The organism is Methylobacterium sp. V23 (genome assembly GCF_002917135.1).
Lineage (GTDB): Bacteria > Pseudomonadota > Alphaproteobacteria > Rhizobiales > Beijerinckiaceae > Methylobacterium.
This window is the reverse complement of the sequence record NZ_PDHT01000034.1, coordinates 1-43,458: the sequence shown is the minus strand read 5'-3', so window position 1 is coordinate 43,458 and position 43,458 is coordinate 1. Positions and strand designations below refer to the sequence as shown.

At 68.3% G+C, this 43,458-nt stretch carries 36 protein-coding genes, 3 tRNA genes and 1 pseudogene; 34 read left to right on the top strand and 6 right to left on the bottom strand.

Features of this window, described 5'->3' with window-relative positions; genetic code table 11:
- Positions 1 to 108: 108 nt before the first annotated feature.
- From CRT23_RS23055 to CRT23_RS23045, 3 genes are all read right to left on the bottom strand, one after another.
- Complete coding sequence (locus CRT23_RS23055; RefSeq protein ID WP_103711941.1) at positions 109 to 3,909, bottom strand: EAL domain-containing protein; 3,801 nt, start codon at positions 3,907 to 3,909, stop codon at positions 109 to 111.
- A gap of 308 nt (positions 3,910 to 4,217) precedes the next feature.
- A complete protein-coding gene (locus CRT23_RS23050) occupies positions 4,218 to 5,756 on the bottom strand; it encodes a HAMP domain-containing sensor histidine kinase (protein ID WP_348628886.1) in 1,539 nt (512 codons plus the stop codon).
- Positions 5,753 to 6,421, bottom strand: coding sequence for a response regulator transcription factor (locus tag CRT23_RS23045; RefSeq protein ID WP_055959184.1), 669 nt, complete (start codon positions 6,419 to 6,421; stop codon positions 5,753 to 5,755). The genes CRT23_RS23050 and CRT23_RS23045 overlap by 4 nt, the downstream gene beginning before the upstream one ends.
- Before the next feature lie 164 nt (positions 6,422 to 6,585).
- Between CRT23_RS23045 and CRT23_RS23040 the strand changes: the two genes are divergently transcribed.
- From CRT23_RS23040 to CRT23_RS22980, 13 genes are all read left to right on the top strand, one after another.
- Positions 6,586 to 7,275, top strand: a complete 690-nt coding sequence (locus tag CRT23_RS23040; RefSeq protein WP_103711940.1) for a DNA-binding protein — start codon at positions 6,586 to 6,588, stop codon at positions 7,273 to 7,275.
- A 44-nt stretch (positions 7,276 to 7,319) separates the two neighbouring features.
- Positions 7,320 to 7,676 carry a hypothetical protein gene (locus CRT23_RS23035; protein ID WP_245436500.1) on the top strand — a complete coding sequence of 119 codons (357 nt, stop codon included), beginning with the start codon at positions 7,320 to 7,322 and terminating at the stop codon, positions 7,674 to 7,676.
- Between the two features lie 135 nt (positions 7,677 to 7,811).
- The gene (locus tag CRT23_RS23030) at positions 7,812 to 8,276 is read left to right on the top strand and encodes a hypothetical protein (RefSeq protein WP_103711939.1); all 465 of its coding nucleotides are present in this window, start codon (positions 7,812 to 7,814) and stop codon (positions 8,274 to 8,276) included.
- A 135-nt stretch (positions 8,277 to 8,411) separates the two neighbouring features.
- A complete protein-coding gene (locus CRT23_RS23025; protein ID WP_055959175.1) occupies positions 8,412 to 8,825 on the top strand; it encodes an EF-hand domain-containing protein in 414 nt (137 codons plus the stop codon).
- Between the two features lie 217 nt (positions 8,826 to 9,042).
- On the top strand, positions 9,043 to 9,960 hold the full coding sequence (locus CRT23_RS23020) for a branched-chain amino acid ABC transporter permease (RefSeq protein ID WP_055959172.1): 918 nt from the start codon (positions 9,043 to 9,045) through the stop codon (positions 9,958 to 9,960).
- Positions 9,961 to 9,962: 2 nt separating this feature from the next.
- Positions 9,963 to 11,333, top strand: coding sequence for a high-affinity branched-chain amino acid ABC transporter permease LivM (gene livM / locus CRT23_RS23015; protein WP_103711938.1), 1,371 nt, complete (start codon positions 9,963 to 9,965; stop codon positions 11,331 to 11,333).
- A 104-nt stretch (positions 11,334 to 11,437) separates the two neighbouring features.
- Positions 11,438 to 12,262: an ATP-binding cassette domain-containing protein gene (locus CRT23_RS23010; RefSeq protein WP_245436502.1), complete on the top strand. Its 825-nt coding sequence runs from the start codon at positions 11,438 to 11,440 to the stop codon at positions 12,260 to 12,262.
- The gene (locus CRT23_RS23005) at positions 12,259 to 13,056 is read left to right on the top strand and encodes an ABC transporter ATP-binding protein (RefSeq protein WP_103711936.1); all 798 of its coding nucleotides are present in this window, start codon (positions 12,259 to 12,261) and stop codon (positions 13,054 to 13,056) included. Before CRT23_RS23010 ends, CRT23_RS23005 begins: the two co-directional genes overlap by 4 nt.
- Positions 13,057 to 13,058: 2 nt before the next feature.
- Complete coding sequence (locus CRT23_RS23000) at positions 13,059 to 13,424, top strand: DUF6867 family protein (RefSeq protein ID WP_103711935.1); 366 nt, start codon at positions 13,059 to 13,061, stop codon at positions 13,422 to 13,424.
- Positions 13,425 to 13,528: 104 nt separating this feature from the next.
- Positions 13,529 to 14,650, top strand: coding sequence for a branched-chain amino acid ABC transporter substrate-binding protein (locus CRT23_RS22995; RefSeq protein ID WP_103711934.1), 1,122 nt, complete (start codon positions 13,529 to 13,531; stop codon positions 14,648 to 14,650).
- Between the two features lie 205 nt (positions 14,651 to 14,855).
- Complete coding sequence (locus tag CRT23_RS22990; protein WP_055959157.1) at positions 14,856 to 15,056, top strand: hypothetical protein; 201 nt, start codon at positions 14,856 to 14,858, stop codon at positions 15,054 to 15,056.
- 198 nt (positions 15,057 to 15,254) lie between these two features.
- Entirely contained in the window at positions 15,255 to 15,440 is a 186-nt protein-coding gene (locus tag CRT23_RS22985; RefSeq protein WP_103711933.1) for a hypothetical protein, read from the top strand.
- A 169-nt stretch (positions 15,441 to 15,609) separates the two neighbouring features.
- Positions 15,610 to 16,251: a DedA family protein gene (locus tag CRT23_RS22980; RefSeq protein ID WP_103711932.1), complete on the top strand. Its 642-nt coding sequence runs from the start codon at positions 15,610 to 15,612 to the stop codon at positions 16,249 to 16,251.
- 304 nt (positions 16,252 to 16,555) lie between these two features.
- Here the strand turns inward: CRT23_RS22980 and CRT23_RS22975 are convergent.
- A tRNA-Asn gene (locus CRT23_RS22975) sits at positions 16,556 to 16,631 on the bottom strand.
- A 275-nt stretch (positions 16,632 to 16,906) separates the two neighbouring features.
- Here CRT23_RS22975 and CRT23_RS22970 point away from each other — a divergent pair.
- The 6 genes from CRT23_RS22970 (at position 16,907) to rsgA (ending at position 24,279) form a co-directional block, all read left to right on the top strand.
- Positions 16,907 to 16,980 (top strand) — tRNA-Cys (locus CRT23_RS22970).
- A gap of 293 nt (positions 16,981 to 17,273) precedes the next feature.
- The gene (locus CRT23_RS22965; RefSeq protein ID WP_103711931.1) at positions 17,274 to 17,924 is read left to right on the top strand and encodes a protein-L-isoaspartate O-methyltransferase; all 651 of its coding nucleotides are present in this window, start codon (positions 17,274 to 17,276) and stop codon (positions 17,922 to 17,924) included.
- Positions 17,925 to 18,196: 272 nt separating this feature from the next.
- Positions 18,197 to 19,591: a TolC family outer membrane protein gene (locus CRT23_RS22960; protein WP_103711930.1), complete on the top strand. Its 1,395-nt coding sequence runs from the start codon at positions 18,197 to 18,199 to the stop codon at positions 19,589 to 19,591.
- Between the two features lie 189 nt (positions 19,592 to 19,780).
- A complete protein-coding gene (locus CRT23_RS22955) occupies positions 19,781 to 20,392 on the top strand; it encodes a DUF2497 domain-containing protein (RefSeq protein ID WP_103711929.1) in 612 nt (203 codons plus the stop codon).
- Positions 20,393 to 20,507: 115 nt separating this feature from the next.
- Positions 20,508 to 23,240 carry a valine--tRNA ligase gene (locus CRT23_RS22950; protein ID WP_103711928.1) on the top strand — a complete coding sequence of 911 codons (2,733 nt, stop codon included), beginning with the start codon at positions 20,508 to 20,510 and terminating at the stop codon, positions 23,238 to 23,240.
- A gap of 40 nt (positions 23,241 to 23,280) precedes the next feature.
- Positions 23,281 to 24,279, top strand: coding sequence for a ribosome small subunit-dependent GTPase A (gene rsgA, locus CRT23_RS22945; protein WP_245436498.1), 999 nt, complete (start codon positions 23,281 to 23,283; stop codon positions 24,277 to 24,279).
- Positions 24,280 to 24,289: 10 nt separating this feature from the next.
- Here rsgA and purD read toward each other — a convergent pair whose 3' ends face one another.
- Positions 24,290 to 25,573 carry a phosphoribosylamine--glycine ligase gene (gene purD / locus CRT23_RS22940; RefSeq protein ID WP_103711926.1) on the bottom strand — a complete coding sequence of 428 codons (1,284 nt, stop codon included), beginning with the start codon at positions 25,571 to 25,573 and terminating at the stop codon, positions 24,290 to 24,292.
- Between the two features lie 457 nt (positions 25,574 to 26,030).
- Here purD and xseA point away from each other — a divergent pair, with 457 nt between their 5' ends.
- The 13 genes from xseA to CRT23_RS22870 all read left to right on the top strand — a co-directional run bounded on the left by xseA (position 26,031) and on the right by CRT23_RS22870 (position 39,103).
- Complete coding sequence (gene xseA / locus CRT23_RS22930; RefSeq protein ID WP_103711924.1) at positions 26,031 to 27,728, top strand: exodeoxyribonuclease VII large subunit; 1,698 nt, start codon at positions 26,031 to 26,033, stop codon at positions 27,726 to 27,728.
- A 171-nt stretch (positions 27,729 to 27,899) separates the two neighbouring features.
- On the top strand, positions 27,900 to 28,127 hold the full coding sequence (locus CRT23_RS22925) for a DUF4170 domain-containing protein (RefSeq protein WP_055959121.1): 228 nt from the start codon (positions 27,900 to 27,902) through the stop codon (positions 28,125 to 28,127).
- A 136-nt stretch (positions 28,128 to 28,263) separates the two neighbouring features.
- Positions 28,264 to 29,208 carry a ribose-phosphate pyrophosphokinase gene (locus CRT23_RS22920; RefSeq protein ID WP_055959118.1) on the top strand — a complete coding sequence of 315 codons (945 nt, stop codon included), beginning with the start codon at positions 28,264 to 28,266 and terminating at the stop codon, positions 29,206 to 29,208.
- 187 nt (positions 29,209 to 29,395) lie between these two features.
- Complete coding sequence (locus CRT23_RS22915; RefSeq protein ID WP_055959114.1) at positions 29,396 to 30,106, top strand: DUF1013 domain-containing protein; 711 nt, start codon at positions 29,396 to 29,398, stop codon at positions 30,104 to 30,106.
- A 337-nt stretch (positions 30,107 to 30,443) separates the two neighbouring features.
- Positions 30,444 to 32,174 (top strand): 30S ribosomal protein S1, encoded by a 1,731-nt coding sequence (gene rpsA / locus CRT23_RS22910; protein ID WP_055959112.1) that lies wholly within the window; start codon positions 30,444 to 30,446, stop codon positions 32,172 to 32,174.
- 488 nt (positions 32,175 to 32,662) lie between these two features.
- A complete protein-coding gene (sppA, locus tag CRT23_RS22905) occupies positions 32,663 to 33,649 on the top strand; it encodes a signal peptide peptidase SppA (RefSeq protein ID WP_103711923.1) in 987 nt (328 codons plus the stop codon).
- A 46-nt stretch (positions 33,650 to 33,695) separates the two neighbouring features.
- A complete protein-coding gene (ihfB, locus tag CRT23_RS22900) occupies positions 33,696 to 34,007 on the top strand; it encodes an integration host factor subunit beta (RefSeq protein ID WP_055959108.1) in 312 nt (103 codons plus the stop codon).
- 37 nt (positions 34,008 to 34,044) lie between these two features.
- A complete protein-coding gene (locus CRT23_RS22895; protein ID WP_055959105.1) occupies positions 34,045 to 34,419 on the top strand; it encodes a LapA family protein in 375 nt (124 codons plus the stop codon).
- Positions 34,420 to 34,511: 92 nt separating this feature from the next.
- On the top strand, positions 34,512 to 35,153 hold the full coding sequence (locus CRT23_RS22890) for a phosphoribosylanthranilate isomerase (RefSeq protein WP_103711922.1): 642 nt from the start codon (positions 34,512 to 34,514) through the stop codon (positions 35,151 to 35,153).
- Positions 35,154 to 35,300: 147 nt separating this feature from the next.
- Entirely contained in the window at positions 35,301 to 36,542 is a 1,242-nt protein-coding gene (gene trpB, locus CRT23_RS22885) for a tryptophan synthase subunit beta (RefSeq protein ID WP_103711942.1), read from the top strand.
- Positions 36,543 to 36,653: 111 nt separating this feature from the next.
- Positions 36,654 to 36,730: transfer RNA gene (locus CRT23_RS22880), tRNA-Met, on the top strand.
- A 204-nt stretch (positions 36,731 to 36,934) separates the two neighbouring features.
- Positions 36,935 to 38,257 carry a site-specific integrase gene (locus CRT23_RS22875; RefSeq protein ID WP_103711921.1) on the top strand — a complete coding sequence of 441 codons (1,323 nt, stop codon included), beginning with the start codon at positions 36,935 to 36,937 and terminating at the stop codon, positions 38,255 to 38,257.
- A 369-nt stretch (positions 38,258 to 38,626) separates the two neighbouring features.
- Positions 38,627 to 39,103 (top strand): Hsp20 family protein, encoded by a 477-nt coding sequence (locus CRT23_RS22870; protein WP_103711920.1) that lies wholly within the window; start codon positions 38,627 to 38,629, stop codon positions 39,101 to 39,103.
- Positions 39,104 to 39,881: 778 nt separating this feature from the next.
- Here CRT23_RS22870 and CRT23_RS22860 read toward each other — a convergent pair.
- Positions 39,882 to 40,868 (bottom strand): aldo/keto reductase, encoded by a 987-nt coding sequence (locus CRT23_RS22860; RefSeq protein ID WP_103711918.1) that lies wholly within the window; start codon positions 40,866 to 40,868, stop codon positions 39,882 to 39,884.
- Positions 40,869 to 41,409: 541 nt separating this feature from the next.
- On the opposite strand from CRT23_RS22860, the gene CRT23_RS22850 reads away from it, so the two are divergent.
- Both CRT23_RS22850 and CRT23_RS28900 read left to right on the top strand, forming a co-directional pair.
- The gene (locus CRT23_RS22850; protein WP_103711917.1) at positions 41,410 to 42,675 is read left to right on the top strand and encodes an NAD(P)/FAD-dependent oxidoreductase; all 1,266 of its coding nucleotides are present in this window, start codon (positions 41,410 to 41,412) and stop codon (positions 42,673 to 42,675) included.
- A gap of 486 nt (positions 42,676 to 43,161) precedes the next feature.
- Positions 43,162 to 43,458, top strand: a pseudogene (locus CRT23_RS28900) (IS481 family transposase); the annotation flags it as partial.

Below are 43,458 nucleotides of genomic sequence, written 5' to 3'. Positions count from 1 at the left end.
GATGCAAAAGCAAGCCGCCAACCCCGTTGGCCGCCCGCCGATGAACCGGGGTATAGGGGTCTCCGAATCTCCTGTCAACAGTCTTTCGACAAAAACACGACTCCGCGTTTAGGCCGCGTCGCGCAGGCCTTCGAGGAACCGACGCGCCTCCTCGGCCGGGAGGGGGCGGCCGAGGAGGAAGCCCTGGGCCTCGGTGCAGCCCTCCTGGCGTACCCGCGCCATCTGTTCCTCCGTCTCGATGCCCTCGGCCGTGATGCTGGCGCCCAGTTGGGTGCCGAGGTCCACCACCGCCCGCACGATCGCGGCGGTGCCGGGATCGGTGATCTCGCGGATGAAGGAGCGGTCGATCTTGATCCGGTCGAAGGGGAAGCGACGCAGGTAGCTCAGGGAGGAGTAGCCGGTGCCGAAATCGTCGAGGGCGATCCGGACGCCCAGGGCGCGCAGACGGTGCAGGCAAGCGATGACCGCCTCGGCATCCTGCATCAGGACGCTCTCGGTAATCTCCAGTTCCAGGCGCCGCGCCGGCAGCCCGGAAGCCGCCAGGGCAGCGACCACGCTCTGCTCCAGGTTCGATTGTCCGAACTGGACCGCGGAGACGTTGACGGCGATGCGCCGGTCCCCGGGCCAGGAAGCCGCCTCGGTGCAGGCTTCCCGGAGGGCCCAGCTTCCGAGCTGGCGGATCAGGCCGGTCTCCTCCGCGAGGGGGATGAAGGCGCCCGGCGCGATCATGCCGCGCACCGGGTGCTGCCAGCGAAGCAGGGCCTCGAAGCCCTTCACGGTGCCGCTGTCGAGGTGCAGGACCGGCTGGTAGTGCAGGCTGAAGCCCCCCGTGCGCACCGCCTCGCGCATCTCGAGCTCGAGAAGGTTGCGCTGGGTCGTCGCCGCATCCATCGCCGCCTCGTAGAAGCGGTAGGTGTTCCGTCCGGCCGCCTTGGCCCGGTAGAGGGCGATATCGGCGTTGCGGAACAGCGTATCGGCATCGGCGCCGTCCTGGGAGCCGAGGCCGATGCCGACGCTGACCCCGATCCCGACCCGGTGCCCGTCGAGGTCGACGGGCTGCTCCATCACCTCGATGATCCGCCGCGCCGCGAACCCGGCCTCCTGGGGATCGTCGAGTTCGGCCAGGATGATGGCGAATTCGTCGCCGCCCAGGCGCGCGACGGTGTCGCCCTCCCGGACCACGCTGCGCAGGCGGTCGGCCACCACGCGCAGGAGCGCGTCGCCGGCCGGGTGCCCGAGGGTGTCGTTGACGGCCTTGAAGCGGTCGAGGTCGCAGGCCAGGACCGCGAAGGGGCCGCCGCGCCGATCGGCACGGGCGAGGGCATTGCTCAGGCGCTCCTTGAAGAGGAGCCGGTTCGGCAGGCCGGTCAGCCCGTCGTGCAGGGCCATATGGGCGATCCGGCCCTCTGCCACCTTGCGCTCGGTGACATCCATCGTGAGCCCGACGATCTTCACCGGCTCGTTCGAATCCGGGTCGGTCACGACCCGGGCGAAGCTCTGAAGCCAACGCTGTGCATCACCCTCCACCATCGCCAGGCGGAACTCGCCGCTGTACGCCCCGCCCTCGGACAGGGAGCGGTAGACGTGTCCGTACAGGACGGCGAGGTCGTCCGCGTGGATCCGGCGGTCCCACGCGCCGACGCTGACCTCCACGGGTCGCTCCGGCGCGTGGCCCGCCGGCACCGGGATGCCGTACATCCGCGCGCTGTCGACGGAGTGCCGGACGGTGCCGCCCTTCAGGTCCCAGGACCAGAGGCCGGCTCCGGCCGATTCCTGCGCGAGGCGCAGGAGATTCGAGGTTTCCTCCAGGGCCTGGCGCGCCGTGACGATGTCGTCGATGTCGAGCGCCGTTCCGAGCAAGCCGACCATTACGCCGTCCTCCCGGACGGGCAGCATGACCAACTTGTGCCAGCGGTAGACGCCGTCGTGCCGGAGGAGACGGCCTTCCACCTCGTAGGCCCCCCCCCGCCGCCGGGCCTCGCTGAAGACCGCCTCCATCCGCGCGGCATCCTCCGGATGATTGCGGGCGAGACGAGCCTCCCGGGTGGTGCCGATGGGCCCGTAATAGTCCTCGAACCGCTGGTTGACGTAGGTGGCGGCGCCGTCGTGGAGGGAGACGACCCAGACGATCTGCGGCAGGGAATCGGCGAGGGCGCGGTACCGGGCCTCCCCCAGGCGCAGGGCCTGCTCGGCGGCGACGCGCTCACTGACGTCGCGCGCGGCGGTGATGGTCTCGAACGGCAGTCCGGCCTCGTCGCGCACGAGCCGCGTCTGCGCCTCGACCCAGATCCAGCGGCCATCGCGGTGGCGCAGGCGATGGGTGATGCGGCCCGTCTCGGTGCGCCCGGCCCGAAACGCCTCGAGGAACGCGCGGGTGGCGAGCGCATCCTCGGGATGGAGCGAGGCATCCAGCGACAGCTCCAGCATCTCCTGGGGACTGTAACCGAGGAGATCGTGCGAGGCCGGGGAGACGTAGGTGCGGACGTTCGCGACGCTGCGCCGGACGATCATGTCGGAGACGGAATCCGCGAGGACGCGGTACCGTCGCTCGCCCTCCCGGGTACGGGTCTCCGCCGCCCGATGCTCCGTGACGTCGGTGAAGGTGTGCAGGATGCCGCCATCGGGCAGGGACACGCCCCGGACCTCCAGGGTGGTGCCGTCCGGACGCGCCCAGTCGATGCGCAGGGGCGTCCAGGCACCGGCGGCGTCGCGCAGGCGCGGCCGGCCGTCCGGGGCGGTCGGCATCGCCGAAAAGTCGCCGCGCTTCGTCAGATGCGCGAGGATATCGGACAGGAGCGCCCCCTCGCGCAGAATCATCTCGGGCAGATCGAGCAGCTGGTGGGCCCGCGGATTGAGCAGGCGGACACAGCCCTGCGCGTCCATCATGATCAGGCCCTGGTCCATGGTCTCCAGGGTCGCGCGCAGACGCAGGTCCTTCTCCCGCAGCTGCGCCTCGGAAGCGGCGAGGTCGGTCACGTCGAGGACCAGACCGTAGAGCGCCGTCAGGCGGCCGCCCGCATCGCGCTCGACCGCGCCCTGGACGATCACGTGGCAGAGGCTGCCGTCAGGCCGGACGATGCGCGCGCGCCCCTGATAGGCCGTGCCCTCGGGCGAATTGCTCTCCAGGGCGCTGACGATGCGGGCCGCGACCGTGGCCCGATCGTCCGGATGGTAGTAGGCGAGGTGCGCGTCGAGGGGGATCTCGCCGCCGGGGGGCATCGGCCGCCCGAAGACGCCGCACACGCCCTCGGACCACGACACGGTCCGCGTCCGGGCATGGATGCGCCAGTACCCGATATGGGCGACGGACTCGGTCAGCCGCTGGGCCTGGACCACGAGCTTGAGATCGGCGGCTTTCGCGGCGAGGAGTACCTCGGTCCGCTGGCGCTCCGCCCGCTCGATCTGGCTCGCGCGCTGTGCGGCCGTCAGCTGGAGATGGGCCTCGACGACGGTGCCGAGGTCGCGCAGCTGCGCCACGCGGGCCGCGTCGAAATCGTCGCGCGGGACCGTGTCGATGAGGCAGAGCGTGCCGAGGGGCAGACCGTCCGAGAGGGCCAGGGGCACACCCGCGTAGAACCGGGCCCGGGGGCTCCCGGTGACCAGGGGGCTCGACGCGAACTCGGCATCAGCCAGGAGGTCGGGCAGGACCAGCACCGCGCCGGGTGCGCCCAGGATGGTGCGGTCGCAGAAGGCGCCGGCACGGGGGAGGGTCCCTCCAGTGGAGACGCCGCATCGCGCCTTGAGTGTATAGGTCTCGCTCCCGGCAAGGTTCACCAGAGCGATGGGCACGCCGAACAAAGCGCAGGCGGTCCGGCAGACGGCATTGAGATGCGCCTCCGGGGTACATTCCAAGAGTCTCAGGTCGTTGAGGATGGCCAGACGCTGCGCCTCGACACTGGAGCTCGGCACGACAACCCTTTCTTGCCGACGCAAGTCCGCAGAAACTCTGCGATCCGCGTCTCAGACCCCGGAAACCGACAGGACCCGATGTCGTTGACGGATCCGGGCCGGCACAGGATGGACATCAGCCGATCTTGCGGAACTCCGCGACCAAACCGCCCGACGCGAGACCATGCCTCGGCAGCCTTTCACTTTCCTTTATGCCCACGACGTCTCGGGACATGCGGTGCGTTCCTTGGTGGATTGCCTGTTCGCCGATCCGTGAAGGCCGCGTTGCACGCCCTCGAGGTCGGTTCTGCGCAAGACGTCGGCGAGGTTTATGCCGGCAACAGCAACTGGGCACTGAGACCGCCGAGATCCGAGCGCGCGAGGCGCAGTCCGCCGCCGTACAGCTCGGCGAGTTCGCGGGTGATCGACAACCCGAAGCCGTGGCCGGGCACGCTCTCGTCGAGGCGTCCGCCGGGCCGCACGGCGCGTTCCGCCGCCTCCGTATCGAGCCCGGGACCGTCATCCGCCACCGTCACGGCGATGCCCGCTTCCGTGGCGGCGGCGGAAACCCGGACGCGACCGTGGCTCCACTGGCAGGCATTGTCGATGAGGTTGCCGAGCATCTCGTCGATGTCCTGCGGATCGCAGGCCACCGCGAGACCGGCCGGCAGGTCGAGCTCGATGGCGAGGTGCTTCTCGGCGTAGAGACGCCCGAAGGTGGTCCGCAGGTCGGCGAGGGGGCCGGCGAGTTCGGTCCGGGTGCGGGTCGCGCCGCCCAACGCGGCGGCCCGCGCGCGCCGCAGGTGGTGGCGTACCTGCCGATCCATGGCGCCTACGAGCTCGGCGAGACGGCCATCCGGATCGCGGGTCCGGTCGGACAGGGCGAGGCTCAGGGTCGCCAGGGGCGTCTTCAGGCCGTGCGCGAGATTGGCCACGTGGGTGCGGGCCCGGTCGAGGTTGGCGGCGTTCTGGTCGAGGAGGGCGTTCACCTCGCTCACCAGCGGCCGGATCTCGGCGGGCTGCTGGCCCGGAATGCGAGGTCGCCGTCCGGCCCGAACCTCGGCGATGTCCCGGCGCAGCCGCTCCAGGGGCCGCAGGCCGAGACGGACCTGCAGGACGGTGCCGGCCACTAAGCAGAGACCGAGGATTCCCAGGATGGCCGCGAGCGTCAGGCCGGCCTCGCGCAGGGGGCCGTTCAGGGCCTGGCCCGGGGCCGAGGCCACGAGGACGACCGGCGGCGTTTGCCCCCTGGCGGGCAGGACCTGGATGCGGAGAATCAGGGCCTCGCCCCAAGGGCCGGTGCCGTCGCCCGCCTGCGGGCGGTCCGGGTCCCGGTTTCGGGGCAGGGGGCCCGGCTCGGCGCCATCCTGGGTCGGGCCGCCCATGGCGGGGGGATCCGGCAGGCGCAGGCTGCGCGCCTCCAAAAATTCCCCTTCGAGGGACTCGGACCGCAATGTGCTGCCGCCCTGGCGAACCTGCCAGTACCAGCCGGAGTGAGGGCGGTCGAAGGGGGGGCCGTCCAGGGCGCGGTCGAGGCGCAGGCGGTCGCCGGGACCGCGCTCCAGGCTGGACGCCAGGGCAACGAGTTGGCTGTCGAGGCGGCTGTCGAGCTGGGCCCGGACGAAGCGGTGCAGGACGAGCCCAATGGCGAGGCCGGCGACCAGTAGGGCCACGGTGACGAGGGCGAGGGCAGCCAGGAGCAGACGGCGCTGCAGGGAGCCGAGATGAAGGACTCCGGTGGGCTTCGGGGGCGGAACGGGCCGTTCGGGCTTGGCCGGCGGCTCGGGCTTGGCGGGCGGCTCGGGCTTGGCCGGCGGTCCGTGCCCGGCCGTTCCGGCGCGTCCCGCAGGCGGCTCTGTCCGGTTCACGTGGGTTCGCCCGGAAGCAGGCGATACCCGTGGCCGCGCACACCCTCGATCCGGGCAGGGGCGATCTTACGGCGCAGGCGGGTGATGATGACCTCGACGGAGTTCGAATCCACGTCGGCGTCGCCGTCGTAGACCCGCTCGATCAGCTGCCCGCGCGGCATCACCCCGTCCTTGTGCAGGATCAGGCAGGAGAGCACCCGCCATTCGAGGCCGGTGAGTTTCAGGGGCAGGCCGTCGCGCTCGAAGGTGCCGAGACCAGACTCATAGGTGAGGGGACCGCAGGTGACGCGGGATGCCCCATGCGCCGTCGCCCGGCGCACCAGGGCCCGCAGGCGGATCACCAGCTCCTCGACCCGGAACGGCTTGACGAGGAAATCGTCGGCCCCCGCCTTGAAGCCCGCGACCTTGTCGCTCCAGCCATCCCGCGCCGTCAGGACGAGGACCGGTACGGTTCGGCCCGCCGCCCGCCAGGCCTGGAGGACGGAGAGCCCATCGCGCTTGGGCAGGCCCAGGTCGAGCACCACGGCATCGTAGGTCTCGGTCTCGCCGAGATGCTGCGCGTCCTCGCCGTTCGCCGCGTGGTCGAGGGCAAAGTTCTCCCCGCGCAGAGCCTTGGCGATCTCGGCGGCCAGCGGCGCATCATCCTCCACCAGCAGGAGTTTCATGGAGTCGTGTCCGTGGGTGGGAGGGCGAGGGTGGGCCGGTGCGCGGCCTACGCCGCGTCCTTTAACGGGGGCTGAACCGCGCGGTTCAGTCCGGGTTCGCGGCCCCGTCCTAGAACGGCGTCAACCCGAGAGGGCAACCGCCGAACCCGAGAAGGACAGGCACCATGACCGAGACCACCCCGAGCCCCGAAACGGCCCGGACCAGCGGGACTTTCCAGGCCAGCGACAGCGCCGGTCCGGCCGTCGCCCCGACCCCGAGACGCTCGCGCCGCGCCCTCGTCGTCGGCGCCATCGCCGCGCCCCTCGCCTTCGGGGCGATCGGGCTGTCGCTCGCCCAGACCGGCACGTCGATGATGACGCCGGTGGAGCCCACCGCGATCTCCGCCCTGAAGGCCTCCGGCTCGATCGCCGCCAAGGGCGATGTCGCCGAGATCTACGGCAACAAGTTCGTGATGCAGGACGGCACCGGCAAGGCGCTGATCGAGACCGGCCCCCAGGGGGAGGGGGCCGCCCTGGTGAAGCCCGGCGAGGCCGTCACCGTGCAGGGCCGGTTCGAGAACGGCTTTCTCCACGCCATGCTGATCACCCGCGCCGACGGCAGCCGGGTCCTGGTCGGCCCCGCCGGCGGCCCGCCCCCCGGCACCCTCGACTGGGCCAAGGACCGGGTCGGCCTCGGCGCGTCGCCCGACGTACCGGCCCTGACGGCGCAGGTCGCCTCCGCCGGCTACTCCGACATCCGGGTCACCGGACGCGGCACCCGTCACCTCGAGGTGGCCGCTCGCGGCAGCGACGGCCGCGAGCGCCAGCTCCATGTCGGCTTCGACGGGCAGGTCCGCGAGAGGCGGGTGTTCTGAGACGCCGCACGTCCACCTTCAGTCAAACCCACGGGACATTGCTCATGACGAAGACCGCCGCCCTCCTCAGCGCCGCCGCACTCCTCATCGCCAGCGCAGCCGTTGCCCAGCCCGCCCCACCCCCGGGTGGACCGCGCCCGGGACCAGAGGCCGGTGCCCCGCCTCCGGGCGGCCCGCGCCGGGGCCCCGAGGCGCCGCCGCCCCCGCCGCCCGCCAAGGCCGCCCATTTCCGGCTGGAGCGGGGCGAAACCGCTCTTGATGTGAAATGCGCCGACGACGAGCCGATGAAGGCTTGCGCCGACCTGGCTCTGCAGATGCTCGACCGCCTCGCCGCGCTCCCAGACCAGCCGAAGCCCGACGCCCCCCGGCCGGACGCGCCGCCCCGGCCCGACGCGCGCTGAGTTCCAGCACCCGATCCGGACTCGGCGGCTCGCAGAGCACAAGACGCGTCGGCTCGCAGAGCCCAAGCGCATCAACAAGACGCGTCGGCTCGCAGAGCCGCCGCAGCCCCTCCATCGACCCTCAGAGAGACGCTCATGCCCGAGATGCACAGCACCCACGGAACGATCTGGGCCCTGTTCGGCCATCGCCTCGCCCTCGAGGGGCCGGACGGCCGAATCCTGATCGATCTCGGCCCGGACGGCGCCACGGCGCTGGCCGGGCAGTCGGTGATCCTGAAAGTCGGCGACGCGGTCGCGGTCACCGGCGAGACCAAGCCCACCGAGATCCGGGCCACCGCGATCACGGGGCCTGACGGGATCCGCCATGCCATCGTCCGACCCGATCCCGCGGGCAAGGACGCGGCGCCGGCCGATCCGGCCACGGCCCTCGCGGCCCTCCGTCAGGCGGGTTATCAGGTGGACGGGGAGCCAGCGCGCAAGCCGAAGCACTTCGAGATCCGCGCGCGCAAGGACGGCGTCTCTTATACGGCGCACGTCACCTTCGCGGGCGTCATCCGCAAGGCGGTGACCGTAGCGGACAGTGCCGCCCGGGTCGGCTGACCCGCGATAATGGCACGATGTCGCAACCTGACCAGGGGCACGCAACGCGAGACTGCCTTGCGCAATACATCTTCCGCGCCGGTCTGGGGACGTGCTAGGCGCTCCTTCGTGATTGCCTTTCGAGGAGACTTCCGCATGTCCAATCTGTCCCGTCTCGCCGTCGTCCTGGGGGCCGCCGCCCTCGCGCTTCCCCTGGCGATCCCGGCCTCGGCCAAGGGTCCGGGCGCGTCGAAGGTGATCTCGATGGTCGACACCGACAACGATGGCACCATCGACCTCAAGGAGGCTCAGGCCGTGGCCGGCGCCCTCTTCGACAAGCTGGAATCCGACAAGGACGGCACTGTCGACGCCAAGGAGCTCCAGGGCCGCGTGAGCAAGAAGGCGCTCAAGGCCGCCGACCCGGATTCGGACGGCACCCTCGACAAGACCGAGTTCCTCGCCCTCGTCGAGGCACGCTTCAAGGCCGCCGATCCGGACAACGACGGCACCCTCGACGCCAAGGAGCTGAAGACCCCTGCCGGCAAGGCGCTGGTCTCCCTTCTCAAGTAAGGCCGGCCGGTGCCTCGGGCACCGGCCCCCGACCCACGTCCCGAGACGGCCCGGCGCTCCCTGCGCCGGGCCTTTCTCGTTTCAGGGCCTGGGAAAGCTCACGCTCGAATTTGCGGCAAGGATTGACCGGAGGCGGGAGTTCAGAACATTCCAGGCTGGCATGCCATTCGCACCCTGCGTTTGCCGATGGCTGCGCCGTCGAAACGAAGGCCGGTTCATGGAATTTTTCGCCCAGCAGTTCATCAACGGCCTGACGCTCGGGTCGATCTATGGGTTGATTGCCCTGGGCTACACCATGGTCTTCGGCATCATCGGGATGGTGAACTTCGCCCATGGCGACGTGTTCATGCTCTCATCCTTCATTGCCCTGATCTTCTTCCTCATCCTCACGTCCTGGCTCGGGCTGACCTCGGTCGCCCTGGTGTTCCTGATCGTGCTGGTGCTCGCCATGATCCTCACGGCCCTGTGGGGTTGGGCGATCGAGCGGGTCGCCTACCGGCCGCTGCGCGGCTCGTTCCGCCTTGCGCCGCTGATCTCGGCCATCGGCGTGTCGATCTTCCTGTCGAACTTCGTCCAGGTGGTGCAGGGCGCCCGCAACAAGCCGGTGCCGCCCCTCGTCCGCGACGTCATCGTGCTCTACCAGAACGAGCAGTACACCGTGACCCTGTCCTACAAGCAGGCGATCATCATGACGACGACGGCGCTGCTGCTCGCCGGCTTCTGGTACCTGGTGCAGCGCACCTCGTTCGGGCGCGCCCAGAGGGCCTGCGAGCAGGACCGGCGCATGGCGGCTTTGCTCGGCATCAACGTCGACCGGACGATCTCGCTGACCTTCGTGCTCGGCGCGGCGCTCGCGGCGGTGGCCGGTACCCTCTACCTCCTCTACTACGGCGTGGTCTCGTTCTCGGACGGGTTCGTGCCCGGCGTGAAGGCCTTCACGGCAGCGGTCCTCGGCGGCATCGGCTCGCTGCCCGGCGCGGTCCTCGGCGGCCTGATCATCGGCCTGATCGAGACCTTCTGGTCGGCCTACTTCTCGATCGAGTACAAGGACGTGGCCGCGTTCCTGATCCTCATCGTGGTGCTCATCTTCAAACCATCCGGCATCCTCGGACGCCCCGAAGTCGAGAAGGTCTGACCATGGCGACAGGATCGACCATCGGCGCGGTGGCCCCCACCGTCGGCCGCCGCTCCGGCGCGGCATTCGCGGAGATGCTCAAGGACTCGGCGCTCTTTGCCCTGGTGACGCTGGGCCTGAGCATTCCGGTGGTGGCCTACCGGACCGATCTCGGGCAGGGCACCGGCCTCGAACTCACCGGCCGCTGGGGCGTCGTCGCGGGTCTCTGCCTCGCGGTGTTCGTGCTGCGCCTCGGCCAGCGGCTGATCCTCGGGGAGGTCTCGCGCCGGCGCGAGGCGCACCGGTTCGCCACGGCGGGAGCGCCCCCCGTGGTGGCCCGCGCGGGCCGCGTCCTGGGTCCGCTGACCCTGATCGTCGCCCTCACCCTGCCGCTGCTCGCCGCCCTCGGCTCGGGCGGCCTGTCCGAGGGGCGCTACTGGATCGATCTCGGCATCCTCATCCTCACCTACGTGATGCTCGGCTGGGGCCTGAACATCGTCGTCGGTCTCGCCGGGCTCCTCGACCTCGGCTACGTCGCCTTCTACGCGGTCGGGGCCTATTCCTACGCGCTGCTCTCCACCGGCTTCGGGCTGTCGTTCTGGATCTGCCTGCCGCTGGCGGGCCTGTTCGCCGCCGCCTTCGGCGTGCTCCTCGGCTTCCCCGTGCTGCGCCTGCGCGGCGACTATCTCGCCATCGTCACCCTGGCCTTCGGCGAGATCATCCGCCTCGTGCTGATCAACTGGGTCGATTTCTCCGGCGGCGCCGCCGGCCTGTCCTCGATCCCGCGGGCGAGTTTCTTCGGCATCCCGTTCACGGCCGGGGAGGGCGGGTTCGCCCAGACCTTCGGGCTGACCTTCAACCCGATCCACCGCATCATCTTCCTCTATTACCTGATCCTGGTGCTGGCGCTGGTCACCAACCTCGTGACCCTGCGCATGCGCCGCCTGCCGCTGGGGCGCGCCTGGGAGGCCCTGCGCGAAGACGAGATCGCCTGCCGCTCTCTCGGTATCGACACCACGATGACCAAGCTCACCGCCTTCGCGCTCGGCGCGATGTTCGCGGGCTTTGCCGGCTCGTTCTTCGCGGTGCGCCAGGGCTTCGTCTCGCCGGAGAGCTTCAACTTCCTCGAGAGCGCGATCATCCTCGCCATCGTGGTGCTCGGCGGCATGGGCAGCCAGGTCGGCGTCGCCATCGCGGCGATCGTCATGGTCGGCGCCCCGGAACTGCTGCGCAACCTCTCCTTCCTCAAGGCGGTGTTCGGCGAAGGCTTCGACCCGAACGAGTACCGCCTGCTGCTGTTCGGTCTCGCCATGGTCTGCATGATGGTCTGGCGCCCGCGCGGGCTGATCTCCGAGCGCTCGCCCTCGGTCCGCCTCGGGGGGCGCGGCGCATGACGCTCGCCACCGGAACCACCCGCCTGGCCACGCTGCAGGACGAGCCCCCGGCCGCCTCACCGGGCGGCCCTGCCGACCCGATCCTGGTGGTCGACCACCTGACCATGCGCTTCGGCGGCCTCACCGCCGTCGGCGACCTCTCTTTCAAGGTCGGGCGCGGCGACATCACGGCGCTCATCGGTCCCAACGGCGCCGGCAAGACCACGGTCTTCAACTGCATCACCGGCTTCTACAAGCCGACCGAGGGCATGATCCGCTTGTCGCAGGCCGGCAGCGAGACCTACCTGCTCGAGCGCCTGCCCGGCCACGACGTCAACCGCCTCGCCCGGGTCGCGCGCACCTTTCAGAACATCCGCCTGTTCCCGCAGATGACCGTGCTGGAGAACCTGCTGGTCGCCATGCACAAGCCCCTGATGCGGGCCTCGGGCTTCTCCCTGGCGGGCATCCTCGGCCTGCCGGTCTACCGCAGGGCACAGGAGGAGGCGATCGCCAAGGCCGCCGGCTGGATCGCGCGCATCGGCCTCACGCACCGGGCCGACGAGCCGGCGGGCGACCTGCCCTACGGCGACCAGCGCCGCCTGGAGATCGCCCGCGCCATGTGCACGGACCCGGTGCTGCTCTGCCTCGACGAGCCGGCCGCCGGCCTCAACCCGCGGGAATCGGCCGACCTCAATACCCTGCTGCGGATGATCCGGGACGAGTACGGCACCTCAGTGCTGCTCATCGAGCACGACATGTCGGTGGTGATGAAGATCTCCGACCGGATCGTGGTGCTCGACTACGGCATCAAGATCGCCGACGGCACGCCGGAAGAGATCCGCAACGACACCCGGGTGATCGCGGCCTATCTCGGCGTCGACGACGAGGAGGTGGCGGCCGTGGAAGCGGAAGTCGGTCTCGTCGGAACCTCTGCGGGAACCACAGCATGAGCGTCGCGGGCATCAATGTGCTGGTGGACGAGACCTGCGCCCGGATGGCGCAGGCGGACATGCAGACCGGCAAGGGACCGCTCCTCAGCGTGCGCGGGGTCTCGGCCTATTACGGAAGCATCCAGGCCCTGAAGGGCGTCGATGTGGACGTGCACGAGGGTGAGATCGTCGCCCTCATCGGCGCCAACGGGGCCGGCAAGTCGACCCTGATGATGACGATCTTCGGCCAGCCCCAGGCGCGCGAGGGAACAATCACCTTCGCGGGTCAGGACATTACCAAGCTGCCGACCCACGAGATCGCCCGGCTCAACCTGGCGCAGTCACCCGAGGGGCGGCGGATCTTCTCCCGCATGACGGTGCGCGAGAACCTGCAGATGGGCGCGGCCGTCAACGGGGGGAAGCATTTCGCCGAGGACCTCGAGCGGATGTGCACCCTGTTCCCGCGTCTGCGCGAGCGCATCGACCAGCGCGGCGGCACCATGTCGGGGGGCGAGCAGCAGATGCTGGCCATCGCCCGCGCGCTGATGAGCCGGCCGCGCCTGCTCATGCTCGACGAGCCCTCGCTCGGGCTGGCCCCCTTGGTGGTCAAGCAGATCTTCTCCGCCGTGCGCGAGCTCAACGCCCGCGAGGGCCTGACCGTGTTCATCGTCGAGCAGAACGCCTATCATGCCCTCAAGCTCGCGCATCGCGGCTACGTCATGGTCACGGGGGCGGTCACGATGAGCGGCACCGGCCAGGCGCTCCTCGACGACCCGCAGGTGAAGGCCGCCTACCTCGAGGGGGGATCGCACTGAGCATGGCCGACGGTTTCAGCCTCGATCTGCGCACCCTCGGGATCTTCCTCCTCATCACCGTGGCGATGGGTGGCGGTGCGGCCTGGATGACCGGCAGCGGGCTCGCCCGCGGCTGGCGCCCGTTCTGGCACTGCGCGCTGGCGCTCCTCCTCATCGCAGCGGTGACGCGCTTCCTCCACTACGCGCTGTTCGAGGAGGCGCTGCTGTCGCTGCCCGCCTACTGCATCGACGCCGCCGTCGCCCTCGCCATCGGGGCCGTGGCCTACCGCTACACCCGCACCGGACAGATGACCCGGCAATATGCCTGGCTCTACGAGCGCACCGGACCGCTGAGCTGGCGGGACCGGACGAGCGCGCCGACGCCGTGACGGCGCGGCGTTTGGACCACCCCCGCAGGGGGCCACTTCGCGTGTCATGCGCCACCATCGCCGGACGTTCCGCCCGGCGCGGCGCTTCGAGAGGGGAAACGGGCATGAAGTCATTGTTGTCGGCCGGCGTCGCGCTTGGCCTGATGCTGGCGGCGACGGCCGCCCAGGCCGAGATCAAGATCGGCGTGGTGGTCCCGGTCACCGGCCCGAACGCCGCCTTCGGCGCGCAGATCAAGACCGGCGCGCAGCAGGCCATCGCCGACATCAACAAGGCGGGCGGCGTCAACGGCGAGAAGCTCGTCATGACCGTGGGGGACGACGCCTCCGACCCGAAGCAGGGCGTGTCGGTGGCCAACAAGTTCGCCTCGGAGGGCGTGAAGGCCGTCATCGGCGCCTTCAACTCCGGCGTCTCGATCCCGGTCTCGGACGTGCTCCAGGAAGCCGGGATCGTCGAGGTCAGCCCGGCTTCCACGGCGATCAAGTACACCGAGCGCGGCAACTGGAACACCTTCCGCACCTGCGGCCGCGACGACCAGCAGGGCGCGGTGGCGGGCGCCTACCTCGCCGACAAGTTCAAGGGCAAGAAGATCGCCTTCGTCCATGACAAGACCCCCTACGGCAAGGGCTTGGCCGACGAGACGCTGAAGGCCCTGAAGGCCAAGGGCGCCACCAACGTGCTCTTCGAGGGCATCAACCCGGGCGAGAAGGACTTCTCGGCCCTGGTTTCGAAGCTGAAGCAGGCCAATGTCGACGTGGTCTATTTCGGCGGCCTCTACACCGAGGCTGGCCTGCTGATCCGCCAGATGCGCGATCAGAGCCTGCAGGCGCCGCTGATGGGCGGCGATGGCATCGCCGATCGCGAGTTCGCCCAAGTGGCGGGACCGGGCTCGGACGGCACCCTGATGACGTTCTCGCCGGATGCCCGCAAGAACCCGAAGTCGAAGGCAACCGTCGACGCCTTCAAGGCGATGAACTTCGACCCCGAGGGCTACACCCTCTACTCCTACGCCGCCATGCAGATCCTCGCCGACGCGATGAAGGCGACGAAGTCCACCGACGGCCAGAAGGTCGCCGCCTACATGCATGAGGGCAAGCCCTTCAACACGGTGATCGGCGACATCTCCTACGACAAGAAGGGTGACATCACCCGCCCCGACTACGTGATGTACATGTGGAAGAAGGGCGCCGACGGCTCGATCAACTACGCCGGCAACGAGCAGCCGTAAGCACCGCGCGCGTCGTCGCCGATCGGGGCCGGGGGAGCGATTCCCCGGCCATTTTTGTGCGCGACCGCGAAGGCTCCGGCTCCGGGCGCGACGAACCTGCACACCCGGTCAACCGGGAACAGCGCCCGGTCCGTTCCGTTGGTCGAGGCGTATCGCGGGGCGGTTCTCAGCGCCCGCGATAAAGTCCACATCGGCGGGAGCAGACATGTCCAACAAGCACCTGAAGACCGACGTCCCGAGCGACGCCGACCTCAAGGGTAACCCGGGGATCGGCCAATCGAAGGGCATGACCGGGCACGACCCGAACGATGTCGCGGCGGACTCCACCGTCGAGGGCGATGTCGACAACGAAACGACGCCGGAAGGCGGAGTCGATCCGGACCATCGTCCGCGCAAGAACGCCTGAGCAATCCGGGACGGAGGCTCTCCGGCCTCCGCAACCAGGCGATATCCCGACGCCGGCGCGATGACTGTGGAGTGACAGGTCTCCCAGTCACCGCATGCCAGACCTGTCCTCCTCGAAGCCTCGCGGGGTTACCGGGCCGATCCGGTTCCAGTACCCCAAGCTGTGCCGTAAGACGGGCACGCCCTGTGAGGAGCCTGGATGACCCAAGACGTGCAGCACGATCGCTCTGCCGCGCCGCTCGCAACCGTCTCCGACGAGATCCACCCCTCCCGATTGCAAGGTCCGGAGCACCCGGGCGACGACGCTTCGGAGCGCACACCCGATCCGCTGCCAGCCTCCACGTTTGAGAGCGACAGTTTCGCGGGCTTCGGCTCCTTCAGCTGATCCCTGAACAGAGAGCGCCCCGCTTCCGGAGAGGGCCCGGCAGCAGGGCGTTGCCTGCACCGCGGACCGGCGGCGCCCCCATCGCCCGGCACGGCTCAGCCACAGACGAGCCCCGTTCCCGCCATGTTCGCCCGCTCTCTGTCGCGGAAGTGCCGACACGGGAACGCTGATGTCCTTCCTCACGAACCTGCCCATCGCCGACCTGACCGCCAGCTACGGCTACATCGCGATCTTCGTCGTCATCGCTCTGGAAAGTGCGGGCGTCCCGCTACCGGGCGAGACGATCCTGATTTCGTCGGCCGTCTATTCCGGCAGCACCGGCCAGTTGAACATCGGCCTGATCATCGTGGCCGCCGCGGCCGCCGCGATCCTGGGCGACAATCTCGGTTACTGGGTCGGCCGCCGCTGGGGCATGCCGCTCCTGCTGCGCTACGGCCACCTGATCGCCCTGGATCACGGCCGCCTCAAGCTCGGGCAGTACCTCTTTCGCGAGCATGGCGGAAAGATCGTGTTCTTCGGCCGCTTCACCGCGATGCTGCGCGCCTATGCGGCCGTCCTCGCGGGCGTGAACAAGCTCGATGCGCGCCGCTTCCTGATCTTCAACGGCCTCGGCGGCATCGCCTGGGCGACGATCATGGGCCTGGGCTCGTATTACTGCGGTCGCTCGATCGAGCACATCGCCGGCCCCGTCGGCCTGGCGCTCCTCGCGGTGGTGGTCTTCGGGGGACTCGCCCTGTGGCTGTTCGTGCGCAAGCACGAGAGCCGGCTCCTCGCCGAGGCCGAGAGCGCCATTCCCGGACCGCTGGCCTGACCGCTCGCCTCGTTCGGGGATCCCTGCCGGAACCCGCCGCCCACGAGGTCGGCGGGTTTTTTCATTCTGGTCATGGGCCAGCCGACCCGGAGGAAATGCCTCCCGAAGCGAACTTCGGGCGATCGCGGGGCACACGATCTCGGAACAGGAGGAGAGATTACCCGGGGCTCAAAAATCAAAGCCGCCTGGGACTGGGCGCTGGACCGATGGCCGGCCCTACCGCTCATGCCGGCTCATTAGAGCCCAGCGAGATCTACACAAACGATGAATGTTTGCAGACCACAGAGAGATCTTGAAAGAAGAGTGGCTCCCCGAGCAGGACTCGAACCTGCGACAAAGCGATTAACAGTCGCTTGCTCTACCAACTGAGCTATCGGGGACCGCGATCGGGGGTCTACACAGCGCTTCGCCGAGACGCAAGAGTGTCCGAGCCGGTGATTTGACGATTCCATCACATTTTTTGGCCCGGCGCCCCTGCGGAGGCATCGTGCCCGTCGAGCGCGTACGAGTCGCGGAGCACGCGCATCCATCCTTTTTTCCGAGATCGCCCAAAGGCCGTTGCCCTTTCGCATGGGGCTCTGCTAGAGACCGCTCTCCCCGAGCCGGCCGCCCGGACGGGGGTCGCCGAACGAGCCCCTCGGGGCGGTGCGACAGAGGCCTCGTGGCGGAGTGGTTACGCAGAGGACTGCAAATCCTTGTACGGGGGTTCGATTCCCTCCGAGGCCTCCAACTTTCTGATTGCCGGCTTGGCCGGCGCCCCATTTCGTGAACGAGATCGTGCCGGTGCCGGCGCCCCACGTCGTTGGCGCGCTCGGGTCGTTGGCGCGCTGGGTAAGACCAGAGCCGTCGCCTGGACCGATGCCCGGGAGACCTGCGCTTGCCTGTCAGCGGGGTGCCTCCGCGAACCTTGCGTTTTCGCCATCGATCCACGACAACCCGCAAGCTTCGGCGTGGCCGCCCGGCCGCCCGGAAGGACAGAGCGGCGCCCGGCGCCGGCCCAGGGTCGAAGAAAGACGGCATCCATGCTCGATTACGCGCAGGCACGACGCCTCATGGTCGATTGTCAGTTGCGGACCTTCGACGTGAACGACGTCCCGGTCCTCGACGCTTTCGGTGAGGTCGCCCGCGAGCGCTTCGTGCCGACGGGCCGTGAGGACTTCGCGTATATCGACCAGTCCTTGCGGCTCGGCCGGCCGGGCCGCGCCATGCCGGCGCCGATGCTCTTGGCCCGCATGATCCAGGCCCTGGCGATCCAGCCGGGCGACTCCGCCCTCGATCTGGGCACGGGCTACGGCTACGCCGCTGCGATCCTGGCCCGACTGGGTGCCGAAGTTGTCGCCCTCGAATCCGACACCGATCTTGCGACGGGGGCCCGCGAGCGCCTGACCGGACTCGACCGCCTCACGGTTGTCGAGGGACCGCTCGAGGCCGGCGCCCCGCAGGGCGCACCGTACGATGCGATCCTGGTGAACGGCCGGGTGGAAACGCGCCCGAAGTCCCTCTTGGACCAGCTGACGGATGGCGGTCGCCTCGTCTGCGTGATGGGCAGGGACCGGGCCGCGAAGGCAACCCTGTTCGTCCGAGCCGGCGACGCCTTCGGCGCACGTCCCCTCTTCGATGCCGCTCTCCCGCCCCTGGGCGCCTTCGCGGACGCGGTCGACTTCGCGTTCTGACGGCTTCCGAGCCGGGAGATGGACCGCATTCGCATCGTCGATACCATGGAACGGAGCCTGGTTTAGGTCACCAAACGCTTCGGAATTAGCCCGAAAGGAGTGTCGCTTTTTTGCGGCACCCCTCCTTGATTCACGCAATGCACAGCAAGCGGCCGGTGCTCTGCGGGCCAAGGTCGGGTAGTCTTCGCATCGAGGCGGGCAACCCGGTATCGCGCTCAGGCGCGGCGGCCTTCTGCGAGGCCGTCCGGTTTATCGAGAAACCGCAAGGGCTGATGAGCGTGAGAGATTCGAAACCTGCGATGCGCACAAGGCTTCGGCCTGCCGGCCTCGCCGTATTGGCGGTTGCCCTGGCAAGCCCGGCCGTCGCCGAGACGCTGGAGAGCGCGCTCTCGCGGGCGTATGCCGCCAATCCCCTTTTGAACGCTGGGCGTGCAGGTGTCCGTGCGACCGATGAGAGTGTGGCGCAAGCCAAATCCGGCTATCGACCTACGGTCAGCATTGAAGCTGACATCGGGATCCAACAGACAGACGGACGCCTTTCGCGCCAGAGGTTTGATCAGGTCACAAGGCCCGGCGGTGCGGGCCTCACCGTCAACCAGACCCTGTTCAACGGTTTTCGTACCGATAACCAGACCCGCCAGGCAGAATCCGACGTGCTCCGTGTCCGGGAGGCGCTGCGCGCCACCGAGATGAACACACTGTACAGCGCCGCCCAAGCCTACATGTCGGTCCTGAGCGACACAGCAAACCTGGAGCTGCGGCGGAACAACGTCGAGGTGCTCGAAGAGCAGCTCCGCCAGACCCGCGACCGCTTCAATGTTGGTGAGGTGACCCGCACTGACGTCGCCCAAGCCGAGGCCCGCCTTGCCGGCGCCCGTTCAGATGTGAGCGGCGCCGAGGCGACCCTGCGCGCTAGCATCGGTACCTACCGCCGCTTCATCGGTGTGGAGCCGCGCCAGCTTGCGCCAGGCCGGCCCCTCGACCGCTATGTTCCGGGCAGCCTCGATGCAGCGGTCAATATCGGCCTTAAGGAGCACCCGCAGATCCTGTCGTCGCTGCATCTTGTCGATGTGGCCGAGGCACAGGTGAAGGTGCTGGAAGGTGCCCTATACCCGACCGCCGGCCTGCAGGGCTCGGTCCAACAGCGCTATGATAATCAGTTCGGCGGTGACAACGTACTTAGCGCGTCGATCGTCGGTCGCTTGTCAATCCCCCTCTACGAGGGCGGCCAGACCTACTCGCAGATCCGCCAAGCCAAAGAGACGGTCGGTCAGCGCCGGCTCGATGCCGAGGACACACGGGATCAGGTCCGCTCGGCCATCGTGACGGCCTGGGGCCAGCTCGAGGCCTCCAAGGCACAGGTCATCGCCTCCCAGGCGCAGGTGCAGGCCAACGAGGTGGCGCTGAACGGTGTGCGCGAGGAAGCCCGCGTGGGCCAGCGCACCACCCTCGACGTCCTGAACGCGCAGCAGGAGTTGCTGAACGCCCGCACCAACCTGATCGTCGCCCAGCGTAACCGGGTGATATTCTCCTACGGCGTCGTCCAGGCGATCGGCCGCCTGACGGTGCGCTTCACGGCGCTGCCGGTGGCGGTCTACAGCCCGAAGGAACACTTCGATCAGGTCAAGGACCTCTGGTACGGCGTCCGCACGCCCGACGGACGCTAAGGTTCGGCGGCCGCGCGGTCGCTGAAATGAGAGTTACGCTGTCCCGGACGAATCAGCCGCGCCCTGGAGTCTCACGGCTGTGCGAGCTTATCCCGCGCCGTGCAGCGGCCAGCGCTTGTGTCGGGGCGGGGGCGTGAAATACTCGCTGCACGTCGCAACCGTTCCCCCCAGATCCTGAGCATCGTCCGGATGAGTGCAGCGAGCCCCAAGGTGTCGGATAAGGCGCAGGAACCCTCCATGGAGGAGATCCTGGCGTCGATCCGGCGCATTATCGCCGACGATCAGATCGCCAAGGCCGAGGTGGTTCCGCCGCGGCCCCCCGCGCCGATGCCCGAGAACGACGATGTGCTGGACCTCGCCGAGGTCGCCCAGCCCGTCCGCAAGCCCATCCCCCTCGACGAGCCCGAGATCGCGTTCGGTAAAGAGCCGATCGAGGACGGACAGATCGACTTTGATGCGATCTCCTTCGACGATGATGAGCCGGACTTGGAGCCGCTGCCGCCGCTCCGTGCCGCGCCCCCCATCGAGCCGCCGCGTCCGGTCCCTCAGCCCGCATCGCGCGAGCCGGATCCCGAGCCGACGCCCACCGAGCGCCTGACCTCGGCCGTCACGGATGCGAGCGTTGCCCAGGCCTTCCACATGCTCTCGAACACGGTCATGAGCAGCCAGGCCCGCACCCTGGAAGACCTCGTGCAGGATATGCTCCGCCCCATGCTGAAGGGCTGGCTCGACGAGAACCTGCCCGGCATGGTCGAGCGCCTGGTTCGCGCCGAGATCGAGCGCGTTGCCCGGGGCCGTTGAGGCCTGAGCGCGATCGCATGGCCGAATCGCGGGGCTCGCGTGTTGACGCAGGGTGCCCGACGGGTTGAAAGCGAACCAATCTCCGCATTCCCCGATCAGTGACCCGACCCCGCCCATGATGGACAAGACCTTCGATCCCGCCGCCGTCGAGGCGCGCATCGCCGCCGCCTGGGAATCGGGCGAGGCCTTCAAGGCTGGGCGCCCCGAACGGGCCGGGGCGAAACCCTTCACCATGGTGATCCCGCCGCCGAACGTGACCGGCAGCCTCCACATGGGCCACGCCCTCAACAATACGCTGCAGGACATCCTCTGCCGCTTCGAGCGCATGCGCGGCCGCGACGTGCTCTGGCAGCCGGGGACCGACCATGCCGGCATCGCCACCCAGATGGTGGTGGAGCGTCGGCTCGCCGAGGCGAAGGAGCCGGGCCGGCGGGAGATCGGCCGCGCGGCGTTCGTCGAGAAAGTCTGGGCCTGGAAGGCGGAATCGGGCGGTGCGATCGTCAACCAGCTGAAGCGCCTGGGCGCTTCCTGTGATTGGTCGCGCGAGCGCTTCACCATGGGCGTCTCGGGCGCGCCGGACGACCAGATGGTCCGTGCCGTCACCCGCACCTTCGTCGACCTCCACGCCCAGGGCCTGATCTACCGCGACAAGCGCCTGGTGAACTGGGATCCGAAGTTCCAGACCGCGATCTCGGACCTCGAAGTCCTGCTGGTCGAGGTGAAGGGCCATCTCTGGCACTTCGACTACCCGGTCGTCGACGCGGCCGGCGCCGAGACCGGCGAGATCATCACGGTGGCCACGACCCGGCCCGAGACCATGCTGGGCGACACCGCGGTCGCGGTCCATCCCGAGGATGAGCGCTACACCCACCTCGTCGGCAAGCGCGTGCGCCTGCCCTTGGTCGGGCGCCTGATCCCAATCATCGCGGACAGCTATTCCGATCCGGAGAAGGGCACCGGCGCCGTCAAGATCACGCCCGCGCACGACTTCAACGACTTCGAGGTGGGCCGTCGCGCCGGCTGCACGCCAATCAACATCCTGGATTCGGAAGCCCGCATAAGTCTCGACGGCAACGCCGCTTTCCTGGCGGACGCGAACCCCGAGCCGGAGGCCCTGGCCCTGCACGGCCTCGACCGTTTCGAGGCGCGCCGACGCGTCGTCGCCCTGATGGAGGCGCGCGAGCGCCTACGGCTCACCGAGCCGAACACCCACGCGGTTCCGCACGGCGACCGCTCGAACGTCGTCATCGAACCCTATCTCACGGACCAGTGGTACGTGAACGTGAAGCCCTTGGCCGAGCGCGCCCTGCAGGCGGTGCGCGATGGCAAAACCCGTTTCGTGCCCGAGAATTACGAGCGGACCTTCTTCCAGTGGCTTGAGAACATCGAGCCCTGGTGCATCTCGCGCCAGCTCTGGTGGGGCCACCAGATCCCGGTCTGGTACGACGAGGTGGGCGGCATCTACGTGGCGATGAGCGAGGCGGAGGCGCAGGGCCAGGCCGATGCGAAGCGCGGGGCGCCCGTGGCCCTCAGCCGGGACGAGGACGTCCTCGACACCTGGTTCTCCTCCGCCCTGTGGCCGTTCTCGACGCTGGGCTGGCCGGAGGAAACCCCGGAGCTCGCGCGCTACTACCCGACCGACACGCTGGTGACCGGCAAGGACATCATCTTCTTCTGGGTCGCCCGGATGATGATGCTGGGGCTCCACGTCACCGACCGGGTCCCGTTCTCGACGGTCTACCTGCACACGCTGGTGCGCGACGCCTCCGGCGCCAAGATGTCGAAATCGAAGGGTAACGTCGTCGATCCTCTCGGACTCATCGACCAGTACGGGGCCGATGCCCTGCGCTTCACCCTCGCGGCCATGGCGGCCCAGGGACGGGACATCAAGCTCGCGGTGAACCGGGTCGAGGGCTACCGTAACTTCGCGACGAAGCTCTGGAACGCCTCGCGCTTCGCCGAGATGAACGGCTGCACCCTGCGGACCGACTACCGGCCGGAGGACGCCCGCGAGACCCTGAACCGCTGGGCCTTGGGCGAGGCCGCCCGGGCCGTTGCCGAGGTTACGGCGGCGCTCGATGCCTACCGCTTCAACGACGCGGCCGCAGCGGCTTACCGCTTCGTCTGGAACATCTTCTGCGACTGGTACCTGGAACTGGCGAAGCCCGTGCTCCAGGGGGAAGGTGTCGAGGCCGCCGCCAAGGCCGAGACGCAGGCCACCGTGGCCTTCCTGATCGACCAGATCGCCAAGCTCCTGCACCCGTTCATGCCGTTCCTCACGGAAGAACTCTGGGCGATCAAGGGCGAGGGCCTACCGGAACGGGGCCTGCTCGCCCTGGCACCCTGGCCGGACCTCGCCGCACTGAACGATTCAGACTCGGAGGCCGAGATCGGCTGGCTCGTCGACCTCGTCTCGGAGATCCGCTCGGCTCGCTCGGAGACCAGCGTGCCGGCGGCCGCGCAGATTCCCCTCGTGGTGGTCAGCGCCGATGCGGACCTGCGGGCCCGTGCGACCCGCTGGGGCGACACCCTGGTTCGGCTGGCGCGGCTCTCCGAGATCCGCTTCGAGGCGGCCGCGCCGAAGAACTCGGTGCAGCTCTTGGTGCGCGGCTCGGTGGCAGCCCTGCCGCTGGAGGGCATCGTCGACCTCGCCGCCGAGGTCGCCCGCCTGAAGAAGGAAGCGGCGAAGGCCGGTGCCGAGATCGCCAAGATCGAGGGCAAGCTGGACAATGCCGACTTCCTCGCCCGGGCCCCCGACGAGGTCGTGGACGAGCAGCGCGAGCGTCGCGATACAGAGGCCGCCCGCCTGGAGAAGATCACGGAGGCGCTGGCGCGGCTCGCCGCTTGAGCGGGTCACGAGCCTTCGGCACGCGGCCGGGTCGCGCGCTGTGACGGTCGCCCACACCCTGGCCGAACTCGGCTGGTCCGCCTTCTTCGCGGACCAGTGCCGGCCCGACGAGGCGGACCTCGTGCCCCAGCGCGTCGCGACCGTGCACCGCGCCCGCATGGGCGCACTCGCGGAGGCGGGACCGGTCAAGCTGATGCTGCCAGTCCACACCAACACCGGCGACTACGCGGTGGGCGACTGGGTCCTGGTCGAGGCCGGGACCCAGATGCTGCGCCGATGCCTGGATCGCCGCACCGTTCTGGAGCGGCGGCGGGAAGGCAGCGTCGCCCCGCAGCTCGCGGCGGCCAATGTCGACACCCTCTTCATCGTCACCTCCTGCAACGCGGACTTCAATCCGACACGGCTGGAGCGCTACCTTGCCTTAGCCAACCAGGGCGGCGCCGAGCCGGTCATCGTCCTGACCAAGGCGGACGCGGCGGTGGATGCGGAGCGCTACCGGCGCGAGGCCGGGGCGCTGCAGCGCGACCTCGCCGTCACCTTGGTGAATCCCAGGGAGTCCGGGGCAGCGACGCAGCTTGGTCCCTGGTGCGGCCCCGGCCGCACCGTGGCGGTGGTCGGCTCCTCGGGGGTCGGCAAGTCGACCCTCGTGAACACCTTGGCGGGTCCAAGCCACGCGGCGCCTCAGGCGACGGGAGGCATCCGGGAGCACGATGCGAAGGGCCGGCACACCACGACTAGCCGATCGCTCCACGCCATCGCGGGCGGCGGCTGGGTGATCGACACGCCCGGAATCCGCTCGCTTCAGCTCGGAGATGCGGCCGAGGGGATCGACACCCTGTTCGCAGAGATCACCGAACTCGCCCCCGAGTGCCGCTTCCGCGACTGCACACATGCCCACGAGCCCGGCTGCGCCGTGCAGGCCGCCGTCGCCGAGGGCCGACTCGACGCGGAGCGGGTGGCGCGCTGGCGCATCCTGCGGGCCGAGAACCGGGGGAACACGGTGGTGCCCACCGGTCCCCGCGGCAACAAGCGGCGCTGACAGTCTGGCGTCAGATCCCGCCGCCCGCGACCTCGCGGGCGACGGCGCGGCGGCCGATATCGCGGCGGCAGAAACCCTCCGGCCAGTCGATCCGGGCCACCGCCGCGTAGGCGCGCGCCTGGGCCTCCATCATACTCTCGCCCAGGGCCGTGACGGCGAGCACCCGGCCCCCGTCGGCGAGCAGGCGTTCGCCCTCGGCGCGGGTGCCGGCCTGGAACACCAGAACCTCGTCGCTCACGCCCGCGGCCTCGACGCCGCGGATCTCCGAACCGCGCAGCACCGCTCCAGGATAGCCGGCCGCCGCCATGACCACGGTGAGCGCGGCGCGCCGCTCGTCGAATTCCAGGCTGATCCCGGACACGTCGCCCTCGCAGGCCGCCAGCAGGGCCGGCACGAGGTCGGAGGCGAGGCGCGGCATCAGCACCTGAGCCTCCGGGTCGCCGAAGCGGGTGTTGTACTCGATGAGCTTCGGCCCGTCGGCGGTGAGCATCAGCCCGGCATAGAGGATGCCGGTGAAGGGGATGCCCCGCGCACGCATGCCGTCGAGGGTCGGGGCGATGATGGTCTCCATCACCGCGCGCTCCAAGGCCGGGGTCAGGATGGTCGCCGGAGAGTAAGCGCCCATGCCGCCCGTGTTGGGGCCGCGGTCGCCGTCGAAGACCCGCTTGTGGTCCTGGGCCGTGCCTACCGGGACCGCGCGGGTGCCGTCGCACAGGGCGAAGAAGCTCGCTTCCTCTCCGAACAGGCACTCCTCGATGACGATCTCGGCGCCGGGCTCCTCGAACAGAGCTCGCACGGCGTTCTCCGCCTGCTCGCGGGTCTCGGCCACGACCACGCCCTTGCCGGCAGCGAGCCCATCGGCCTTCACCACGATGGGGGCCCCCTGCGCGGCCAAGTAGGCCAGGGCGGGTTCGAGGGCCTGGAACCGCGCGAAGGCGGCGGTGGGAATACCGACCTCGGCGCACAGGTCCTTGGTGAAGCCCTTGGAGCCCTCAAGCTGGGCGGCGGCCTTCGTCGGGCCGAACACCCGGACGCCCGCGGCCTGCAAGGCGTCGACCAGGCCCGCCACCAAGGGCGCCTCGGGACCGACCACCACGAGACCGATGCGTTCGCCCGAACAGAAGGTCCGTACCGCGGCATGGTCGGACACGTCGAGCTCGGGGCGGTTCTCGCCGAAGGCGGCCGTTCCCGGATTGCCCGGTGCGGTGAACAGGCGGGTGCAGAGCGGACTCTTGGCGATGGCGTAGGCGAGGGCGTGCTCGCGCCCGCCCGAACCGATGAGGAGGATGTTCATGAGCGGTGATGTTCCCCAAAAGCCGCTCGTTGAAAAGTCCGATTCGAAGCCGATACGCGCACTGTGCACGGGAAGCGGTCCGCGAACCGGGTCCGGCTTTCTTGGGTTCTCGTACTTTCCGTGTGGAACGAACCATTTCGGACGACGTTGTGAGGATTATGCCAGGCTGTCGCAAATCCGTTCCGTTTTTGGTGGCGCCGACTCCCCTCCGGAGCGTCAGCCTCTCGCACTACGTTACGCACGGCCGCTTGCCTGTTCGCGCCTGCAACGACAACGGCAACCTCCACAATCTCCCGATCTGGCGCATGGCACTCGCGATCTGCGCCGTGCCCGTGGCGTCTGCACTGGTCATCCTCTCCATCCTGATGTGATGCCTGATGTGATGCGACGGGTGTGACCCGGGGCAGCACGGTCAATCCCTTTACCTGGTACGACGCCGGCCCTAGCGTCCGCCGCCATGGCCGTTCCTCCCCCACCCGCCAAAGCCGCCGCCGCACCCGGGCCCGTTTCCAACGTGCCGGAATGGTCCGTCGGAGACCTCGCCTCCGCGCTGAAACGGACGCTGGAGGATGCCTTCGGCCACGTTCGCCTGCGGGGCGAGATTTCAGGCTTTCGTGGCCAGCACAGCTCCGGTCACGCCTACTTCTCGCTCAAGGACGGCAGCGCACGGATCGATGCGGTGGTCTGGAAGGGCACCTTCAACCGCCTGCGCCAGCGTCCTCAGGAAGGGCTCGAGGTGGTCGCCACCGGGCGGATCACGACCTTCCCGGGCAAATCCTCGTACCAGATCGTCATCGAGACCCTGGAGCCCGCCGGCATCGGGGCCTGGATGGCCCTGCTGGAAGAGCGCAAGCGCGTGCTCGCCGCCGAGGGCCTGTTCGCGGCCGAGCGCAAGCGGCCGATCCCGTACCTGCCCCGTGTCGTCGGCGTGGTGACCTCGCCGACCGGCGCCGTCATCCGCGACATCCTGCATCGGCTCGAGGACCGCTTCGCCCGGCCCGTACTGGTCTGGCCGGTGCGGGTCCAGGGGGAGGGGGCGGCCGAGGAGATCGCTGCGGCGATCCGGGGCTTCAATGCGCTGGCGCCCGGCGGCGCGATTGCGCGGCCCGACGTGCTCATCGTGGCGCGCGGCGGCGGCTCCATCGAGGATCTCTGGGCCTTCAACGAGGAATGCGTGGTGCGCGCGGCCGCGGACTCGACGATCCCGCTGATCTCCGCGGTGGGCCATGAGACCGACACCACCCTGATCGACTTCGTCTCCGACCGGCGAGCCCCGACCCCGACGGGGGCCGCCGAGATGGCCGTTCCGGTGCGGGCCGACCTCGTCGCCGAGGTGTCCGATCTCGCACGGCGCCAGCGTGAGGCGGTCCAGCGCCGTCTCGACCGGGAGCGCAGCGACCTGCGCGCCCTGGTGCGGGCGATGCCGGACGTCGACGCCTTCCTGGCGGCCAAGCGCCAGCGCCTCGACCTCGCCGAGGCGAGGCTCGGCCCGGCTCTGGCCGGCAACGCCCGGGTGTTCCGGCTGCGCGTCTCGCGCCTCGTCGAGCGCTTCGCCCGACATCCGCCGACCCTGGCCCTGGCCCAGGCGCGCGGACGGGTCGCCCGCATCAGCGACCGTCCCGGCGCGGCCCTGCGCCACGACATGGCGCGCAAGGGGGAGGGGCTGTCCTATCTCGGCCGCCGCCTCGTGATCGCCCGGGAGGGAACGGTGAGCCGCGCACGGGCGGAGCAGGTGCGCAGCCGCGATCGCCTCGACGCCCTGCAGACGCGGCTGGTCCGGGCCGGCGTCCGCCTGACGGAGCGCCGCGCCGACCGGCTCGCCGGGCTCTCCGGCCTGCTCGGGTCCCTGAGCTACCGCGCCGTGCTGGCCCGCGGCTACGCCCTGGTCCGGGATTCGGACGGGCGGGCGATCCGCGCCGCGGCGCAGATCGCCCCGCACATGACCCTGGAATTCACGGACGGTTTCGTCGAGGTCGTGCCGCGCGACGCCCCGGCGGATGGGGCCAGCCCGACCGGCGAGGCGACGACCCCCCCGAAGACCGCGCGGAAGCGGACACCCCAAAAAAAGACAGCCCCGACGACGGCCGCCCGGACGGCGCAGCCGCCGGACGTGCCCGCGCCCGCGGCCCGGCAAGGAAGCCTGTTCGACCTCTGAGGAGCGGTTGCCCGGCGGCGATGCCTGTGCACCGTGCCGTGCGGGACAGGGCCTGCGTGTTCCGCGGCACGCGGATCGGGTTGACGAACCCGGCGGCGTTTGCGACCGCACCCGCGGCACGGCGCGTGCCTTCCGGGATGGCGCCGGATCCGGGCGGAGGGAGATGCGGGAATGACGACGACGATCGACAGCGCACAGAGGCTGCACCTGGTCTTCGGGGGCGAGTTGGAGAGCCTCGACGGCGTGAATTTCCGCGACGTCAAGAATCTCGACATCGTCGGCATCTTTCCGGACTACGCCTCGGCCCAGACCGCCTGGAAAGCCAAGGCGCAGTCGACGGTTGACAGCGCCCAGACGCGCTACTTCATCGTGCACCTGCACCGGCTGCTCGAGCCCTGATGTGCGAAACCTGACTCTGCAACACAGGTGAAGGCATTGTGACGCCTGGGGTGCGGCTGTTATGGAGCGCCGCAACCAAGGCCGAAAACCTCGGCACGGGCTCGGCCCTGCAGGATCGCGAGATGAAGACCCCGGCATGAAGTCCTCGATCAAGATCATCGCCGGCAACGCGAGCCGCCCCTTGGCCGAGGCCATCGCGGCCTACCTCGAATTGCCACTGGCCAAATGCATGGTCCGGCGCTTCGCCGACATGGAGATCTTCGTCGAACTCCAAGAGAACGTGCGCGGCGAGGACGTCTTCATCGTCCAGTCGACCTCGTTCCCGGCCAACGATCACCTGATGGAACTGCTCATCATGATCGACGCCGCGCGGCGCTCGTCGGCGCGGCGCATCACCGCCGTGATCCCGTATTTCGGGTATGCCCGCCAGGACCGGCGCACCTCGGGCCGCACCCCGATCTCCGCCAAGCTCGTGGCCAACCTCATCACCGAGGCCGGCGCCGACCGCGTCATGACCCTCGATCTCCATGCCGGGCAGATCCAGGGCTTCTTCGACATCCCGACCGACAACCTGTTCGCCGCCCCCGTGATGGTGCGCGACATCAAGGAGCGCCTCGACCCGCGGGACTGGATGGTGGTGTCGCCGGATGTCGGCGGCGTCGTCCGCGCCCGCGCCATCGCCAAGCGCATCGACGCGACCCTGGCCATCGTCGACAAGCGCCGCGAGCGTCCCGGCGAGTCCGAGGTGATGAACATCATCGGCGAGGTCGAGGGCCGCTCCTGCATCCTCGTCGACGACATCGTCGATTCCGGCGGCACCCTGGTGAACGCCGCCGAGGCCCTCTTGAATGCCGGGGCCAAGGACGTCTCCGCCTACATCACCCACGGGGTGCTCTCGGGCGGCGCGGTCTCGCGCATCGCCGCGTCGCGGATGAAGGAACTGGTCATCACCGACTCGATCCAGCCGACCCAGGCAGTCAAGCTCGCGCGCAACATCCGGGTCGCCACCATCGCGCCGCTCCTGGGCGAGGCCATCGGCCGGACGGCGACGGAATCCAGCGTCTCGAGCCTCTTCACCTGAGGCGCACGTCCCGGACATCCGGGACAAGCGGATCGCAATTGCGTTGACCCCATCGGAACCTGTATAGACGGCGCTTCCCTATTGCAGCGTTGAGACGGGATGCTGCCGGCCAGTCGAGGCCGGAGCGAGCGACGCCCTGTCGGCGGCGCCCCGGACCCGTCCCGCACGAACCTGTTGGAGTCACCCGATGTCGCAAGGCCCGCTGATGCCGAAGGCCACCGCCGTATGGCTGGTGGAGAACACCTCGCTGGCCTTCGAGCAGATCGCCGATTTCTGCAAGCTGCACCCCCTCGAGGTGAAGGGCATCGCCGACGGCGAGGTCGCCGCGGGCATCAAGGGCCTCGATCCGATCACCACCGGCCAGCTCACCCGCGACGAGATCGAGAAGGCGCAGAAGAGCCCGAACTACAAGCTCAAGGTCGCGGTCTCGAAGGTGAAGCTGCCCGAGGTCAAGCGGACCACCAAGGGCCCGCGCTACACGCCCCTCTCCCGCCGCCAGGACCGCCCGAACGCCATCCTCTGGCTGCTGCGCAACCACCCCGAGCTCAAGGACGCGCAGATCATCCGCCTCGTCGGCACCACCAAGTCGACGATCCAGCAGATCCGCGAGCGCACCCATTGGAATTCCGGCTCCCTGCAGCCGATGGACCCGGTGACCCTCGGTCTCTGCACCCAGATCGACCTGGATTTCGAGGTTCAGCGCTCGGCCAAGGACCGGCCGGCCAACATGCCGGTGGACGGCGGCGCGACGCTGCTGCCGACCGAGGTGTCGACGGCCACCGACTACACCGAAGCCGACGAGCATCACCGCAGCGCCCGCGACGAGAAGCTCAACGCCGATTCGGTGTTCGCGAAGCTCAAGGGCATGCGCAGCACCGAGGACGACGACGAGGACTGACCCGCCCCGTACGCGCCGCGCCGACCGATCCCCGCAGCCTGGCCGCGGGGATTTTTCGTTTGCGAGACCGAAGCGGGCCGGGCACCCGGCCCATTGCCGGACGTCCGGCAATCCGCTATGCAACCGCCGTTCTCCGAAGGGATTCCACGAGGCTCGGCTGTCCCGCCGGGCCACGCCCCGTTTGGAGGATCACTCTCGACCATCGTTTGAGAATGCGTCGGCCCTCCTCCGGGAGGTTGAGCCCGTCGGGTCCGTGACCCCGGGTGGCGACGTCGAGGGTGTCCCGTCACGCGAGCCGCCGATGCCGGCCTCCCGATGAGGCCTGTCAGGAGACAGAATGACCGCTGGTAACGCCCTGCAGCGTAGCCCGAGCCGCGACGACTTCGCCGCTCTTCTTGAGGAGTCCTTCCTCGAACACGAGATCACCGAAGGGTCCGTCGTCAAGGGTCGCGTCGTCGCGATCGAGAAGGACGTGGCCGTCATCGACATCGGCGCCAAGACGGAAGGCCGTGTCGCCCTCAAGGAATTCAACGGCCCCGGCCGCGAAGGCGAGCTCGCCGTCGGTGACGAGGTCGAGGTCTATGTCGACCGCATCGAGAATGCGCTCGGTGAGGCCGTCATCTCGCGCGACAAGGCGCGCCGCGAGGAGAGCTGGGTCAAGCTCGAGAAGGCCTTCGAGGCCAACGAGCGCGTCACCGGCGCGATCTTCAACCAGGTCAAGGGCGGCTATACCGTCGACCTCGACGGCGCCGTGGCGTTCCTGCCGCGCTCCCAGGTCGACATCCGCCCCGTGCGCGACGTCACCCCGCTGCTGGGCACCCCGCAGCCGTTCCAGATCCTCAAGATGGATCGTCGCCGCGGCAACATCGTCGTGTCGCGCCGGACCGTCCTCGAGGAGAGCCGCGCCGAGCAGCGCTCCGAGCTGGTGGCCAACCTCGAGGAAGGCCAGGTCATCGACGGCGTCGTCAAGAACATCACCGAGTACGGCGCCTTCGTCGATCTCGGCGGCATCGACGGCCTGCTCCACGTCACCGACATGGCGTGGCGCCGCGTGAACCACCCGTCCGAGGTCGTGACCATCGGCCAGACGGTCAAGGTCAAGATCATCAAGATCAACCACGAGACCCACCGCATCTCGCTCGGCATCAAGCAGCTGCTGGCCGATCCGTGGGAGGGCATCGCCCAGCGCTACCCGGTCGACGCCAAGCTCAAAGGCCGCGTGACCAACATCACCGACTACGGCGCCTTCGTGGAGCTGGAGCCGGGCATCGAAGGCCTGATCCACGTCTCCGAGATGTCCTGGACCAAGAAGAACGTCCACCCGGGCAAGATCGTCTCCACCTCGCAGGAAGTGGAAGTGCAGATCCTCGAGGTCGATCCGGTCAAGCGCCGCATCTCGCTCGGCCTCAAGCAGACCCTCCAGAACCCCTGGGAGGCGTTCGCCCAGCAGCATCCGGTGGGCTCCGAGGTCGAGGGCGAGGTCAAGAACAAGACCGAGTTCGGCCTGTTCATCGGCCTCGACGGCGATGTCGACGGCATGGTCCACCTGTCGGATCTCGACTGGAACCGTCCCGGCGAGCAGGTCATCGAGGAGTTCAAGAAGGGCGACATGCTGCGCGCCCAGGTTCTCGACGTCGACGTCGAGAAGGAGCGCATCTCGCTCGGCGTGAAGCAGCTCGGCGGCGACCCCTTCACGGAGGCCGGCGACCTCAAGAAGGGTCAGATCGTGACCTGCGAAGTGGTGGACGTGAAGGATTCGGGCGTTGATGTGAAGATCGTCGACACCGACCTGACGACCTTCATCCGCCGGGCCGAGCTCGCCCGCGACCGCGGCGACCAGCGCCCCGAGCGCTTCGCCGCCGGTGAGAAGTTCGATGCCCGCGTGATCCAGTTCGACCGCAAGGCGCGCCGGGTCCAGCTCTCGATCAAGGCCCTCGAGATGGCCGAAGAGAAGGAGGCGATGGCCCAGTTCGGCTCGACCGATTCGGGTGCCTCGCTCGGCGAGATCCTGGGCGCGGCCTTCAAGAAGGCCCGCACCAGCGACGACAAGGACGAGCCGCAGGACTAATCCGTCCCGCGTCGTCCCCGGTCCCTCGGGACCGGGGCGCCTCGCCTCGCCATCGACGCCCGCGCGGGATCGCCTCCCGCGCGGGCGTTTTTCGTGCGCGGGCCCCCACCCCGGCGGCGGCGTGGGCCGGCCGTGAGCCCCTTGTCGGTCCCTATCCGGCAAGGCTAGAACACGGGCCCGGTGACGGCTCGGGCGCGGCGTCACGCCGGCGGGCGTGCGATGCGTCCGAGGCCGGGATGCGCCGAAGGCCGAGAACCGCCAAAGGCCGAGAACCGCCGAAGACCGACAAGTCCCGACGTTCGATAAGTCCCAAAGGCCGATAAGTCCCAAAGGCTTGATGCAAATCGGCGGGGAGTGTGGGACAAGGTTCGGCGCGCGGGCGGAGGCCGGCGCGCACCGGCCGGGAGACCGGAACGCGACGCCCGGGACTCTGGCGTCCGAAAACCATCAGCCGGCCGAGCCGGCACGTGAGGGAGCGTAACCAGCGCATGGCCGCGGATGCCGAACTTCTGATCGATCGCCGGCGCCTGCGCCGCAAACTCTCCCTCTGGCGCGTCCTCGGCATCGGCGGCCTCGTGGTCGCGGTCGGGGCGGTCGGCCTGCGGGTTCGCAGTGGCGGCGAGGCCCTCGGTCTCGGCAGTGTCCGTCCGCAGATCGCCCGGATCTCGGTGGGCGGCTTCATCGCCGGCAGCGAATCCACCACCAAGCTGATCGAGCGCGTCCGCGACGCGAGCGCCGTGCAGGGCGTCGTGGTGTCGATCTCCTCGCCGGGCGGCACCACCACCGGCTCCGAGGAACTCTACCGCAACCTGCGGGCGCTCGCCGAGAAGAAGCCCATGGTGGCCTTCGTCGACGGCACCGCCGCCTCCGGCGCCTACATCGCAGCCATCGCCGCCGACCACATCGTCGCGCGCGAGACCGCCCTGGTGGGCTCCATCGGCGTCCTGTTCCAGTATCCGGACCTGTCGGGCCTCCTCGACAAGATCGGGGTCAAGGTCGAGTCCGTGAAGTCGGCGCCCCTGAAGGCCGAGCCGTCGGGTTTCACGCCGACCTCGCCCGAGGCCCGCGCCGCCCTCGCGGCCGTCGTCGGCGACACCTATGCGTGGTTCAAGGGCCTCGTGGCCGACCGGCGCAAGATGACCGAGAAGGAACTCGCCACCGTCTCCGACGGCCGGGTGTTCAGCGGCCGCCAGAGCGTCCCGCTCAAGCTGGTGGACGGCCTCGGCGGCGAGCGGCAGGCCATCGCCTGGCTCGAATCCGAGCGCGGCGTCGCCAAGGACCTGCCCGTGCTGGACTGGAAGCCGAAGGCCAAGAGCGATTTCCGCCTGTGGTCGGCCCTCGGCCTCGGGGCCGACCTCGTCGGGCTCGACGGCGTCGCGGCGCGCCTGCGTCAGGTCGGCGACGAGACGTCGGGCCTGGCCCAGGGCGGACTCCTGGTCCTCTGGCGGCCCGGTCCCGCTGACGCCGCCCGCTGAGGGTCCGCGCCACCCCATTCGTGGATGACTTCGTGAAGGCCCTCCCATGATCAAGTCGGAGCTCGTGCTGAAGATCGCCGAGCAGAACCCGCATCTCTACCAGCGGGACGTCGAGACCCTGGTGAACGCGATCCTGGACACCATCGCGGATGCCCTGGCCCGCGGCGACCGGGTCGAGTTGCGCGGCTTCGGCGCCTTCTCGGTGAAGCGCCGCGATGCGCGGCGCGGGCGCAACCCGCGGACGGGTGCGGCCGTTGCCGTCTCGGAGAAGGCCATCCCCGTGTTCAAGACGGGCAAGGAGATGCGCTTGCGCCTCAACGAGGCCGGCATCGGGGACGGCGAGGCCGCCGCGTCCTGATCCGCCCCGTTTCCTACGCTGCTCGGAGTTCGATTCGATGATCCGCTTCCTCAAGGGCTTGGTGCTGCTTCCCGTGGCGATCCTGGTGGTCGCTTTCGCGGTGGCCAACCGCGATGCGGTGCGGGTCTCCTTCGATCCCCTCTCGCCCGACATGCCGGTCTTCAGCGCGACGCTGCCGCTCTACCTGCTGCTGTTCATCGCGGTGGCCCTCGGGGTGCTGCTCGGCGGCTGCGGGGCCTGGCTCGGGCAGTCGCGCACCCGCCGCACCAGCGCCGAGCGCCGGCGCGAGATCCGCCGCCTGGAGGGCGAGACCGCCCGTCTCAAGACCTACGCGCCGGCCCCGACCCATGAGGGGCCGAACGGCATCTACCGCAACGCCTCGGACCGCGTCGCCCTGCCGGCGCCGCGCTGAGCGCGGCGGCCGACCCGCGGGCCTCGACACCGCAGATTTGGAAACCGCAGATTTCTAAACCGCAGACCTCGGAACCGCAGACCTCGAAACCCATGTCCGCCATCGCGATCAAGATCTGCGGGCTCAGCACGGCGGCGACTCTCGACGCCGCCGTGGAGGCCGGTGCCGATCTCGTCGGGTTCGTGCACTTCCCCAGGAGCCCCCGCCACGTGGACCTAGAGACCGGCCGCGCCCTCTCGGCGCGCGCGAAGGGCCGGACCGAGCGGGTGGTGCTCCTCGTCGACCCGGACGACGCTGCGGTGGCGGCCGCCGTCGAGGCCCTCGACCCGGACTGGATCCAGCTCCACGGCCGCGAGACCCCCGAGCGCGTGGCGGCCATCCGCGCCGCGACGGGTCGCCGGGTGATGAAGGCGATCGGGGTCGCCGGCGCGGCGGATCTCGCCGCGGTGACCGCCTTCGCGGGCCGGGCCGACCGCATCCTCCTCGACGCCAAGGCGCCCCCGGGTGCGGCGCTGCCCGGCGGCAACGGCCACGCCTTCGACTGGGAGCTTCTGGGGGGCGCCGTTCTCCCGGCGGATTACATGCTCTCGGGCGGCCTCACCCCCGACACCGTGGCGACGGCGCTCGCCCGCACCGGCGCGCGGGCCGTCGACGTCTCGTCGGGCGTCGAGACCCGTTCGGGCGAGAAATCGGCGGCGCGGATCGCCGCCTTCATCGCGGCGGCCCGGGGCTGAGGGGGCAGGGGACGCGCGCCCGGGAGTCCCTTGCTTTCCGCGCCGAAAGGCCCTGAATTCGCGATTCGACGCGTTGGCCGCATTGTCGGCGCCCCCCGTGCGGGTCTAGGCCTATCGACAAACGCAGCTCTGACAAGGACCATGCCCGTGACCATCGCTCCCCCTCCGAACTCGTTCCGCAACGGCCCGGACGAGCGCGGCCGCTTCGGCATCTTCGGCGGACGCTTCGTGGCCGAGACGCTGATGCCGCTGATCCTGGACCTGGAAGCGGCCTACTCGGCCGCGAAGGCGGACCCGGCCTTCCAGGCCGAGATGAACAGCCACCTGACCCACTATGTCGGCCGGCCGAGCCCGCTCTACTACGCCGAGCGGATGACGGAGCACCTGCGCGCGCAGGCCGCCCCGGGGCAGGGCGCGAAGATCTTCTTCAAGCGTGACGAGTTGAACCACACCGGCTCGCACAAGGTGAACAACGTGCTCGGCCAGATCATGCTGGCGCGCCGCATGGGCAAGCCGCGCATCATCGCCGAGACCGGTGCCGGCCAGCACGGCGTCGCCACCGCCACCCTCTGCGCCCGCTTCGGCCTGAAATGCGTGGTCTACATGGGCGCCGTCGATGTGGCGCGCCAGGCGCCCAACGTGTTCCGCATGAAGATGCTCGGCGCCGAGGTGGTGCCGGTTCAGTCCGGGACCAAGACCCTGAAGGACGCGATGAACGAGGCCCTGCGCGATTGGGTCACCAACGTCGCCGACACCTTCTACTGCATCGGCACGGTGGCGGGGCCGCACCCCTACCCGGCGATGGTGCGCGACTTCCAGTCGATCATCGGCCGCGAGACGAAGCAGCAGATGCTGGAGATGGAGGGCCGCCTGCCGGATTCCCTCGTCGCCTGCATCGGCGGCGGGTCCAACGCCATGGGCCTGTTCCACCCCTTCCTCGACGATCCCGACGTGGCGATGTACGGCGTCGAGGCGGCCGGTCACGGCATCTCCAGCGGCCTGCACGCGGCCTCGCTGTCGGGCGGCAAGCCCGGCGTGCTCCACGGCAACCGCACCTACCTGCTGCAGGATGGCGACGGCCAGATCGCGGACGCGCACTCGATCTCGGCCGGCCTGGACTACCCGGGCATCGGTCCCGAGCACGCCTGGCTGCATGAGGCCGGCCGCGTCACCTATCTCTCGGCCACGGACAACGAGGCGCTGGAAGCCTTCAAGCTCTGCTCGATGCTGGAGGGCATCATCCCGGCCCTGGAGCCGGCCCACGCCCTGGCCAAGGTCCAGGAACTGGCGCCGCAGAAGCCCCAGGATCACCTCCTGGTGGTTAACCTCTGCGGACGTGGCGACAAGGACATCCCCCAGGTCGCCGAGATCCTCGGCACCCGGCTCTGACGTTCCCACGGGGCCGGCCATTTTCTCCGGGCGGACCCCGTTGACACCTCACGGCGGGGTTCCCTATACCGCCGATCTCATCGCGGCCACGTTCTTTGGCGGCCGCGGTCTGGCGGGGTAGCTCAGCTGGTTAGAGCAGAGGAATCATAATCCTTGTGTCGGGGGTTCAAATCCCTCCCTCGCTACCAACGTTTTAGCCTGCTAAGTCAATGACTTAGCAGGCTTTTTCTTTGCTCTTTGAGCAGCGGCGAAAAGGCTATAAATCCTAGAACAGCCCTAGCGCAGCCGAAAAAATTGTCGTGCGCACGTAACGGTTTGCTGGGGGCTCAGAAAGCACCCTAGCGCACTTCTAGCGCAGTCCTCCGCACCGCAGTAACCAGACAGGGCGCATCGTGAGCACCCCAACCAGCCCCCAAGCTGAGCGCTACCAGCTGTTCCAGCGCGCAGGCAGCACGAAGTGGCAGATGCGCTTCAGCGTGCGAGGGCAGGGGCAGCTGAAACGATCCCTGGATACGGACGACCGTGGGGAGGCTGAGCGCCGGGCGGATGCCATCTGGTACGAGGCCACCTACCGGGCCAAGCAGGGCCTCACCGCCCGGGCGCACGGCTTTGAGGCCGTCGCTGAGGAGTACATCGCGCAGATCCATCGTGAGGTGGAGCGGGGTGAACGCCGAACCGACCAGGGCAAGAGCGAGCCCGCGATGATTCGGCGCTTCTTCATCGGCTACTTCGGCTCCAAACCCGTCGATGCCATCACAGACACGGATCTGGAGCGCTACGCGGAGTGGCGGCGCACCTACTGGACCGAAGGGCCGGGCAAGCTCATCGAGCACATCGAATACGAGCGTGACGGACACCGTCTGCGCCGGCCCGTACGGCGCTCCGCCCCGTCCATCAGCCGGCAGCGCGGCGAGACCGTGGTGCTGCGGGCGCTGCTGCGCTGGGCCTCACGGCAGGGCTACCTGAAGACACCGCCTGAAATCAGCATCAAGGCCCGGCGCGCACCCGACAACCGCCGTCCCAGCTTTGAGCCCCATGAGTTCGCCCGGCTTGAAGCCGCAAGCCTGAGCCGGCTTGTGGATCCCATCATGGATGGCAAGGGCGCTGAGGTGCGGGCTAGCGACCGGCGCAGCTGGCGCATCAAGCGGCTGGATGACCACACCCGCAGGGATCGCACGCTGCTGCACGCGTACGTGATGATCGGCGCGTTCTCAGGCCTACGCCCCACTGAGATGTACAATCTCACCTGGGGTGACGTGCTGGGCTATCGCGCGGGCAGGCACAAGCCTGTGGACCAGCGGGACATCCGGCTGCAAGTGCGCGGCAAGGGCAAGAGCGGCAAGGCGATCCCGCAGAAGGCAGCGATCCCCTGGTTCGACACCCTCTGGATGCTGTTCCAGCGCAGCATGGGGCGGGAACCCCAGGACACGGACCCGGTGTTCGCGAGCGAGCAGGGAAAACGCGTGAGCTCAGTGGCCAACGGCTTCACCGAGCTGCTGAAGGCGGCGGGCCTGGAGCGAGATCACCGTGGCATCAAGCGCACGCCGTATTCGCTGCGCCACTTCTACATCAGCGAGCAGCTCGCGAATGGCGCGGAGGTCATGGATGTGGCCCGCAACTGCCGCACCTCACTCGTCATGATCGACAAGCACTACGGGCAGGTACGGCTTGAACGTGTGGCGGATCGGCTTCGTCCGGAGTGGACCCGCGCCTGATTGAGTCAACAGCTACCCAATAGCGGCGCGGTACAGCTTGTGGAAGGATGACCGCTTGCGGTTCAGCCTGTCCGAAAACACAGCCTCTGCGATCTGGTCAGCCAAAGTCGGGATGCACTCGCCGCGCTACATCACGCAGTTGGCCGAATTACTGAAGGCTGAAGCTCACCAACCGGGTGCAGTCTCAGTCCCGGACGCGCCCAGCTCCACCCCATACCAGCAATGAGACGGGATTTTTTGGAAGCCGAGGAACCGGATTGCGGCTGCGGCGTTACGCGCGTGCGAGGCTCAGAATGGCTCGCAATGTGGGCGTCGGCCTATGCTGTCCGGCGTCCCTCGATGTCACGTTGCTCATTGGAGGATGTGGTTATGAGGACCTATGACGTTGCCCCCCTGTTCCGCTCCACGGTCGGCTTTGATCGCCTGTTCGACCTTCTCGATCAGCCCAGCCGTGTCGAGGCAACCTGGCCGCCCTACAACATCGAGAAACTTGCCGACGACCAATACCGCATCACCATGGCTGTGGCAGGCTTTGGGTCTGACGAGATCGAACTCACCCAGCATGGCACGTCCCTGCTGGTAACGGGTCAGAGAAAGGGTGCAGAGGGCGAGCGCCAGTATCTCCACCGTGGGATCGCAGGCCGTGGCTTCCGCCAGACCTTCAACCTGGCTGATCACGTGAAGGTCACGGGAGCCAACCTCGAGAATGGGCTGCTGACCGTCGAACTCAAGCGCGAAGTTCCAGAGGCGATGAAGCCGCGCCGCATCGAGATCGGCGGCACATCAGTGGCCGTTGGCCAAGACAACGCCTCAGCGGAGATCGAGGGCGAGTCCAAGGCCGCCTGAGCTCACACGCTACCGACCGCCGAACCGATACCCTCGTGGGCCTCAGGGTTCACGAGGAGCATACCCTTTCATGTTCTTCCTCGTCTCCCCAGGGAGGATGTTTGATGACGATGATGGAGACGCACCTCTCTCATTCCGGCCCCATGAGCCAGGCCGCAACACAGCCGGCTTCCTTCGAGGCTTGGCAGGCGCTTGTTGCTCCCGGCGACGTCTTCCGCCGTCCGCAAGAGGTTCTGGCTCACCCTCTGATGTCCCAAGCGGAAAAGCGCACGATCCTGGCAGCCTGGGCCTCGGATGCCTGCGCCCTTGAGAATGCACCAGGCTTGCGCTGCCTGGCCGGCTGCAGGGCCGAGCCGGTATCGCTCGATGCAGTGCTCAACGCCCTCGCTGCGCTGGACCAGGGTTCTCCTGGCGAAACAATCCGGTGCACGAACACCCTGGCTTCGCCTCGCCGACGTTTGCAGCGGTTCTTGAACTTACGCCGTCACATACGGCCCGGACGTCGGAACGATGATGACGATCCACCGCCCTGTCCGGCAGCAGTGATGCCGCGTCCTCCGAAGCCTCCGAGTGCCGCCGCACTCGCGCTCAGCGTCCCGGCCTGAGGCGAAGGGACCGCCACCAACTCGGCGGCGGTCCTGGTCTTCATCAACGAAGAGGGACAGGAGGTTTTTAATGCCATCGTCGACGGGTTGCGCTGAGGACCACCTGGGAATAACGCCGGTGGTCATCTCTCCTGCCTGCACTGAGCCCTTGGGAAACACCTTCGGCTTAAGCCTTAGCGGTTCAAAGCCTGCATCTGCGGGGCAGCATAGCGTGTTCCTGCCGCCGCGCCCGATGGAACAGCGGCATTGATCCGAGCCAGATCGTCGGCGGTGAGCGACACGTCGAGCGCGCCTAGGTTTTCCTCCAGGTACTTGCGCCGCTTGGTGCCCGGGATCGGCACAATGTCCTCGCCTTGCGCCAGCACCCAGGCCAAGGCCAGCTGCGCCGGCGTACAGCCCTTGTCGGCGGCAATCGCGCGGATTTCTGCGACCAGATCGAGGTTCTTCTGGAAGTTCTCGCCCTGAAAACGCGGTGAGGTGCGGCGGTAGTCGTCCTCGGCAAGATCCTCAGGTCGTTGGAACTGCCCAGTGAGGAAGCCACGGCCCAGGGGACTGTAGGGCACGAACCCGATCCCCAGCTCGCGCACGGTGGGCAGTATCTCGTCTTCAGGGTCGCGGCTCCAGAGCGAGTACTCGGTCTGAAGCGTCGCAATCGGATGAACGGCGTGCGCTCGCCGGATCGTCTCAGGAGCTGCCTCCGAGAGGCCCAAATGTTTGACCTTGCCCTCGCGCACGAGTTCGGCCATCGCGCCCACCGTGTCTTCGATCGGTGTGTTTGGGTCAACCCGGTGCTGGTAGTAGAGATCGATTACTTCGATGCCGAGTCGCTTCAGGCTGGCTTCACAGGCTTGGCGCACGTACTCCGGCCGGCCGTTCACACCCTTAAAACTGCCATCCGAGCCTCGCACGTTGCCGAACTTGGTGGCGACGATCACCCACTCAGAGCGCTCCCGCACAACACGGCCAACGAGCTCCTCGTTGCGGCCAACACCGTACATGTCCGCGGTATCAAGGAAGTTCACGCCGAGATCGAATGCGCGGTGCAGCGTCGCTACGGACTCTGCATCATCGCGGCCGGCGTAGAAGTCTGACATCCCCATGCACCCGAGGCCCAGGGCAGAGACCTCCAGGCCTGAGTTTCCGAGCTTGCGCGTTTTCATGAGAGCTCCTTTGGATGGAGGCCAGACAACTCGTCGCTTGGACATGAGTTCGCCCTACCGGACTGCTGCGCCGGTCGAGCTAAGTTCGAATTCAGCGATGAGAGCCCATCTAGGCCGCGGGTATGGAGCGGGACCACAAGGGCATCAAGTGCACGCCGTAATCGCTGCGCCACTTCTACATCAACGAGCAACTGGCGAGCAGGGCCGAGGTCATGGATGCGGCCCCCAATCGCCGCACGTCACTGGTGATAATCGACAAGCCTTATGGCCTGATACGGCTTGAGCGTGTGGTGGACCGCCTTCGTCCGGAGTGGACACGCGCCTGATGTTTGTCCTCAGCTGACTCGTAGCAGCTGTTGGGACCGTTTGCTGCTGGGCTTCACAGGCGACCTGGTTCGCGCTGGCTGCTGCTCAGTGCAGAACGCGTCGAAGCTGCCAGCTGAGGAGGGCATAGGGAGCCTTCCAACCGGAGCGGTCCAAAGCCCGTGACCCTTCATCGGGTAAGCGGCGTTATACCCGTAGGTCAACTTCGGAATGAGTCATGCCGCCTGCACCTTACCTTGACCGTACTCCACGTCCCGATGGTAACAAGCGCCGTATCGTCATCATTGGGGGCGGCTTCGGCGGCTTGGCTTGTGCACGAGCGCTTGCAAGTGCCGATGTGCACGTCACCCTCATCGACAGGCGCAATCACCACCTATTTCAGCCTCTCCTCTACCAAGTGTCGACTGCGGCCCTGTCGCCTGCTGACATCGCGGTCCCAATTCGGCGCGTGCTTGCCCATGCACAAAATGTCGATGTCGTGCTTGCCGATGTTCAGGGTGTCGACACCTTGCTGCGTCACGTCCAACTCTCGGACGGCGGTTACGTCCCCTTCGATCAGCTCGTGGTCGCGACCGGCTCGGCCTACAACTACTTTGCCCATTCCGAATGGGCTGCATCCGCGCCGGCGCCCAAGACCATTTCTGATGCTCGGACCATTCGTGCGCGGCTTCTGAAGGCCTTCGAGGAAGCCGAAAGTTGCGCCGAGACCGTCCGTCGCTCGGCTCTCCTGACCATGGTCGTGGTGGGCGGTGGGCCCACCGGCGTTGAGATGGCGGGCACGGTCGCTGAACTGGCACGGTACACCCTTCGGGGAGACTTCCGTCGCATCGATCCCACTAAGGCCCGTGTGATCCTTGTGGAGGCAGGTCCCAGGCTCCTTGGAGCTTTCCCGGAGGTGCTGAGTGCCTATGCCTATCGTGCGCCGGTGCGGCTTGGCGTCGAGGTACGGCTGAACACCACCGTGCAGCAGATCGACGCAAAGGGCGTGCAGCTGGCAGACAAGCGGATCGAAGCTGCAAACGTCATCTGGGGCGCGGGGGTTCGTGCTGCCGCGGGGGCTGCGTGGTTCGGCGGAACCGAGAATCGGACTGGACGTATCCCGGTAGACGGGAACATGGCCATCATCGGTCAGACGAACATCTACGCGCTAGGTGATGTGGCTCTCTTCCTCCAGAACGGAAAGCCGCTTCCGGCCTTAGCCCAGGTTGCTCAGCAGCAGGGTTACCACCTCGGACGGGCGCTGCGGCACCCGGGCGCGCCTGCGCCGTTTCAGTATCGCAGCAACGGCGACACAGCCGTTATCGGACGTCACGCGGCAGTGTACAGCTTTGGGCACTTAAACCTCACGGGGCGCGTCGCGTGGCTGCTCTGGGCGGTCGCGCATGTGTACCTGCTGATCGGTTTTCAGAAGCGCACGCTCGTCATGGTGCAGTGGGTCTGGCGCTACTTCACCTTCGAGCGTGGCGCGCGACTAATCGATTAAACGCTCTTCGCTCGTGTCCACAAACCGCCCTTCCCGGACTTTGCCGTATGCAGCCATGGGTCTCGACCAAACGACCGAGTTCATGCCCTGCTTGTGCCAGCCCTGTTTCGGAGTGGCTGAACAGTTATTCGAACCGGCGGTTTATCTGAAAAGCAGGAGGCCCAATGGATCCCAACAATCAGATACCGTCGCCGGTAAAAACAAATCGCTTCGGTCTGATCGCCGCCGCGATCTTGTTTGCGGCTTTAGTGGCGTACGCAATTCATTTCGTTTCCATACCATCACCTCTGCCACCACAGTAATGAGGAAATCTCGCTGAGAGTGACATCAGAGCGTGTGTCGATGAGAGGAAAGTGGCTTTGCTGACAAGCGATGCTATGTTTGCCGCTCCTTCTATAAACGTTTAGGCAATCCAGGCGTTAGGTGTGCAGTCCCGCAGTGTGGTGGCATCAGTTTAGCTGAGGTCGCTGCATACCGGGAGGCGTTATGGGACAGGTTCTTCACAGCTGCGCCACGACCACGCACGCGGTCAGAGCAGCGCTACAGCGATCGAAAGCTCCGCTCAAAGATCTTGCCGCCCAGCATGGATTGAACCTCAAGACGGTCGCGAAGTGGCGCAAGCGTGCCTTCGTGCATGACGCGGCGATGGGACCGAAGACGCCGCGCTCGACGGTGCTCACGACCGAGGAAGAGGCAGTGATCGTCGCTTATCCGCCGGCACACCCTCCTGCCGCTCGACGACTGCCTCTACGCGCTCCAGGCCACGATCCCGCACCTAACCCG

What these genes read in the sequence shown, in the direction of transcription:
- purD (WP_103711926.1), bottom strand. Translation starts at nt 25,573, where the DNA reads ATGAACATCCTCCTCATCGGTTCGGGCGGGCGCGAGCACGCCCTCGCC.
- CRT23_RS22990 (WP_055959157.1), top strand. Translation starts at nt 14,856, where the DNA reads ATGTCCAACAAGCACCTGAAGACCGACGTCCCGAGCGACGCCGACCTC.
- CRT23_RS23000 (WP_103711935.1), top strand. Translation starts at nt 13,059, where the DNA reads ATGGCCGACGGTTTCAGCCTCGATCTGCGCACCCTCGGGATCTTCCTC.
- CRT23_RS22960 (WP_103711930.1), top strand. Translation starts at nt 18,197, where the DNA reads ATGAGCGTGAGAGATTCGAAACCTGCGATGCGCACAAGGCTTCGGCCT.
- CRT23_RS22915 (WP_055959114.1), top strand. Translation starts at nt 29,396, where the DNA reads ATGTCGCAAGGCCCGCTGATGCCGAAGGCCACCGCCGTATGGCTGGTG.
- sppA (WP_103711923.1), top strand. Translation starts at nt 32,663, where the DNA reads ATGGCCGCGGATGCCGAACTTCTGATCGATCGCCGGCGCCTGCGCCGC.
- CRT23_RS22850 (WP_103711917.1), top strand. Translation starts at nt 41,410, where the DNA reads ATGCCGCCTGCACCTTACCTTGACCGTACTCCACGTCCCGATGGTAAC.
- livM (WP_103711938.1), top strand. Translation starts at nt 9,963, where the DNA reads ATGGCGACAGGATCGACCATCGGCGCGGTGGCCCCCACCGTCGGCCGC.
- CRT23_RS22955 (WP_103711929.1), top strand. Translation starts at nt 19,781, where the DNA reads ATGAGTGCAGCGAGCCCCAAGGTGTCGGATAAGGCGCAGGAACCCTCC.
- CRT23_RS23010 (WP_245436502.1), top strand. Translation starts at nt 11,438, where the DNA reads ATGCGCTTCGGCGGCCTCACCGCCGTCGGCGACCTCTCTTTCAAGGTC.
- CRT23_RS22980 (WP_103711932.1), top strand. Translation starts at nt 15,610, where the DNA reads ATGTCCTTCCTCACGAACCTGCCCATCGCCGACCTGACCGCCAGCTAC.
- CRT23_RS23045 (WP_055959184.1), bottom strand. Translation starts at nt 6,421, where the DNA reads ATGAAACTCCTGCTGGTGGAGGATGATGCGCCGCTGGCCGCCGAGATC.
- CRT23_RS22985 (WP_103711933.1), top strand. Translation starts at nt 15,255, where the DNA reads ATGACCCAAGACGTGCAGCACGATCGCTCTGCCGCGCCGCTCGCAACC.
- CRT23_RS23030 (WP_103711939.1), top strand. Translation starts at nt 7,812, where the DNA reads ATGCCCGAGATGCACAGCACCCACGGAACGATCTGGGCCCTGTTCGGC.
- CRT23_RS22870 (WP_103711920.1), top strand. Translation starts at nt 38,627, where the DNA reads ATGAGGACCTATGACGTTGCCCCCCTGTTCCGCTCCACGGTCGGCTTT.
- CRT23_RS22950 (WP_103711928.1), top strand. Translation starts at nt 20,508, where the DNA reads ATGATGGACAAGACCTTCGATCCCGCCGCCGTCGAGGCGCGCATCGCC.
- CRT23_RS22860 (WP_103711918.1), bottom strand. Translation starts at nt 40,868, where the DNA reads ATGAAAACGCGCAAGCTCGGAAACTCAGGCCTGGAGGTCTCTGCCCTG.
- CRT23_RS23040 (WP_103711940.1), top strand. Translation starts at nt 6,586, where the DNA reads ATGACCGAGACCACCCCGAGCCCCGAAACGGCCCGGACCAGCGGGACT.
- CRT23_RS22895 (WP_055959105.1), top strand. Translation starts at nt 34,045, where the DNA reads ATGATCCGCTTCCTCAAGGGCTTGGTGCTGCTTCCCGTGGCGATCCTG.
- CRT23_RS22995 (WP_103711934.1), top strand. Translation starts at nt 13,529, where the DNA reads ATGAAGTCATTGTTGTCGGCCGGCGTCGCGCTTGGCCTGATGCTGGCG.
- CRT23_RS23035 (WP_245436500.1), top strand. Translation starts at nt 7,320, where the DNA reads ATGACGAAGACCGCCGCCCTCCTCAGCGCCGCCGCACTCCTCATCGCC.
- CRT23_RS22920 (WP_055959118.1), top strand. Translation starts at nt 28,264, where the DNA reads ATGAAGTCCTCGATCAAGATCATCGCCGGCAACGCGAGCCGCCCCTTG.
- rpsA (WP_055959112.1), top strand. Translation starts at nt 30,444, where the DNA reads ATGACCGCTGGTAACGCCCTGCAGCGTAGCCCGAGCCGCGACGACTTC.
- CRT23_RS22890 (WP_103711922.1), top strand. Translation starts at nt 34,512, where the DNA reads ATGTCCGCCATCGCGATCAAGATCTGCGGGCTCAGCACGGCGGCGACT.
- CRT23_RS23005 (WP_103711936.1), top strand. Translation starts at nt 12,259, where the DNA reads ATGAGCGTCGCGGGCATCAATGTGCTGGTGGACGAGACCTGCGCCCGG.
- xseA (WP_103711924.1), top strand. Translation starts at nt 26,031, where the DNA reads ATGGCCGTTCCTCCCCCACCCGCCAAAGCCGCCGCCGCACCCGGGCCC.
- CRT23_RS23020 (WP_055959172.1), top strand. Translation starts at nt 9,043, where the DNA reads ATGGAATTTTTCGCCCAGCAGTTCATCAACGGCCTGACGCTCGGGTCG.
- CRT23_RS23025 (WP_055959175.1), top strand. Translation starts at nt 8,412, where the DNA reads ATGTCCAATCTGTCCCGTCTCGCCGTCGTCCTGGGGGCCGCCGCCCTC.
- CRT23_RS22925 (WP_055959121.1), top strand. Translation starts at nt 27,900, where the DNA reads ATGACGACGACGATCGACAGCGCACAGAGGCTGCACCTGGTCTTCGGG.
- ihfB (WP_055959108.1), top strand. Translation starts at nt 33,696, where the DNA reads ATGATCAAGTCGGAGCTCGTGCTGAAGATCGCCGAGCAGAACCCGCAT.
- CRT23_RS22965 (WP_103711931.1), top strand. Translation starts at nt 17,274, where the DNA reads ATGCTCGATTACGCGCAGGCACGACGCCTCATGGTCGATTGTCAGTTG.